Annotated in this window: 54 protein-coding genes, 1 tRNA gene and 1 pseudogene (1 of these 56 only partly in view); 27 read left to right on the forward strand and 29 right to left on the reverse strand. The window is 71.0% G+C overall.

Translation table 11 applies throughout. The features are described 5' to 3' along the window. On the forward strand, positions 1 to 1,143 hold the 3' portion of the coding sequence (locus AB0I06_RS16705; protein WP_363119531.1) for an FAD-dependent oxidoreductase. The gene continues 363 nt to the left of window position 1, outside the view; the window shows 1,143 of its 1,506 coding nt (coding positions 364-1,506); the start codon falls outside the window, past its left edge; its stop codon occupies positions 1,141 to 1,143. An 85-nt stretch (positions 1,144 to 1,228) separates the two neighbouring features. Then, complete coding sequence (locus AB0I06_RS16710; RefSeq protein ID WP_363119532.1) at positions 1,229 to 1,570, forward strand: hypothetical protein; 342 nt, start codon at positions 1,229 to 1,231, stop codon at positions 1,568 to 1,570. 10 nt (positions 1,571 to 1,580) lie between these two features. Here the strand turns inward: AB0I06_RS16710 and AB0I06_RS16715 are convergent, their stop codons facing one another. Both AB0I06_RS16715 and AB0I06_RS16720 read right to left on the reverse strand, forming a co-directional pair. Beyond that, positions 1,581 to 2,462, reverse strand: a complete 882-nt coding sequence (locus AB0I06_RS16715) for a YegS/Rv2252/BmrU family lipid kinase (protein WP_363119533.1) — start codon at positions 2,460 to 2,462, stop codon at positions 1,581 to 1,583. Between the two features lie 84 nt (positions 2,463 to 2,546). After that, positions 2,547 to 4,148 (reverse strand): FAD-binding oxidoreductase, encoded by a 1,602-nt coding sequence (locus tag AB0I06_RS16720; protein ID WP_363119534.1) that lies wholly within the window; start codon positions 4,146 to 4,148, stop codon positions 2,547 to 2,549. Between the two features lie 65 nt (positions 4,149 to 4,213). On the opposite strand from AB0I06_RS16720, the gene AB0I06_RS16725 reads away from it, so the two are divergent. Then, entirely contained in the window at positions 4,214 to 4,831 is a 618-nt protein-coding gene (locus tag AB0I06_RS16725) for a helix-turn-helix domain-containing protein (RefSeq protein WP_363119535.1), read from the forward strand. Then, positions 4,828 to 6,411, forward strand: a complete 1,584-nt coding sequence (locus AB0I06_RS16730; protein ID WP_363119536.1) for a glycerol-3-phosphate dehydrogenase/oxidase — start codon at positions 4,828 to 4,830, stop codon at positions 6,409 to 6,411. The genes AB0I06_RS16725 and AB0I06_RS16730 overlap by 4 nt, the downstream gene beginning before the upstream one ends. A gap of 266 nt (positions 6,412 to 6,677) precedes the next feature. Here the strand turns inward: AB0I06_RS16730 and AB0I06_RS16735 are convergent, their stop codons facing one another. Next, positions 6,678 to 6,971 (reverse strand): WhiB family transcriptional regulator, encoded by a 294-nt coding sequence (locus AB0I06_RS16735; protein WP_363119537.1) that lies wholly within the window; start codon positions 6,969 to 6,971, stop codon positions 6,678 to 6,680. A 371-nt stretch (positions 6,972 to 7,342) separates the two neighbouring features. Here AB0I06_RS16735 and AB0I06_RS16740 point away from each other — a divergent pair, with 371 nt between their 5' ends. The 6 genes and pseudogenes from AB0I06_RS16740 to AB0I06_RS16765 all read left to right on the forward strand — a co-directional run. Further along, on the forward strand, positions 7,343 to 7,834 hold the full coding sequence (locus tag AB0I06_RS16740) for a hypothetical protein (protein WP_363119538.1): 492 nt from the start codon (positions 7,343 to 7,345) through the stop codon (positions 7,832 to 7,834). 55 nt (positions 7,835 to 7,889) lie between these two features. Further along, positions 7,890 to 8,744: a class II glutamine amidotransferase gene (locus AB0I06_RS16745; RefSeq protein ID WP_363119742.1), complete on the forward strand. Its 855-nt coding sequence runs from the start codon at positions 7,890 to 7,892 to the stop codon at positions 8,742 to 8,744. 136 nt (positions 8,745 to 8,880) lie between these two features. Beyond that, positions 8,881 to 11,559, forward strand: coding sequence for a LuxR C-terminal-related transcriptional regulator (locus tag AB0I06_RS16750; RefSeq protein WP_363119743.1), 2,679 nt, complete (start codon positions 8,881 to 8,883; stop codon positions 11,557 to 11,559). Positions 11,560 to 11,619: 60 nt separating this feature from the next. Further along, positions 11,620 to 12,141, forward strand: a complete 522-nt coding sequence (locus AB0I06_RS16755) for a hypothetical protein (protein WP_363119539.1) — start codon at positions 11,620 to 11,622, stop codon at positions 12,139 to 12,141. Positions 12,142 to 12,270: 129 nt separating this feature from the next. Continuing rightward, a complete protein-coding gene (locus AB0I06_RS16760) occupies positions 12,271 to 12,468 on the forward strand; it encodes a hypothetical protein (protein WP_363119540.1) in 198 nt (65 codons plus the stop codon). 36 nt (positions 12,469 to 12,504) lie between these two features. After that, positions 12,505 to 12,633: pseudogene (locus AB0I06_RS16765) on the forward strand (HdeD family acid-resistance protein); the annotation flags it as partial. Here AB0I06_RS16765 and AB0I06_RS16770 read toward each other — a convergent pair. Next, a complete protein-coding gene (locus tag AB0I06_RS16770; protein WP_363119541.1) occupies positions 12,631 to 13,188 on the reverse strand; it encodes a TetR family transcriptional regulator C-terminal domain-containing protein in 558 nt (185 codons plus the stop codon). The pseudogene AB0I06_RS16765 and the gene AB0I06_RS16770 overlap by 3 nt on opposite strands. A 76-nt stretch (positions 13,189 to 13,264) precedes the next feature. Here AB0I06_RS16770 and AB0I06_RS16775 point away from each other — a divergent pair, with 76 nt between their 5' ends. The 6 genes from AB0I06_RS16775 (at position 13,265) to AB0I06_RS16800 (ending at position 20,156) form a co-directional block, all read left to right on the forward strand. Next, positions 13,265 to 14,422, forward strand: coding sequence for an FAD-dependent monooxygenase (locus AB0I06_RS16775; RefSeq protein WP_363119744.1), 1,158 nt, complete (start codon positions 13,265 to 13,267; stop codon positions 14,420 to 14,422). A 145-nt stretch (positions 14,423 to 14,567) separates the two neighbouring features. Next, positions 14,568 to 15,743, forward strand: coding sequence for a spore photoproduct lyase family protein (locus AB0I06_RS16780; protein ID WP_363119542.1), 1,176 nt, complete (start codon positions 14,568 to 14,570; stop codon positions 15,741 to 15,743). 133 nt (positions 15,744 to 15,876) lie between these two features. Beyond that, positions 15,877 to 17,127: a serine hydrolase domain-containing protein gene (locus AB0I06_RS16785; RefSeq protein ID WP_363119543.1), complete on the forward strand. Its 1,251-nt coding sequence runs from the start codon at positions 15,877 to 15,879 to the stop codon at positions 17,125 to 17,127. Positions 17,128 to 17,394: 267 nt separating this feature from the next. After that, positions 17,395 to 17,850, forward strand: a complete 456-nt coding sequence (locus AB0I06_RS16790) for a hypothetical protein (protein ID WP_363119544.1) — start codon at positions 17,395 to 17,397, stop codon at positions 17,848 to 17,850. Positions 17,851 to 17,924: 74 nt separating this feature from the next. Continuing rightward, complete coding sequence (locus tag AB0I06_RS16795) at positions 17,925 to 19,028, forward strand: right-handed parallel beta-helix repeat-containing protein (protein ID WP_363119545.1); 1,104 nt, start codon at positions 17,925 to 17,927, stop codon at positions 19,026 to 19,028. 99 nt (positions 19,029 to 19,127) lie between these two features. After that, the gene (locus AB0I06_RS16800; RefSeq protein ID WP_363119547.1) at positions 19,128 to 20,156 is read left to right on the forward strand and encodes a methyltransferase; all 1,029 of its coding nucleotides are present in this window, start codon (positions 19,128 to 19,130) and stop codon (positions 20,154 to 20,156) included. Positions 20,157 to 20,267: 111 nt separating this feature from the next. On the opposite strand, the gene AB0I06_RS16805 is transcribed toward AB0I06_RS16800, so the two are convergent. The 10 genes from AB0I06_RS16805 to AB0I06_RS16850 form a co-directional block, all read right to left on the reverse strand. Next, positions 20,268 to 20,600 (reverse strand): TcmI family type II polyketide cyclase, encoded by a 333-nt coding sequence (locus AB0I06_RS16805; RefSeq protein WP_363119548.1) that lies wholly within the window; start codon positions 20,598 to 20,600, stop codon positions 20,268 to 20,270. 18 nt (positions 20,601 to 20,618) lie between these two features. Next, positions 20,619 to 21,098 (reverse strand): SRPBCC family protein, encoded by a 480-nt coding sequence (locus AB0I06_RS16810; protein ID WP_363119549.1) that lies wholly within the window; start codon positions 21,096 to 21,098, stop codon positions 20,619 to 20,621. Position 21,099: 1 nt separating this feature from the next. Further along, positions 21,100 to 21,354 carry a phosphopantetheine-binding protein gene (locus AB0I06_RS16815; RefSeq protein WP_363119550.1) on the reverse strand — a complete coding sequence of 85 codons (255 nt, stop codon included), beginning with the start codon at positions 21,352 to 21,354 and terminating at the stop codon, positions 21,100 to 21,102. 35 nt (positions 21,355 to 21,389) lie between these two features. Then, entirely contained in the window at positions 21,390 to 22,640 is a 1,251-nt protein-coding gene (locus tag AB0I06_RS16820) for a ketosynthase chain-length factor (RefSeq protein WP_363119551.1), read from the reverse strand. Next, positions 22,637 to 23,905: a beta-ketoacyl-[acyl-carrier-protein] synthase family protein gene (locus AB0I06_RS16825; RefSeq protein WP_363119552.1), complete on the reverse strand. Its 1,269-nt coding sequence runs from the start codon at positions 23,903 to 23,905 to the stop codon at positions 22,637 to 22,639. The genes AB0I06_RS16820 and AB0I06_RS16825 overlap by 4 nt, the downstream gene beginning before the upstream one ends. Further along, complete coding sequence (locus tag AB0I06_RS16830; protein WP_363119553.1) at positions 23,902 to 24,345, reverse strand: cupin domain-containing protein; 444 nt, start codon at positions 24,343 to 24,345, stop codon at positions 23,902 to 23,904. Before AB0I06_RS16830 ends, AB0I06_RS16825 begins: the two co-directional genes overlap by 4 nt. A 69-nt stretch (positions 24,346 to 24,414) precedes the next feature. Beyond that, on the reverse strand, positions 24,415 to 25,572 hold the full coding sequence (locus AB0I06_RS16835) for a SchA/CurD-like domain-containing protein (protein WP_363119554.1): 1,158 nt from the start codon (positions 25,570 to 25,572) through the stop codon (positions 24,415 to 24,417). A 378-nt stretch (positions 25,573 to 25,950) separates the two neighbouring features. Then, positions 25,951 to 27,609, reverse strand: a complete 1,659-nt coding sequence (locus AB0I06_RS16840) for an FAD-dependent monooxygenase (RefSeq protein ID WP_363119555.1) — start codon at positions 27,607 to 27,609, stop codon at positions 25,951 to 25,953. A gap of 361 nt (positions 27,610 to 27,970) precedes the next feature. Then, the gene (locus AB0I06_RS16845) at positions 27,971 to 28,975 is read right to left on the reverse strand and encodes a hypothetical protein (RefSeq protein ID WP_363119556.1); all 1,005 of its coding nucleotides are present in this window, start codon (positions 28,973 to 28,975) and stop codon (positions 27,971 to 27,973) included. 597 nt (positions 28,976 to 29,572) lie between these two features. Further along, positions 29,573 to 30,562 (reverse strand): magnesium and cobalt transport protein CorA, encoded by a 990-nt coding sequence (locus AB0I06_RS16850; protein WP_363119557.1) that lies wholly within the window; start codon positions 30,560 to 30,562, stop codon positions 29,573 to 29,575. A 162-nt stretch (positions 30,563 to 30,724) separates the two neighbouring features. On the opposite strand from AB0I06_RS16850, the gene AB0I06_RS16855 reads away from it, so the two are divergent. Both AB0I06_RS16855 and AB0I06_RS16860 read left to right on the forward strand, forming a co-directional pair. Next, complete coding sequence (locus AB0I06_RS16855) at positions 30,725 to 30,928, forward strand: hypothetical protein (protein ID WP_363119558.1); 204 nt, start codon at positions 30,725 to 30,727, stop codon at positions 30,926 to 30,928. A gap of 49 nt (positions 30,929 to 30,977) precedes the next feature. Beyond that, positions 30,978 to 32,039 carry a YihY/virulence factor BrkB family protein gene (locus AB0I06_RS16860; RefSeq protein ID WP_363119559.1) on the forward strand — a complete coding sequence of 354 codons (1,062 nt, stop codon included), beginning with the start codon at positions 30,978 to 30,980 and terminating at the stop codon, positions 32,037 to 32,039. Positions 32,040 to 32,121: 82 nt separating this feature from the next. Here the strand turns inward: AB0I06_RS16860 and AB0I06_RS16865 are convergent, their stop codons facing one another. Both AB0I06_RS16865 and AB0I06_RS16870 read right to left on the reverse strand, forming a co-directional pair. Next, complete coding sequence (locus AB0I06_RS16865) at positions 32,122 to 32,550, reverse strand: ATP-binding protein (protein ID WP_363119560.1); 429 nt, start codon at positions 32,548 to 32,550, stop codon at positions 32,122 to 32,124. 141 nt (positions 32,551 to 32,691) lie between these two features. Beyond that, positions 32,692 to 33,099, reverse strand: coding sequence for an RlpA-like double-psi beta-barrel domain-containing protein (locus AB0I06_RS16870; protein WP_363119561.1), 408 nt, complete (start codon positions 33,097 to 33,099; stop codon positions 32,692 to 32,694). A 186-nt stretch (positions 33,100 to 33,285) separates the two neighbouring features. Between AB0I06_RS16870 and AB0I06_RS16875 the strand changes: the two genes are divergently transcribed. Further along, positions 33,286 to 34,266 carry a phosphotransferase gene (locus AB0I06_RS16875; RefSeq protein WP_363119745.1) on the forward strand — a complete coding sequence of 327 codons (981 nt, stop codon included), beginning with the start codon at positions 33,286 to 33,288 and terminating at the stop codon, positions 34,264 to 34,266. On the opposite strand, the gene AB0I06_RS16880 is transcribed toward AB0I06_RS16875, so the two are convergent. Beyond that, entirely contained in the window at positions 34,205 to 35,242 is a 1,038-nt protein-coding gene (locus AB0I06_RS16880; protein ID WP_363119562.1) for a WYL domain-containing protein, read from the reverse strand. The genes AB0I06_RS16875 and AB0I06_RS16880 overlap by 62 nt on opposite strands. A gap of 92 nt (positions 35,243 to 35,334) precedes the next feature. Here AB0I06_RS16880 and AB0I06_RS16885 point away from each other — a divergent pair, with 92 nt between their 5' ends. Then, positions 35,335 to 35,700 carry a VOC family protein gene (locus AB0I06_RS16885; protein WP_363119563.1) on the forward strand — a complete coding sequence of 122 codons (366 nt, stop codon included), beginning with the start codon at positions 35,335 to 35,337 and terminating at the stop codon, positions 35,698 to 35,700. A 166-nt stretch (positions 35,701 to 35,866) separates the two neighbouring features. Here AB0I06_RS16885 and AB0I06_RS16890 read toward each other — a convergent pair whose 3' ends face one another. Further along, positions 35,867 to 36,892, reverse strand: coding sequence for a hypothetical protein (locus AB0I06_RS16890; protein WP_363119746.1), 1,026 nt, complete (start codon positions 36,890 to 36,892; stop codon positions 35,867 to 35,869). A gap of 308 nt (positions 36,893 to 37,200) precedes the next feature. Between AB0I06_RS16890 and AB0I06_RS16895 the strand changes: the two genes are divergently transcribed. Next, on the forward strand, positions 37,201 to 38,019 hold the full coding sequence (locus AB0I06_RS16895; protein ID WP_363119564.1) for a hypothetical protein: 819 nt from the start codon (positions 37,201 to 37,203) through the stop codon (positions 38,017 to 38,019). Here the strand turns inward: AB0I06_RS16895 and AB0I06_RS16900 are convergent. From AB0I06_RS16900 to AB0I06_RS16910, 3 genes are all read right to left on the reverse strand, one after another. Then, entirely contained in the window at positions 37,982 to 38,332 is a 351-nt protein-coding gene (locus tag AB0I06_RS16900; protein ID WP_363119565.1) for a hypothetical protein, read from the reverse strand. The two genes, AB0I06_RS16895 and AB0I06_RS16900, sit on opposite strands and share 38 nt — an antisense overlap. Before the next feature lie 94 nt (positions 38,333 to 38,426). Next, positions 38,427 to 39,629 carry a serpin family protein gene (locus AB0I06_RS16905; RefSeq protein WP_363119566.1) on the reverse strand — a complete coding sequence of 401 codons (1,203 nt, stop codon included), beginning with the start codon at positions 39,627 to 39,629 and terminating at the stop codon, positions 38,427 to 38,429. Positions 39,630 to 39,812: 183 nt separating this feature from the next. After that, on the reverse strand, positions 39,813 to 40,397 hold the full coding sequence (locus AB0I06_RS16910; protein ID WP_363119567.1) for an Imm21 family immunity protein: 585 nt from the start codon (positions 40,395 to 40,397) through the stop codon (positions 39,813 to 39,815). 210 nt (positions 40,398 to 40,607) lie between these two features. Here AB0I06_RS16910 and AB0I06_RS16915 point away from each other — a divergent pair, with 210 nt between their 5' ends. Beyond that, on the forward strand, positions 40,608 to 42,413 hold the full coding sequence (locus AB0I06_RS16915) for a radical SAM protein (protein WP_363119568.1): 1,806 nt from the start codon (positions 40,608 to 40,610) through the stop codon (positions 42,411 to 42,413). A gap of 27 nt (positions 42,414 to 42,440) precedes the next feature. Here AB0I06_RS16915 and AB0I06_RS16920 read toward each other — a convergent pair whose 3' ends face one another. Continuing rightward, positions 42,441 to 43,385: an EamA family transporter gene (locus AB0I06_RS16920; RefSeq protein ID WP_363119569.1), complete on the reverse strand. Its 945-nt coding sequence runs from the start codon at positions 43,383 to 43,385 to the stop codon at positions 42,441 to 42,443. A 235-nt stretch (positions 43,386 to 43,620) separates the two neighbouring features. On the opposite strand from AB0I06_RS16920, the gene AB0I06_RS16925 reads away from it, so the two are divergent. Beyond that, entirely contained in the window at positions 43,621 to 44,055 is a 435-nt protein-coding gene (locus AB0I06_RS16925; RefSeq protein ID WP_363119570.1) for a VOC family protein, read from the forward strand. A 143-nt stretch (positions 44,056 to 44,198) separates the two neighbouring features. Here the strand turns inward: AB0I06_RS16925 and AB0I06_RS16930 are convergent. The 4 genes from AB0I06_RS16930 to AB0I06_RS16945 form a co-directional block, all read right to left on the reverse strand. Next, positions 44,199 to 44,271, reverse strand: a tRNA-Met gene (locus AB0I06_RS16930). A gap of 55 nt (positions 44,272 to 44,326) precedes the next feature. Then, a complete protein-coding gene (locus tag AB0I06_RS16935; RefSeq protein ID WP_030850640.1) occupies positions 44,327 to 44,530 on the reverse strand; it encodes a cold-shock protein in 204 nt (67 codons plus the stop codon). Positions 44,531 to 44,865: 335 nt separating this feature from the next. Then, the gene (locus tag AB0I06_RS16940; protein WP_363119571.1) at positions 44,866 to 47,142 is read right to left on the reverse strand and encodes a catalase; all 2,277 of its coding nucleotides are present in this window, start codon (positions 47,140 to 47,142) and stop codon (positions 44,866 to 44,868) included. A 195-nt stretch (positions 47,143 to 47,337) separates the two neighbouring features. Further along, positions 47,338 to 47,853 (reverse strand): hypothetical protein, encoded by a 516-nt coding sequence (locus AB0I06_RS16945; protein WP_363119572.1) that lies wholly within the window; start codon positions 47,851 to 47,853, stop codon positions 47,338 to 47,340. A 410-nt stretch (positions 47,854 to 48,263) separates the two neighbouring features. Between AB0I06_RS16945 and AB0I06_RS16950 the strand changes: the two genes are divergently transcribed. Then, on the forward strand, positions 48,264 to 49,451 hold the full coding sequence (locus AB0I06_RS16950; protein WP_363119573.1) for a spermidine/putrescine ABC transporter substrate-binding protein: 1,188 nt from the start codon (positions 48,264 to 48,266) through the stop codon (positions 49,449 to 49,451). 197 nt (positions 49,452 to 49,648) lie between these two features. Here the strand turns inward: AB0I06_RS16950 and yidD are convergent, their stop codons facing one another. After that, on the reverse strand, positions 49,649 to 50,083 hold the full coding sequence (yidD, locus tag AB0I06_RS16955) for a membrane protein insertion efficiency factor YidD (RefSeq protein ID WP_363119574.1): 435 nt from the start codon (positions 50,081 to 50,083) through the stop codon (positions 49,649 to 49,651). A gap of 215 nt (positions 50,084 to 50,298) precedes the next feature. Here yidD and AB0I06_RS16960 point away from each other — a divergent pair, with 215 nt between their 5' ends. Further along, positions 50,299 to 50,784, forward strand: coding sequence for a hypothetical protein (locus AB0I06_RS16960; protein ID WP_363119576.1), 486 nt, complete (start codon positions 50,299 to 50,301; stop codon positions 50,782 to 50,784). A gap of 24 nt (positions 50,785 to 50,808) precedes the next feature. Here AB0I06_RS16960 and AB0I06_RS16965 read toward each other — a convergent pair whose 3' ends face one another. After that, positions 50,809 to 51,054, reverse strand: coding sequence for a hypothetical protein (locus AB0I06_RS16965; protein WP_363119577.1), 246 nt, complete (start codon positions 51,052 to 51,054; stop codon positions 50,809 to 50,811). A gap of 208 nt (positions 51,055 to 51,262) precedes the next feature. Here AB0I06_RS16965 and AB0I06_RS16970 point away from each other — a divergent pair, with 208 nt between their 5' ends. Then, positions 51,263 to 53,020, forward strand: a complete 1,758-nt coding sequence (locus AB0I06_RS16970) for a histidinol-phosphate transaminase (RefSeq protein WP_363119578.1) — start codon at positions 51,263 to 51,265, stop codon at positions 53,018 to 53,020. After that, entirely contained in the window at positions 53,017 to 53,820 is an 804-nt protein-coding gene (locus AB0I06_RS16975; protein WP_363119579.1) for a phosphatidate cytidylyltransferase, read from the forward strand. Before AB0I06_RS16970 ends, AB0I06_RS16975 begins: the two co-directional genes overlap by 4 nt. A 50-nt stretch (positions 53,821 to 53,870) precedes the next feature. Here AB0I06_RS16975 and AB0I06_RS16980 read toward each other — a convergent pair whose 3' ends face one another. Then, complete coding sequence (locus AB0I06_RS16980) at positions 53,871 to 55,214, reverse strand: DEAD/DEAH box helicase (protein ID WP_363119747.1); 1,344 nt, start codon at positions 55,212 to 55,214, stop codon at positions 53,871 to 53,873. Positions 55,215 to 55,508: the final 294 nt, after the last annotated feature.

A 55,508-nucleotide genomic window follows, 5' to 3' on the forward strand; every position in this document is an offset into this window, starting at 1 on the left:
CAGGAGATCCTGCGCGATCGGCTGCTGGAACTGGGCGGAACCCTGGAGTGCGGTGCGCGGCTGGTGTCCCTCTCGCAGACGGACGCGTGTGTGACGGCCGAGGTGGCGCGGTCCGACGGCGGCCGTCGGGTGCTGACGGTGCCTTACCTGGTGGGCGCGGACGGCAGTCACAGCACGGTACGTGAGGCTTTGGGCATCGCCATGAAGGGCGAGGACCGCGGACTGCGCTCGGCGGTGGTGGCGGACGTACGTGTCGAAGGGCTGGACCGCGACCACTGGCACATCTGGCCCGACGACCCGCCGGGTGAACTGCTGCTGTGCCCCCTGCCCGGCACCGCCGACTTCCAGCTCAACGCCAAGATCACGGGCGATGATTTCACGGCGACGCCCGAGACCGTGCGCGGCCTGCTCGCCGACCGGACCCATCTGCCCTCGGACGCCGTCACGCAGGTGCGGTGGAGCTCGTTCTACCGGCCGCGCACGGCAATGGCAGAACGCTTCCGTGAGGGGCGCGTCCTCCTCGTCGGGGACGCCGCTCATGTGCACCCGCCCGGCGGCGGCCAGGGACTGAACATCGGCGTGCAGGACGCCTACAACCTCGGCTGGAAACTCGGCCAGGTCATCGGCCACCGCGCCCCGGACGCGCTGCTGGACAGCTACGAGGCCGAGCGCCGGCCCGCCGCGTCGGGTGTCCTGGACCTCAGCACCCGGCTGTACCGGGCCGGCCGCAAGCCCGAGGACGGCGACCAGGCACGCTACCGGGGCCGGGTCTGCCACCTGCTGACGGTGCATTACCGCGACAGCGAGCTCTCGGCCGACGCCCGCGCGCACCGATCGCCGGCCGGTGTCCGGGCCGGTGACCGCGTGCCCGACCTCCCGTGTGTCACCACCCACGGGGCGCGCGGCCATCTCTTCGACCTGCTGAGAGGCCCGCACTTCACCCTGCTCGCGGTGAACGGCGCGCCGCCCCGCGTCCCGTCGGGCGTCCGCGTCCACCAGGTGACCTCCGGGCCGCTCGCCGAGGAGTTGGGCACCGGGCTGTTCCTGATCCGCCCCGACCAGCACATCGGCCTGGCCACGGACAACCCCCGGGATCTCGGCCCCTATCTGGCGCGCATGGGGCTGCGGAGCGCCGGCACGTAGAAGATCACAACACGGCCACACCGGGCGCGGGCCACCTTCGCGGGGCGCATGATGCCCCTTCGGGCAGAGGCACCCTGGGGGAATCATGCGCACTCGTACGACGCTCACCGCAGCCTTCGCGCTGCTGCTGGCCGCACTCACCGCCTGCGCGGGCACCGAGGCCGAGGCGGATCCGCAGGCCTGCAAGAAGGCCGTCTACGAGCAGTACCGGGACACGGTCGCCGCCGGCGATGACACCCCCCGGACGCAGAAGCCCTCGGAGTGCGCGGGCATCGACGACAGGACGTTGAAGCGCCTCGCGGGTGAGGCGATCAAGGAGTACCTGGCGAGCGAGGACGCCGAGAAGGCCCTCGACGACGCCATGCGGGACGCCATCGACGACGCCCCGTTCGAAGAAGTCCTGCCGACGCCCGGGCCGTCTTCGTGAAGGGCCCGCTTCAGCACAGCACTCGCAGGGCGCCGGGCAGCACCCTGGCCGTGACCGGGAGGGTGGCCTCGATCTCGCCGTCCGCGCCGTAGGGGAGGTCCCGGTCCGCCTCGATGCGCAGCTCACGGCCGCGTATCACCCGCACCTGGGGGCGGTGGACGTGGGCGCCCGTGTCGAGTTCCCTCATCAGCGTGAAGAACAGGCGGCGTGGCGCGTCACTGATCATCACGACGTCGAGGAGACCGTCGTCCAGCCGGGCTTCGGGGGCGATGCGGCGCGCGGAGCCGTAGTAGCTGGAGTTGGCGGCCACCACGGTGTAGCCGGTGCAGGCGTGCTCCTGGCCGTCGACGGTGATCCGGTAGCGGACGGGGCGCCAGGTGCTGATCGCGCGCAGGGCGCCCGCGTAGTAGGAGGCCGAACCGCGCAGCACGCGGGAGCGGTTGGCGTGGAGGTTGGCCAGGGCGTCCACGCCCGCGTAGACGCTGCCGAGCACGACGGTGCCGGCGTGGACGGACGAGGTGACTTCGATGGTGTCCACGGCACGCGGGGTGCCGTGCAGCAGGACCCGGGCCACGCCGTCGGGGTCGCCCGGCAGGCCGAGGGCCCGGGCGAAGTCGTTGCCGCGTCCGGCCGGGACCATGCCGAACAGTGCGCCCGTGCCGCTGAGGGCCCCGCCGATGCTGCCGGTGATGCCGTCGCCGCCGACGGCGAGCACCACCCGGCCGCGCTCCCCGGCGTGCCGGGCGAGTTCGCGGGCGTGGGCGAGGCTGCGGCTGTACTCGGTCTCCAGCTCGGCACCCGCCTCCCGGAGCAGGCGGGCCACCTTGTGCAGCGCCGCAGCGCTGGTGGCTCCGCCCGCGGTGGGGTTGACGACGGCGGTGAACTGTCGCATCGATGTGCCTCCGGGCTGGCGGGTGGTGCCGGGCTGTCGTCTGGTCAGGGGGTGTTGCGCGCGTGTGGGGAGCGGCGCTGTGGGTCAGTCGGCCGGCAGCAGGACGCCGGGGTTCAGCAGGCCGTCCGGGTCCAGGCGTCGTTTGACGGCCTGGAGCGCCGCCACGCCGAGGTCGGTGGCCTCCCGTACGTACCAGTCGCGGTGGTCGGTGCCGACCGCGTGGTGGTGGGTGATCGTGCCGCCCGCCGCGAGGATCGCCTCGTTCGCGGCGTGCTTGGCGCGCGTCCAGTGCGCCACCGGGTCCTCGCCCTGTGCCGAGACGACGGTGAAGTACAGCGAGGCGCCGTTCTCGTAGACGTGCGAGATGTGGCACATGACCAGGGGCGGGGTGCCGTTCTCGGTGAGCGTGGTGGTCAGCGCGTCGCGGACGGCCGCGTACAGGCCCGGCAGCTTCGACCAGTAGGCGGCGGTCTCCAGCGTCTCGGCGAACGCGCCCGCTTCGAGGAGCGAGTCGCGCAGGTACGGAGCCGAGTAGCGGCCGTGGGCCCAGCGCTGTCCTGGCTCGTCGCCCGCGAACTCGCCCCCGCAGTCGGTGAGGACGGCCGCTGCCGCCGTCCGTCGATGTGCGGTGTCCTCCTCGGTTCCTTCGAAGCCGACCACGGCGAGACATCCGGCACTGTGCTGCTGCTCGGCGGCCGAGCCGATGGCGTCGGGCTGGGCCAGGCCGATGAGTGTCTCCGTCTCGTCGGAGAGCCTGAGGACGGTGGGGCGGGGGCCGTCCTGGGCGAGCCGGCGCAGGGCGGCGGCGCCCTGGTCGAAGGAGGCGAAGCGCCAGCCCTCGTAGCGGCGCGTCCGGGGAACGGGCCTGATGCGGACGGTCACGGAGGTGATGACGCCGAAGGCGCCTTCCGAGCCCAGCAGCAGCTGCCGCAGGTCGGGTCCTGCGGCGGAGCGGGGTGCGCGGCCGGTGTCGAGGGTGCCCTCGGGCGTGGCGAGGGTCAGGCCGAGGACCATCTCGTCGAAGCGGCCGTAGCCGGCGGAGGCCTGCCCGCTGGAGCGGGTCGCGGCGAAACCGCCGATGGTGCCCCACTCGTAGGACTGGGGGAAGTGGCCGAGGGTGAAGCCGTGTTCGGCAAGGAGCGTCTCGGCCTCGGGTGCGCGTAGACCGGGCTGGAGGGTGGCGGTCCGGGAGATGGGGTCGATGTCGAGCAGGCGGTTCATCTGCCGCAGGTCGAGGGCGACGAAGGGTGCGCGGCCGGTGGGTGCGAGTCCTCCGACGACGGAGGTGCCGCCGCCGAACGGGACGAGGGCGAGGCGGTGTCCGGCGCAGACACCGAGCACGGCGAGCACCTCGTCGTGGCTGCGTGGAAGGACGACGGCCGCGGGGGCGTCGGTGGTGTCGGCGGCGCGGATGCGCAGCAGGTCCGGGGTGGACTTGCCCCGGGTGTGCCGGATGCGGCTCTCGGTGTCCGTGCGGACGCCCTCCGCCCGGTCGCCGAGTGCGGCGCGCAGGGCGTGAAGGGCGGTGTCCCCGAGGGCGGGCGCGGAGATCGTGATCTCCTCCAGCCGGGCGGATGCCGTGGGCTGCGGCTTGACGCCGAGCCAGTCGCGCAGCAGCCCTGTGACGGTGTCGGGCAGCGGCGTCGCCCTGGCCGGGTCGCCCCAGCCGTTCCACAGCATGTCCATGCCTGTCGTCCTCGCCGGTCGTCGGGGTTGCCGCTGGAGCGGCTCTGGCCGTTACACTGTTACACATGACGCCTAATCGTCACAACGCCTCGGCCCAGCAGAAGTCCTCCGACAGCGATGTGGTGCTCGACGCCGTCCGCGACTGCGTCCTCGCGGTCGGGGTGCGCCGGACGACCATGACCGACGTCGCCCGCCGCGCGGGCGTCTCCCGCATGACGCTCTACCGGCGCTGGCCCGACGTCCGCTCCCTCGTCGGTGACCTGATGACGCGCGAATGGATCGCGGTCGCCATGGGAGCCATGCCGGAGAGCCGGCCGGAACCGGGCACACGTCCCCCGCTGATCGACGGCCTGGTCGCGGGCGTGACGGCCTTCCGCGCCCACCCGCTCTTCCAGAAGATCGTCGACGTGGACCCCGAACTGCTCCTGCCCTACGTGCTGGACCGGCGCGGCGCCAGCCAGGAAGCCCTCCTGGAGCTGCTCGCCGGGGCACTGCGTGAGGGGCACGCGGACGGTTCGGTGCGCGAGGCCCCCGCCGAACGCCAGGCGCGGACGGTGCTGCTGATCCTTCAGTCCTTCGCCCTGTCCCTGCGCACCATGACCGACGAGGACGACGAAGAGCTCACCACCGCGGCGTTTCTCGCCGAACTGCGCACCGTCCTGGAGAGGACCCTCACCCCATGAGCCAGACCACCGTCCCGGCCGACGGGGCCGCCCTGTCCGCTGCCCGGCGCATCAGTGAGCTGTCCGAAGCGACCGACGGCCGCGTGGTGGACGTGCTGGTCGTCGGCCTCGGCGCGACCGGTGCGGGGGCGGCCCTCGACGCCGCCGCACGCGGCCTCGACGTCGTCGCCGTCGACGCCCACGACCTGGCCTTCGGCACTTCGCGCTGGAGTTCCAAGCTGATCCACGGCGGGCTGCGCTACCTGGCCTCGGCGCAGTTCGACGTCGCCCATGAGAGTGCCGTCGAACGCGGTGTGCTGATGGAGCGGACGGCTCCCCACCTGGTGCGCCCCCAGCCGTTCGTCCTCCCCTTGACCGGACTGGTCTCGCGCGGGCAGGCCGCGCTGGCCTGGGCCGGTTTCCGGGCCGGCGACGCCCTTCGGCTCTCGGCCCGCACGGCCCGCGCCACCCTGCCGGGCCCGCGCCGGCTCTCCCCCGTCGAGACCCGGCACCTGGCCCCCGCGCTGCGCCCTCAGGGACTGCGCGGCGGCCTGCTGTCCTGGGACGGACGGCTCACCGACGACGCCCGTCTCGTCACCGCCCTCGCCCGCACCGCCGCCGCGCACGGCGCCCGCGTCCTGACCCGGACGCGCGCCCTGGAACTCGCGGGGTCCGGCGCCCGCGTACGCGACGAACTCACCGGCGAGGAAGGCGAGATCCGGGCCCGGGCGGTGATCAACGCGTCCGGGGTGTGGGCCGGAGACCTCGTGGACGGCATCCGCATCCGGCCCTCCCGCGGCACCCACCTCGTCCTGCGCTCGGAGCACATCGGCCCGCTCCCCGCCGGCCTGCACATCCCCATCCCCGGCGAGACCAACCGCTTCGTCCTCGTCCTGCCCCAGGACGACGGCCGTGTCTACGTCGGGCTCACCGACGAGCCCCTCGACGGGCCCGTCCCCGACGTGCCCGACGTCCCGGAGACCGACATCGGCTTCCTGCTGGACGTCCTCGGCTCCGTCCTCGACGTGCCCGTCCACCGAGGGGACGTGGTCGGCGCGTTCGCCGGGCTGCGCCCCCTGCTGGACACCACTGCGGGGGCGCAGCCCGGCGCGGCCTCGCGCACGGCCGACATCTCACGCCGGCACGCGGTACTGACCTCACCGGAGGGCGTGGTCAGCGTGGTCGGCGGCAAGCTGACCACGTACCGCCGGATGGCCGAGGACGCCGTGGACGCCGCGGTCGGCGCCCGCGGACTGGCCGTCGGCCCCTCCCCCACGGCCAGGCTCCCGCTGGTGGGCGCCGCGGCCCCCCGGACCCTGGCCGGGCTGCGGGCGCCCCGCCGCCTCGTCCAGCGCTACGGCACCGAGGCACCGGCGGTGCACGCCCTGGCCGTCCGGGACCCACGACTGGGCGAGCCCGTCGTCCCGGGCCACCCCGTCACCGGCGCCGAAGTGCTCTGGGCCCTGCGGCACGAGGGCGCCCTGGACGAGGCGGACCTGCTCGACCGGCGCACACGCATCGGACTGGTCCCGGCGGACCGGGCCGAGGCGCTGGAGGTTGTACGCGGGCTGGTCGGGGAGACGCTCGGCGCGCGGGGCTGAGGTCGTCGGGGCGGGGCTGGTGATCGGCTGCGGAGCTGAAGCCGTCGGCCCGGGGCGGTGATCGGCTGCGACGCCGACGCCACCGGGCCCGAGGCGGTGATCGGCTGCGAGTGAAGCCGTCGGGCGGCCTGGGCCTGTGATCGGCCACGAGCCGGAGCCGATGGACCACCGGAGGAGCCGTCGGGCGGCCCGGGCACCATCGGCCACGAGCTGGAGCCGCCTGACGGCCCGAGTCGGTGGCTGACTGTGCTGCGTCGACCCTCCCGCTACGGCCCCCCGGCCAGCATGGCCCGGCGGATGGCCCGGCGCTGCGCGGCGGTCGTGGCGCCCCAGATGCCCGCGTCCTCCCCCTGCTCGATGGCCCAGACGCGGCAGGGAAGCAGGACCGGGCAGCAGCGGCACACGGCGAGGGCTTCGGTGACCTGGGGATCACCGTCCCGCTCGACCAGCGGGAAGAAGAGCTCGGGGTCCACACCCACGCAGGCGGCCTCGCGCAGCCACGCGCGCGCGGCGTTCGGCCGGTCGGCTCCGGCGTGGGAGAAAGGACGGTCACACGGCATGGCACACCTCTGCTTGCTGCCGACCAGGCCGGCAGGTGGCTGCGGCACCACGGCACCGCAGGCCCGGCAGGGGTCGCACCGTCCACTGTAAGCAGACGGCCGGGCACGAGGGAACGGTCAGTCCAAGCCGTGACGCCCACGGGGCTTCGACACCTCGCAGCGGCCGGCACCGGCTGCGTACCACCAGGCCGCGTCCGTCAGTCCTCGGCGGTCCAGGACGCTCACGTTCTCCCTCGACCGTCGCGCACTCACCCGCGCCGGGTGAAGCCACCCGGCGTTAGCCGTGCGCACGCTGGTGCGGACACGAAACCGTTCCCTGGAGGAGCCTTCGCCGTGGAACGTCCAGGCTCCGCATCGAAAACGAGGCGCACATGAGCGCGACACACACCCAACCATCACATCGGGCGCGGAACGAATGGGCCACCGGCCTGACCGCCTTCGCGGCAGTGATGCTCTTCCTGGTCGGCCTGCTCGACATCTTCCGCGGCATCATGGCCATCGCCGAGGACGACATCTTCGTCACGACCCGCAACTACGTGTTCGAGTACGACCTGACCGGCTGGGGCTGGATCCACCTCGCCCTGGGTGTGCTCGCCGTGATCGTGAGTCTCGGGCTGCTCAGGACGGCGATGTGGGCCCGCGTCGTCGGCGTGGCCATCGCGGGGCTCGTCATCGTCGCCAACTTCCTTTCCCTGCCTCAGTACCCGGTCTGGTCGATCATCATGATCGCGCTGTCGGGCTTCATCATCTGGGCCCTGTGCGTGGTGCCGCGCGAGAACCTCCTCGAGCCGTCGGAGGAAGGCGCTTGGCGCGAACGCGACGAGGTGTACCGCCCCACGGCCTCGCCTCGTCCTCCTGGCTGAGCGCACGACCGGACCTTCCACGACCATGCACCACACAACAGCAGCGGAGGCGGAGATGTGCCGCTGGATCGCCTACTCGGGTACGCCCGTCCTGCTGAGCCGGGTGCTGTTCGATCCGGCGCACTCGTTGATCGACCAGAGTCTGCACTCACGCCTGGGAGTGGAGACCACCAACGGGGACGGCTTCGGCATCGGCTGGTACGCCCCGGACACGGTCGCCACCCCGGGTGTCGTCCGGGACGTGGACCCGGCGTGGAACAACCGCAATCTCCGGGAGGTCGCGCACCACGTCCGCTCGGGTCTGTTCTTCGCCCACATCAGGGCGGCGACAGGTACGGCCGTGCAGCAGTCCAACTGCCACCCCTTCCGCCACGGGCGCCGACTGTGGATGCACAACGGCATGATCAAGGACTTCCGGCTCATGCGGCGTGACCTGGCGATGGCCGTCGAACCGGCGCTCTACGCCGACATCGAGGGTTCCACCGACTCCGAGCTCATGTTCTATCTGGCGCTCACGTACGGTCTGGAGGAGGATCCGCCCGGTGCGGTGGCACGCATGGTGGGGATGATCGAAAGCACGGGCCGGGCCCACGGCGTCCAGCACCCGCTCCAGATGACCGTCGCCGTGGCCGACGGCGAGCGCGTCTGGGCCTTCCGCTACGCCAGCGGGGGCCGTGCGCGATCCCTGTACTTCAGCACGAGGGTGGAAACGCTGCGCGCGCTGCACCCGGACGCCGAGTTTCTGCAGGACATCTCCGACGAGACCCGTCTCGTCGTCTCCGAGCCCCTGGGCGATCTCCCCGGCGCCTGGAACGAAGTCCCGGAAGGCACCTACGGCGTCATCCAGCCGGGCCATGATGTGCTCCACACGTTCCGTCCCGACGCCCCACCAGGTTCGGCCCGCCTCTGATCCGCCTTCCGACGCAGGTCAGCGGGCCGAGGCCCGGTCTGTCGCGCGCATGGCCAGGAGGGCTGGGATGCTGAGGGAGGAAGCGCTGCCCGTGACGTGGACCTGACGGACAGGGGTGAGGAGCGCCGTGGCGGAAATCCATGAGAACGCTCAAGGATCGGCGATTCCCCTCGGCGTGGCCCTGCCGCACACCGATCCGCTGGGCGATCCGTTTCTGCGTGCCAGGTTCGCTCCGCCCGCGAGACCTCGCACGTATCTGCGGCGTCAGCGGCTCGTCGATCACCTCGACCAGGCCCGCAAGACACCGTTGACGCTGCTCAACGGTCCGGCCGGAGCGGGCAAGACCCTGCTGGCCGCCGACTGGGTCTCCGGGGTGAGCCCGCCGGTCGCCTGGCTCTCGTTCAGCAGCGGAGACCGCCGCCCCGGCATGTTCTGGGCGTATGTCCTGCAAGCCCTGCGCACCTGTGGTGCTCCGCTGTCCGAAGCGGTCGGGACACCCGCCCAGGCCTCCAGGGTCAGCCACAGGCTGCTGTCGGCACTCGCCGCCGAGCTGAACGACCGCGACCGGCCCGTGCTCCTCGTGCTCGACGAGTACGACCGCGTGGCCGACACGAAGGTCGCGGAGCAGTTGGAGTTCATCCTGCGCAACGCCGGCCGGGGACTGCGCCTCGTGCTGGTCACCCGTACCGAACCACTGCTGCCGTTGCACCGCTACCGGGCGGTCGGCGAACTGACGGAGATCCGCTCCGCCGAACTGGCCTTCACCCCCGAAGAGGCCGGCGCACTGCTGGATCTGCACGGTGTGGATGTTCCGCTCCAGGCGGTGCGGAACCTGGTCGAACGCACGCGGGGCTGGGCCGCGGGTCTGAGCCTGTCCGCCCTGGCCGCCAGGGAGACCCCCGACCCCGAGCTCTATCTGAAGGAGTTCGAAGCCGACCGCAGCTCGGTCGCGGACTTCCTGCTGGCCGAGGTCCTCAAGGGGCGGTCGCGACAGACGCAGGACCTTCTGCTGCGCGTCAGTGTGCTGGAGCGGTTCTGTCCCGATCTGGCCAACGCACTGACCTGCCGCGTCGATGCCGAGCCCATCCTCGCCCGCCTGCACCGCGACAACGCGTTCATCGAACGTCTCGGGCACTCGTCCTACCAGCTCCACCCGCTGTTCAGGGAAATACTGCGGGCACACCTGCGCGTCCGCCTGCCCGGGCTGGAGCCGGAACTCCACCGGCGGGCCGCGCGATGGCTGCGTCGTCACGGCCACCTGCCGGAGACACTCGCCCACTCCGCGGCCGCGGACGACTGGGACCTCGCCGCCGACGCCCTCGTCGGCGACCTCGCGATCGGGCGGCTCTTCACCGGCCCCGACGCGCACGACCTGGCGCGGTTGTTCTCCCGTATGGGCCCCGAGGCGACAAGCCCGGCCACGGACCTCGTGCGTGCCGCCCGCGACCTGTCCCGCCACGACCTGGACCATGGCCTGGCCAGCCTGCGCCACGCCGAGGAGCAGCTCGCCGACGACACCCGCGACCTGGCGGCCGCCCGGCTGAGCTGCGCGCTGCTGGAGGCCACGGCCGCCCGGCTGACCGGGAGTCCCCCACAGGTGGAGCGGGCCGCCGAATCAGCCGCGGTACTACGGCAGGAAGTACCGGCCCACCTGCTGGACAGGCATCCCGAACTCACCGCCCTCCTGTTGACCCACGTGGGCTCCACACTCCTGTGGGCCGGGCGTTTCGAGGACGCGCGCACCGTCCTGACCACCGTGGCCGCGGCTCCCGTCGGGGCGTCCTCCGAGGCGCCCCGCAAGGAGGCACTGGGACACCTGGCTCTGCTCGACTACCTCGACGGCTGGCCCGGCCGCGCGGAGCGCAAGGCACTGGCGGCGGTGCCCGAGGCGGATCGGACCGGTCCGCCCCGGCCGTCCGGCTCGGACATCGGACGGCTGGTCCTGGCGGCGGTGGCGGTCGACCGCGATGAACTCGACCGGGCCGAAACCCTCCTAGACGCCACGGCCGATCTCCCCTTCGCCACGCGCGATCCGGTGGTGGCGGCGGGCCGGGCCCACGCCGCGGCTCGCCTCCTGATGGCCAGAGGGAAGATCCGGGCCGCGGTGGAGGCGGCGGACCCGGCCGTTCCGGCCGCCGTGCCCTCGCCGTGGGCGACGAGTCAGGAAGCGCTCGTCACCTCGGCCGCCCACCTGGCCCGGGGACGGCCGGACCAGGCGGCCGAGGTGCTCCGGGCGATCTCCGGCGACCAGCCTGTATGTGCCGTGGAGGCCGCTTCGATCCAGTTGGCCGCACGGCGTACCGCGGCGGCTTTCGCGCTGCTCGACAGCGTCCATGCCGAGGAACGGACCGGCCCCGCCGTCACCGTGCGGGCGGCGCTGGTGAGGGCGCGGGCCGCCGACGCGGCGGGAGACACGGCGGCTGCCCGCAAGCTTCTGGCACGGGCGCTCCTCGACGCCCGGCGCGAGCGGCTGCGGCGTCCGTTCCTGGACGCGGGGGCGTGGATCCGGCCTCATCTGGCCTCGGCTTCACTGCACGAGCTCGCGGCGGGTTGGCTGACGCCCACCGCTTCGCACCACGGCGCCCGGCCCGGACCACCGTCGCCGGCCGCTCCACTCGTGATCGGGGAGCTGAGCGCACGCGAACACGACGTCTTGGAGCGCGTCGCCCGGATGATGTCGACGGAGGAGATCGCCGCCGATCTGTACCTGTCGGTGAACACCGTGAAGACCCATCTCAAGAGCGTCTACAGAAAGCTGGCGGTGAACCGGCGAAGCGAAGCGGTACGCCGCGCGCGTGCCCTTCGCATGCTGTGAGGCCGCTGACGCTCCGGCCGGAGCGAACGCCCCGACTCCCTGAGGCACATGGAGCCGATCATGTCCAAGACCACCGCCACGGCGAGCCGCAGAAAGCGCCGGGCGGAACGACGCGCCACGGCGGACTACACGGGCGGCGTCTACGGTTCCATGCTGGCCGCCTCCGTGGTGATCGGCGCCGGCACCCTGGGCTCGTTCCCCCGCACCGAGCTGGTGGTGCTGTTGCTGCTCACGGGAGTGGTGTTCTGGATCGCGCACGTCCATGCCCAGCTGTTCGGGGCACGTCTGGCGCAGCAGACTCCGGACCGCCACCTCGTCCTGCACGTGTGCCGTGACGAGTGGCCCATCGTCAAGGCCGCCGTCCCACCGGCCGTCGCGGTGGCCGTCAGCCCGCTCCTGGGGCTGGATCTGCGAGGGGCCGGCTGGCTGGCTCTGTGTGTCGCCGTGGCCGGCCAGGTCGGCTGGTCTCTGGCGGCGGCCCGCCGCGCCGGTGCCTCGCCGCGACTCATGGCCGTCACCGCTTCGGTCAACCTGCTGCTCGGCCTGCTCATCATCGCCTTCAAGATCGTGCTGAAGCACTGATCCGGCGTCCGTCATGGAGGGGGTCACCGGGGTCACCTGCTCCGGGTGAGGTTCGGACCGGCACGGAGGCGGACGATGGCGGTGAGGGCGCCGTCCGCCTGTCCCGGTCAGCCGTGGGAGGACAAGTTCGTGCGCTACGAGATCCGCGTCGAGGGACGCCTGTCGGAGACTCTGGCCGAAGCGTTTCCGGAGCTGGGCCATGTGGTGATGGCCGGTCAGACGGTCCTGTTCGGCCCTGTCGTGGACGAAGCGCACCTGTACGGGCTGCTGGCCCGCTGCCAGTCGCTCGGACTGCGCGTCGTGGAGATGCGGCCGGTACCGGAATGATCCATGAGCGCCGTTCCGACGGGGGGTTCCTCCGCGGCCGTCGTCACCAAGGACCTGCGCCGCGGCGTCGTCCTGGGCAGCGCGGTGCTTGCCGTCATCGCGGGGATCGTGGTGCTCGCCCTGCCGTCGGAGTCGGCCCGGGCCCTGACCCGGCCGCTCCGCCTAACGCAGGGCCGTCGCCACCAGGCCTTCGAGCGCCTCGCGCGGCACCTCGCCCCCGCTCACGAGCCGGTCGAAGACCAGCCCGTCGACGCAGGACAGCAGCGTGTGCGTGCGGCTCTCGACGTCCGTGACGCCGCGCTCGGCGAGGAACGAGCGGACGGCTGCGCGCCCGGCGTTCTCGCGGGGGGTGAGGATCTCCCGCAGTTCCGGGTCGCGCACGCTCTCGACGGCGCAGGCGTAGCGGGCCAGTGAGCGGCGGCGGCCCTCGCCGGTGAGCCGCTGTCGTACCAGCAGCGCCAGGCCGTTCACCAGGTCCTCGGAGGTGCTCAGGGGCGGGAGCCGCTCGGCCGTCGTGTGCAGTTCCCGCTGGTCGAGTTGGACCAGGCGCGTGACGAGCGCGGTGAGCAGCGCGGCGCGGGTGCGGAAGTAGGCCGAGGTGGTACCGGGCGGCATCGCGGCCCGGCGGTCCACCGCGCGGTGGGTCAGGCCGCGGATCCCTTCGTCGGCGAGTACGTCGAGAGCCGCGTCCGCGAGGAGGGTGCGCCGTTCGGTAGCCATGGTTCCTTTCTACACCTGTAGAGCTTCGGATAGGGTCGGCCTTCTACAGATGTAGAAGGAGAAGTGGGGGCTCGTGATGGGCGACACAGCGGTGATCGTCGGAGGAGGCATCGGCGGGCTGGCCGCCGCCATCGGTCTGCGCCGCGTCGGCTGGCAGGTGACGGTCGTCGAGCGCGCGTCCGTGCTCGACGACGTGGGGGCCGGCATCTCGCTGGCGGCCAACGGCCTGCGAGCACTGGACGCGCTCGGCGTCGGCAAGGCGGTGCGCGAGGCGTCACGGGGCCAGTACAGCGGCGGCACCCGCACACCGCGGGGCGGTTGGCTGGCCCGGATGGACGGCGCGGCCCTGGAGAAGGCGGTCGGCACGCCCATCATGGGCATACCCCGCGCCACCTTGCACCGGCTGCTGCGCGAGGCCCTGCCCGCCGAGACCCTGCTGATCGGCTCCGAGGCCGGGTGGGTCCGGCAGGTCGGGCCCGGAGTGGTTCACGTCGGCTGCGGCGAAACGATCCTGGAGGCCGGCTTGGTGGTGGCGGCCGACGGCATCGGCAGCAAGGTCCGCGAGCGCCTCTTCCCCTCCCATCCCGGCCCGGTGTACAGCGGCTCGACCGTTCTGCGCGCCGTGACGGAACAGGCAGTCGACCTGGATACCGACTTCGAGCTGACCTGGGGGCGCGGCGCCGAGTTCGGGCACATCGCCTTCCGGGACGGGCGCGCCGAGTGGCACGCGGTCCTGACCCTTCCGGCCGGAACGCGGTTCTGCGACCCCCTGGCCGAACTGCGCCGGCGGTTTCGCCACTGGCACGACCCGATCCCCGCCCTGCTCGGCGCGACCCAGGCGGAGGCCGTACTGCACCACGACGTCAACGAACTGCGCCCACCACTCCCCTCGTACGCGGTCGGCCGGATCGCGCTGCTCGGCGACGCGGCGCACGCGATGACCCCGAACCTGGGACAGGGGGCCTGCCAGGCACTGGAGGACGCGGTCTCGCTGGCCGCCGCGCTCGCCTCCGCGCCCTCCACGGAAGCCGCCCTCGCGCGGTACGACGCCGAGCGCCGGCCCCGCAGTCAAGCCGTCGCACGCGCCGCCCGGCAGGCCGGACGACTGGGTCACCGGCTCGCCCACCCGGTGCCCGTCACCCTGCGCAACACGGCGATGCGGCTGACGCCCTCCCGCGCCGCCGTGCGCATGATCCTCCGGCATCACGAGTGGAGCCCGCCGCACCTCGGCTGAGCAGCGCGGCTCCGCACGCTCCCGGCGGCTGGTCGCGCCCGGCCGTCCCGCGACTCGGGCAGGGCGCGCCGACGATGTGTGCCCCGTACAGTTAAGTGACGGGGACCTGCCTCGTCCCTCCGCCCCGAACCGCACGGGAGCACCCATGCACCACCCGTCCGGCGGCCCGGACGACGACTCCGGCGCTCTGTTCGGGCTCGACGCCCTCACTCCTGCCCCCGCCCCGGCCGACCACCGGCCCTCCTTCCGCACCTCGGCCGCGGCCCGCAGGCTGCTGCCCGTGCGGGAGATCTACGCCGAGCCCGCGGCGGCCGCGTCCCCGCGCGGGCGGCAGATCAGCGCCCGGTTCCCCGACGCCCGGATGACGACGGTGGAGTCCCACTGGCGCGTCCCCGGGCTGCACGGCAACGAGGGCAACATCGAGCGCTGGGTGCGGATCAAGGGAGAGACGCTGGTACTGGGCGAGAAGAAGACCCTCACCACACGCCCCAACGGCCGGTCGGCCGACTGGATCGCACCCGGCACCTCCAACGGCTGCGCCATGGCCTGCGCCTACTGCTACGTGCCCCGGCGCAAGGGGTACGCCAACCCCATCACCGTCTTCACCAACATCGACCGCGTGATCGCCCATCTCGCCCGGCACGTGGCGCGGCAGGGGCCCAAGCCCGAGCCGAACCAGTGCGACGACCGGGCGTGGGTGTACGACATCGGGGAGAACGGCGACTGTTCGGTGGACGCGCTGATCTGCGACAACACCGCGGATCTGGTGCACGCCTTCCGCCAGTGGCCCACCGCCAAGGCGTCCTTCGCCACCAAGTTCGTCAACCCCGACCTGCTGGCCCTCGACCCGCGTGGCCGCACCCGCATCCGCTTCTCGCTGATGCCGCCGGACGACGCCCGGCTGCTCGATGTGCGCACCTCGCCGGTCGCCGAGCGCATCGGCGCCGCGGCGGACTTCCTGGACGCCGGGTACGAGGTCCACTTCAACCTCTCCCCCGTGGTCATCCGCCCGGGCTGGGAGGAAGCCTGGGCCGAGCTGCTGATCCACCTCGACGACGTGCTGCCCCGGCGGGTGAAACAGCAGGCCGCCGCAGAGGTGATCATGCTGACCCACAACCGGGAGCTCCATGACGTCAACCTCGGCTGGCACCCCCGGGCCGAGGAGGTCCTGTGGCGACCGGAACTCCAGCAGGCCAAGCGGTCCGAGAACGGCGCCATGAACCTCCGCTACCGCAACACCGTCAAGAGGGAGGCGGTGCAGGGCCTGCGCACCCTCATCGAGCGCCACGCGCCGTGGCTGCGCGTGCGTTACGCCTTCTGAGCGCCGTAAGGGCTGACAGGCCCCCGCCCGTGGGGGACGCCGCACGGCCGGACAGAGCAAGCTCGCCGAGCGCGTGCGCATGGTCCCGGCCGATGCTGAGGTGCTCAAGCCCTCCGATCCTCCCGGGACCTCCATGCCGAACACTGCCCTCCCCCGCCCGCGCACCCGTGTCCGTACCGGTGCCGATCCTCGCGCCCGCCTGCGGCGCCTGTCCGTCGTCGCCCTGCTCGGCGCCTCCTTCCTCGGTGGCCTGCTCCTCGCCCCGGCGGCGAGTTCCACCGACGGTGGCTTCGCCGGCCACGGCACCCGCTCCGGCGGTGGTGAACGCGCCTTGCAAGAGCAGCTCGAAGAGCTCGTCACCACGCCCGGAGGGCCTCCGGGCGTGATCGTCGTGCTGCGCCGGGACGGCGCCCCGCGTGTCCTGCGCGCCGGTGTCGCCGACCTGGAGACGGGCCGCCCCATCGAACCGACCGACCACATGCGGATCGCCAGTACCGCCAAGGCGTTCAGCGGCGCCGTGGCTCTGCGTCTGGTCCAGGAAGGCGCGCTCGGCCTCGACAGCACCATCGGCAGCACCCTGCCGCAGTTGCCGCGCGCCTGGCGGTCGGTCACCCTGCGGCAGATGCTGAACCACACCAGCGGTCTGCCCGACTACACCGAGGACCCCGAGTTCGCGGAGCTGCTGCAGTCGGACCCGCGCCGCACCTTCGACCCACGCCGCCTGCTGGACTTCGTCGCGGACGAACCGCTGCGCTTCCGCCCCGGCTCCCGGTACCGGTACTCCAACTCCGACAACATCGCCGTCGCGCTGATTGCGGAGGCCGCGACCGGCAGGCCGTACGAGGAGCTGCTGGAGCGGATCGTCTTCCGGCCGCTCGAACTGCGCGACACCAGCCTCCCACTGGGCTACGAGATGCCCGAGCCGTACATGCACGGTTACGTCGTCGAGCCGCCCCGGCCGCCGGAGGACGTCAGTGAGGTGCTCAGCGCGTCCGGCGTGTGGGCCTCGGGCGGAATCGTCTCCACTCCGGCGGACCTGACGCGCTTCGTGCGTGCCTACGCCTCCGGACGCCTGACCTCGCCGGAGGTGCTGCGTGAGCAGCGCCGCTGGGTCGAGGGAGCCTCCGAACCGGCCGGCCCCGGCCGCAACAAGGCGGGGCTCGGCATCTTCCGCTACGAGACCCGCTGCGGGGTCGTGCTCGGACACACCGGCAACTTCCCGGGCTACACCCAGCTGATCGCCGCGACCCCCGACGGCCGCGCGTCCCTCACCTTCTCGCTCACCACGCAGGTGAACAAGACACTCAACCCCGGTCTGCTGGAGCGGCTGCGCACGATCGAGGAGAACGCGGTGTGCACCCTGCTGGGCGGCCGGCGCCGCTGAGGCGGACCGGCGTCGCCGGCGCGTGCCGGGACGCGCCTCGGACCGGGCCCCCGGCGCCGCCGCGCGAGGGGGCCCGGGAATGCGCCGCCTCCCGTATCCCTCGTGCGGCGGGCACTCGAACGGGACGCCGTCCCGAACCCTTGTTCCCTCTTCGACGCGACTCCGTGTGCCGGATGCACCCCCTGGGCGGCCGGTGTCCGGCGCACGGGTGCGCACCGCCCGAATGACGGCGATCCGAGCACGCGCCGACCGGGCATGCAGTCCTACATGAGTGATCACCACGACGGACCCGACGCGGCCCATCGCCGCCCACCCGGCATGACCGACACCACCGTCCAGGCCCTGGGCGCCCTGTCCAAGGCCCTGGAGACGACCGAGCGCGCGCGAGGTCACCTCTACGCCTTCCACCAGCTGACGGGCGGGGCCGACTTCGAGCTGGACCGTGCGACCAGGCTGATGCGGGAAGCCGGGCACCCCGAGTGGGCGGAACGGATCCGGCGCGACGTCATCGGCCGCAACGTCATTCCGGGCCACTGGACGTTCCAGATCGTCGAGGCCTACAACGCCACGTACTACGAGCCGTTCAAAGCCGCGGAACGGCAGGCGCGCCAGGAACTGGCCGACGGCAGGGACCACCTGTACGAGGCCGAACTCAAGGAGGAACGGCGCACCGGCGGGCACCCCGACCACACGGCTCGGCCCGACTCCCCACCGCCGGGGTGACGTGTCCGCAGGGCCACGCCGCCGGATGGCGCATCTCACCATTTTCGGGCCTTTATGGACATAACCTGCGCGGTATGAACAAATGCCATATCGCGTATCTGGCGTGCACGGCGGCGCTGCTCGGGACGAGCCTCGGGGCGGCCCCGTCGAGCGCCGCCCACACGCTCCATCTGGTGAAGCCGGGGGAATCGATCCAGAAGGCGGTGGACAGCGCCCGGCCGGGCGACACCGTGCTGCTGGCCTACGGCACCCACCACGGAAGCGTCGACGTGACCACGCCCGGACTCACCCTGCGTGGCATGGGCCACGGCACGGTGCTCGTACCGCGGGCGAACACCGCCACCGCCGCCTCGGCCGCCGGCAGCCGGTCGGGCGTCGCGAAGGCCGCGGGCAGTTGTGCCGCCGCCGGCAACGGCATCTGCGTCACGGGCACGAAGGACCACGCCGTCGACGGCGTCACCGTCGCTTCCCTGACGGTGACCGGCTTCGGCAAGACCGGCGTATACGCCCGGGAGGCCGACGGGCTGACCGTGCGCAACGTCACCGCGGTCGGCAACGGCGTGTGGGGGATCGCCACGGAGCGTTCGGACCGCGGTGTGTTCCGCGGCAACACGGCCCGGGACAACGGCGACGCGGGTCTCTTCCTCGCCAACACGGTGACGGAGGAGGAAGGGGCCACGGACACCGGGGGCACGGTGGTGGTGGGCAACCGGCTGGAAGGCAACCGGATCGGCGTCACCGTCCGCCGGCTGCGCAACCTGACCGTCGCGGGCAACCAGCTCACCGGCAACTGCGCGGGGGTCTTCGTCGTCGGCGACGAGAACAAGCCGAAGGCCGGCCTCGTGACCGTGCGCGACAACCGCATCGAGCGCAACAACAAGTCCTGTCCGAAGACCGCCCGGCTGGACGCCCTCCAGGGGTCGGGCATCGTCCTGACGGGCACCGAGGACAACCTGATCACCCACAACGTGATCAGGGACAACAGCGGCAACTCCCCGCTCTCGGGCGGCATCGTCGTCTTCAAGAGCTTCGTCGGCACGACCAGCGAGCGCAACCGGATCAGCGACAACCTGCTGAGCGGCAACTCCCCGGCGGACCTGGTCAACACGGACCCCGGCAAGGGCAACACGTTCCAGGGCAACTCCTGCCTGTCGTCCAAGCCCGCCGGACTGTGCTGACCGCACACCGCAGAGCCTCGCGAACCCGGGGGCCCCACGGCTGTCCAGGGCCCCCCGAGCTGTACATCACCCTGCTGGAACCCCACAGGAAGGCGGCACATGACGACCACTCAGCCCGCTCCACCTCCGTCCATGCGGCTGCGGGAACTCGCATTCGGGGCGGCGTGTGCCGCCGCCCTGCGCGCGGCCGCCCGGCTCGGCGTCCCCGACGCCCTCGGTGACGACCCCATGGCCGTGGAGGACATCGCGGCCACGGTGAAGACCGAACCAGGCCCGCTGCGACGGCTTCTTCGGGCCCTGTCCTGCTACGGCGTCTTCACCGAGCACCCGGACGGGACGTTCGCGCACACGGACGTCTCCCGGCTGCTGCGCGAGGACGACCCCAACAGCCTGCGCGCCATCACGCTGTGGTGCACCGAGCCGTGGACCTGGGACGTCTGGCCCAAGCTCGACGAGGCCGTGCGCACCGGACGCAACGTGGTGGAGGACCTGTACGGCAAGGAGTTCTTCCCCTACCTCAACGAGGACGCCCCGGAGTCGGCGGACGTCTTCAACCGCGCCATGACGACCTCCAGCGTGCAGTCGGCGCGCGACGTCGCGCAGTTCCTCGACCTCACGGGGTGCGCGTCGGTCGCCGACATCGGGGGCGGCCAGGGGCACGTGGTGGCGAGCCTGCTGGACAAGTACCCCGAGATGCGCGGGACGCTGCTCGACCTTCCCCGGGTGGTGGAGAACGCCGTGCCGCGACTGCGCGCGGGCGGGGACCTCGCGGACCGCGCCGACGTGGTGCCGGGCGACGTCCGCACGGCCGTACCGGTGAAGGCTGACGTCTACGTCATCAAGAACATCCTGGAATGGGACGACGAGAGCACCACCCGCACGCTGCGCAACGTCCGCGAGGCCGGCGGCCCCGGGGCCCGGGTGGTGGTCATCGAGAACCTCGTCGACGACTCGCCCTCGATGCGGTTCAGCACCGCGATGGACCTGCTGCTGCTCCTCAACGTGGGCGGCGCGAAGCACACCACCCGGAGCATGCGGGACCGCCTCACCGGAGCCGGCCTGATCATCGACGACATCAGTCCGGTCAACCCCTATCTGCACGCGTTCGACTGCCACATCCCCGGCTGAACCGCCGCCCCGGCGGGACCCGGTGATCCCGGGGCTCCCGCCGGGGCGGACAACGACGGTCGCCGGGTCCGCGACGCTGCGGACCCGGCGACCGTCGAAGGCCGGCGGTGATCAGCCGGCCGCGTCGCGCTCCCAGAGGTAGAAGCGCTGCGCCATGGCGTCCTTCGGGGAACGCCAGGTGTCCGGGTCGTACGCGCTGACGTACGCGGACAGCCGCTCGCTGACGTCCCGGAACTCGGGATGGCCGGTGATGCGGGCGATGGCCGGCCCGGGCTCGCGCTCGGCCTCGATCAGGTGCATGTAGACATCGCCGAACTGGAAGAGGCTGCGCCGGGTCACGCCGACCAGGTGCGGCAGCTCCCCGCGGTCGGACTCCTCGAACACCTTGGCGATGTCGGGTGCCGATCCCGGGGCCATCCGGGCGACGATCAGGGCTTGGTGCATGGGGGTTCTCCGTCCGGCTCAGTCGGTCAGACCGGCACTCGCACCGCGTTCCGCGGCGATCTTCTCGATGCGGTCGCGGATCAGGCCCATCTGCACCTTCGAGTTGCGGTTGATGTTGTCCGTCATCCACTCGTCGTCGACGGGCGCGTCCGGCTTCATCGCGAAGTCCTGCGTCCAGACCATCCGCGTGCCGGCCGGTACCTCCTCGTACCGCCAGTGGATGTCCATGTGGGCGAAGGGACCCGTCTCGACCCGGCGGGCCTTGACGGTGAGCGTGTCACGGTCCGGCTCGCGCTCGGAGACCCAGCTCCACACGGTGCCGTTGTCGTCCGGGTGCATGGTCAGCCGGAAGGTCGTCCTTGCGCCCTCGCGGGAGAGGATCTCGACGGAGGCGTACTCGCTGAACAACCGCGGCCAGTTCTCCAGGTCGTTGGTCACCTCCCAGACGAGGTCCAGGGGTGCCGCGATGGTGATCTCGTTCTGCGTGTGTCCCGCCATGTCACGCTCCTGCCATGAGGGCACTGTTGACGAGGTCGAGGAACTGCCGGGGCGACTTGGAGCGTTCGGCGTCCGGCGGCATGGGGGTGCCGTAGCGGTTCTCCAGTTCGCCCACGATGCCCAGCAGGCCCAGCGAGTCGACGCCCATCGATTCGAAGACCGCTCCGTCGCGGCGGAGTTCCTCCGGTGTGACGGTGGCACCGGCACACTTCTTCATCAGTTCGGCCAGCTCTTCCACGGTGATGCGGTCAGTCATGCCGTTCCCTTTCTCTCCTGCTTCGCAACGCCCCGCTACGAGGCGTCGGTGGCGCCGTGCCGCAGCACCAGCGCCGAGTTCGACCCCATGAGCCCCCGGCTCAGAACGAGGGCCGTGCGTACCTCGGCGGTACGGGCCCGGCCGGTGACGAGGTCGAGGTCGTGGCAGATGTCGAAGACGTTGGGGGTGGGCGGGATGAGCCCGTCCTCCATCGCCAGCACCGCCGCCGCCGCGTCCATCAGCGGCGCCGCGCAATAGCCCCGGCCGATCCCGGTCTTCGGCGCGGTGACGGGCACCCGGGTGCCGTGGGCGCCCAGGGCATCGGCGATGGCCAGGGCCTCGGCGCGGTCCGCCGCCGGTACGCCGAGGGCGTCGGCGAAGACCACGTCGATCTCCTCGGGGGCGCAGTTCGCCTCGGCCAGAGCCCCGCGGACGGCCTGGGCGAGCCCTTCCCGGGACTCCTCCCAGCGGCCGGCCCCGGTGAAGGTCGCCGCGTGCCCGGCCAGGTGGGCCCGCACGCGCGCGCCCCGCTCCCGGGCCGTGCCCTCCGCTTCCACGACGACCATGGCGCCGCCTTCCGCGGGCACGAACCCGCAGGCCGCGGACGTGAACGGGCGGTAGGCGCGGGTCGGGTCGTCGACCGTGCTGAGTTCCTCGTAGCCGAGTTGGCAGACCACCGAGTACGGCGCGATCGGCGCCTCGGTCGCCCCGGCCACGATCACGTCGGTGCCGCGCCGGACGGCCCGTGCCGCATGGGCGAGGGCGTCCAGGCCACCTGCCTCGTCAGCGGCGACGACGGAGCAGGGACCCTTGAAGCCGCGGCGGATGGAGATCTGGCCGGTGCTGGCGGCGTAGAACCAGGCGATGGACTGGTACGGGCCGACGAAACGGCTGCCCTTGCCCCACAGTTGCTGGAGCTCGCGCTGCCCGAACTCGCCGCCGCCGGAGCCGGCCGCGGTGACCACGCCCACGGAGAACGGCGCGCCGTCGGTCTCGGTCCGGTGCAGCCGGGCGTCGTCCAGCGCGAGGTCGGCCGCGCCCATCGCGAAGTGGGTGAACCGGTCGGTCTGGACGAGGAAGCGTTCCTCGATCGCCGCCGACGGGTCGAAGTCGCGCACCTGGCCGGCCACCCGCAGCGGGAGGTGCTCACAGCCCTCCCGCGTGACCCGGTCCAGGACGCTGATGCCTTCCCTGGTGGACTTCCAGAAGGTCTCGGTGCCGGCTCCGTTGGGCGCGATCACACCGATTCCCGTGATGGCCGCGCGCCGTGGGCGAGGTTCGCTCATCGTGTCTTCTCCCTCGGCCGGTTCATGACCACCGCGGACTGGAAGCCGCCGAATCCGCTGCCCACCGAGAGCACGCTGTCGAGCTTGCGCTCACGGGCGACGCGCGGGACGTAGTCCAGGTCGCACTCGGGGTCCGGGGTCTCGTAGTTCGCGGTCGGCGGTACCACCTGGTGGGTCAGGGCCAGCACGCAGGCGACGAGTTCGATCGCCCCGATGGCGCCCAGGGAGTGGCCCACCATCGACTTGATGGAACTCATGGGGGTCTTGTAGGCGTGGCTGCCCAGCACCCGTTTCACCGCGGCGGTCTCATGGCGGTCGTTCTGCTTGGTGCCCGAGCCGTGTGCGTTGACGTAGTCGATCGCGGTGGGGTCGAGCCGTGCGTGGTCGAGGGCGTCCTCGATGGCGCGGGCCATCTCCACGCCCTCGCTGGTGAGACCGGTCATGTGGTAGGCGTTGCCGAACGTGGCGTAGCCGCCGATCTCGCAGTACACCTGGGCGCCGCGGGCCCGGGCGTGCTCGAGTTCCTCCAGCACGAGCACGGCACCGCCCTCGCCCATGACGAATCCGTCGCGGTCCGCGTCGAAGGGACGCGAGGCGTGGGCGGGGTCGTCGTTGTTCGAGGAGGTCGCCTTGATCGCGTCGAAGCAGGCCATGGTGATGGGGGAGATCGGCGAGTCCGAGGCGCCGGCGATGCAGACGTCGGCCCGGCCCTCCTGCACGGTGTGGAAGGCGTACCCGACCGCGTCGAGCCCGGACGTGCAGCCCGTGGAGACGGTCTGCACCGGACCGCGCGCCCCGAACCGCTCCGCCACCGTCGAGGCGAGGGTGGCCGGCGTGAAGGCGCGGTGCAGGTGCGGGCCCGCCTCGCGGTGGTCCACGTCCCAGCGCTGCCCGCCGTGGCTGACCAGGACGTAGTCGTGCTCCAGCCGGGTGGTGCCGCCGACCGCGGTGCCCAGCGAGACACCGACGCGCCAGGGGTCCTCGGCGCCGAGGTCGAGACCGGCGTCCCGCACCGCTTCGTCCCCCGCGACCAGGGCGAACTGGATGTAGCGGTCGCACCGTTCCACGTCCCGTGCGTCCAGGCCGTGGGCCGCCGGGTCGAAGTCGCACTCGGCGGCGATCCGCGAACGCAGACCGGACGGGTCGAAGAAGGTGATGGCACGGGTCGCCGTGCGCCCGGCCGCCAGGAGGTTCCAGAAGGCCGGGATGCCTATGCCGCCGGGAGCGACGATGCCTATGCCGGTGACCGCCACGCGTCTGGTCATGACCGGACCTGACGAAGGTCGGCCGCCTCCGCCCCCACCACCGCGGACTCGGCGCCGGTCTCCTCGGTGTCGACGTGGCCCAGCGGCGGGCTGGGGGCAAGGGGGCCGAGGTGGAAGACCATGCGGGCCTGCACCTTGCCGACGTTGCGGAAGCGGTGGCGCATGTTGACGGGGATCAGCAGCCCCTGCTCGGGCTGGAGCGGGTGCGGCTCTCCGTCCAGGTCCACCTCGAGCTGCCCGCACACCACGTACACGAATTCCTCGGAGTACGGGTGGTAGTGCTCGCCGATGCGGTCACCGGGCTCGATGAGGGCAACGCCCATGAACCCACTGGTGGAGCCGACCGTGGCCGGGGTGAGCATGGCGCGCAGGTCACCGCCTCGCCGGCGGTTGGGCTCGACGTCGCTCAGGTTCACGATGTTGGGACGAGATGTGATCACGCGTTCCTCCGTTGAGGTGCTGAACCCATGTGGGAGAGGCGTGCATCGCCTCTCCCACCGGATGACGAGTCAGGCGTCGGGCGACCGGCGGTCGGTGACGAGGTCCATGCGCGCCTTGTCGAGGAGGCGTGCGAGGCTGCCGTCCTTCGACGTGGGCGCGCCCAGGTCCGCGGTGTCGTCCAGGAGCGTGGTCAGCTCGGTGACCTGCGCCGAGTCGGACAGACCGAGGAGAAGCCCGGGGTCGGCGTCCTCGAGTCCGCCCCGGACGTCGATCAGCCGTACGACGACGTCGTCGCGCTGGAAGATCGTGCTGCGCAGGACGGGGCTGCGCGGGTCGTCCGCCGCCGTCTCGTCCCGGTGGGCCAGCAGCTCGGCCAGCTGCATGCCGCGCTCCGGACGCGCCGGGTAGTACAGGGCGTACCGCTCGGCCTGCTCGTCCTGCCGGCCCGCCGTCACGTGGTGGACGGCCGGCAGCGCGGCCCTGGTGAAGAAGACCCGGGCGGACTCTGGGTCGCCCAGGTCCCGGTCCTGTTCCAGGTGGGGGTTGATGGCCTCCTCGACGGCCCGCACCTCGGGCTGCCGGGCGACGTGACGCAGCGCGGCCAGCAGGTCGCCCCGCACCTCGACGGCCCGCACCACCCGGTTGCCGTGCATGAACAGCGAGGTGCGGCACAGCCGGGTGGTGTCGTCGACCTTCGGCTCGGGCGACTCGTAGTCGGCGAGGATCTTGGCGACGATCTCCTCGCTGCCCGGCTTGACGGTGAAGGTGAGCGCGTGCCGGATCACCCCGTCGCCGATCCGGGGCGCCGCCTGGAGCCGGCGGTCGGTCTGGTCGGCGGACGCCGCGGGTCCGCCGGTCTCGCGGACGACGTGGAAGCGCAGCGACCGGGTGTCGCGCACACAGCTGTGCAGCGGCTCCACCATCCGCACGTGCTCCTCGCTGTTGACCCAGGCGAGGAACGGCGGGGCGCTCTCCCACTCGCTGGTGATGAGCCACTGGGAGGGGTTCTCGATGGACTGGCACAGCTGGTCGCTGACATGCCCGGGGACCGACGCGACCTGGTTGCAGAGCTGTTCGTATGCCTCGAGGAACTCCTGCTGGGCGCCGTCGTGAACGTCGACCAGGAGGACGACTCGGAGCCGGGAACCGTCGAACACGGACTGGGAGACATGGTGCGACGCCTGGCGCGCCCGCGAACCTGCCACCCGTTCGGACGTGGTGGTCATCCTGCGCACATCTCCTTCGCGGAGGGGAAAGTGAGCGCCGGTCGCAGGGATGCGACGTCAGCGTTCCTCGATCTTGTTGCCGCCCGGGCACATCGCGCGACTTGGACGACGTACGGGAGTGACACGGCCCGGGGCGGCCGGGGCGAGAAGACCGCAGACGGGGAAGGTGATCGGTGCCATCCCGGCCTGCCGGTCGCGCTCCCCCGCACAGGTGACGGCGTTCGTCCGCTCACCCGGTGCTTTCGCCGTACACCGATCGCGGCGCGCGCCTCGGGGCTCCCTCTCGGCCGGGGCGAGCCGACCGGTGCCGGCCGGCTCGCCCCGGCCCCTCGCACGACCTCGCCGCGGGGGCGATGTCGCGGTCGGGGCCCGCCGGGGTCAGGCGACGGCCAGCGCGGTCCTCAGCACCTGGTGCAGCACCGCTTCGGCGTCCGCGTCCGGCCCCTGCGACCGCCATACGACGAACCCGTCGGGCCGGACGAGCACCGCGCCGCCGGGGCCCGTGCCATGACGCTCGGCCCAGTCGACGGCGTCCTCCGGCACCAGGTCGGCACCGGCTGCGGCGCCCACCCGGTACGACCTGAGCGGGAGGGCCAGCTTGTCGGCGAGGCGGAGGGCGGCCTCGTGCCACTCGTTCGGCTCAGCGGCGTCACTGAGCAGCACCAGGGACCGCTCGTAGAGGTCGAGCGTCGAGATCCGTTCGTCCCCGCGGCGCACCCACAGGTGGGGAGCCCGGCTGCCGGGGGTGCCCGTCAGGTCCAGGCGCTCCGGCACCACCGGGACCTCGGGATCGGCGCCGACGACGGCACCCTGCGGGTAGCGGTAGCCGAGCGCCACGTTGAGGATGCCCTTCTGAGGGCCACCGCCGCCCGCCGCGGGCGGTGCGGCGAATCCGGGATGGCTGTGCTCGGCCGACCGGGCCGCGGCCCGCGCGCTGGTGGCCTCGGCGACGGGGCGGCGCTCCGCGTCGTAGGTGTCCAGCAGGTCCTCCCCCGCCCAGCCGTCGAGCACGGCGGCCAGCTTCCAGGCGAGGTTGTGCGCGTCCTGGATACCGGTGTTGGACCCGAAGGCGCCCGTGGGGGACATCTCGTGGGCCGAGTCACCGGCCAGGAACACCCGTCCGGCGCGGTAGCTGCGGGCGACCCGCTGCGCGGCGTGCCAGGGCGCCTTGCCGGTGATCTCCACATCGAGGTCGTCGACCCCGACCGCCCGGCGGATGTGCTCGGCGCACCGCTCGTCGGTGAATTCGTCCAGGGACTGCCCGTCCTCGGGGTGCCAGGGGGCGTGGAAGACCCAGTTCTCACGGTTGTCCACCGGCAGCAGGGCGCCGTCCGCCTCCGGGTTCGTCAGGTAGCAGACGATGAAGTGGCGGTCGCCCACCACGTCGGCGAGCTTGCGGGAGCGGAAGGTGAGGCTGACGTTGTGGAACAGGTCGCCGGGCCCGCTCTGCCCGATGCCGAGCTGCTCACGCACGGGGCTGCGCGGACCGTCCGCGGCGACGAGATACTGCGCACGGATGGTGGTGTGCTCCCCCGTCTCGCGGCTCTTGACCACCGCGGTGACACCGGCGGGGTCGCTGTCGAAGGACATCAGCTCGGTGGAGAACCGCAGGTCGCCCCCGTGCCGGCGGGCATGGTCGAGCAGGACCGGTTCGAGGTCGTTCTGGCTGCACAGGCACCAGGCACTGGGACTGAAGCGGGCCAGGCCGCCGCCCGGGTCGATGTCCCGGAACAGCCACTCGCCCGCGTCGCCGACCAGCGTGGGCGTCTGGAGGATGCCGTGGTTGACGGCCAGGGTGGCGGCCGCCTCCTGGATCGCCTTCTCGACCCCCGCCACCCGGAACAGTTCCATGGTCCGGACGTTGTTGCCGCGGCCTCGCGGGTGGATGGAGGTGCCTGCGTGGCGCTCCACCAGCATGTGCGGTACTCCCAGCCGTCCCAGGAACAACGAGGTCGCCAGGCCGACCAGGGAGCCGCCCACGATGAGGACCGGGACGTCGATGGTGTCGGGGCCCGTCCGTCCGGCTCGTTCGTTCATCACTCTCGCCTCCAGCGCATCGATGCCGCCGACCCAGCCGGATACGGCGGAGATCCTCATGCATGCCCCGGGAAGATGACAGCGGCTCAGGCTTCACCCGCCTGCATCGCGCCGCGACCCCGCTCGTCCCCTCGGGGACGCCGGTTGAAAGAACCGGGTGGTGGCCATCGACACCGTAACCGGGGCCCTCGAACGGAGCTGGACGGTCGGCAAACGCCCCGCGCGGCATGGCAAAGGGGCCCCTGCCGGACCGTCGACGGTCCGGCAGGGGCCTCACTCACATGGTCCGTTCGGATCACCGCGGCGCCGGGTCGGCCGAAAGGAGCCTGGCCTTACAGCCGGGCGATCCACACGACAGGACTCAGTCCAGCGGGAAGTCCTCGTCGGGGAGGCCGCTCGCGTCGAACTCGCTGTCGCTCGGCGACGGGCCGCCGAGGAAGCCGCTCATGAGGTCCTTCAGGTCCAGCGTCGTGGCGCCGGCCGGAGCGGTGGGCTTGGCCCCCTCACGCAGCCGGAGCGTCAGGCCCAGCTTCTTGACCTTGGCGCTCTCGGCCAACTTGGCGAGGTCCAGGTCCACTTGGGACAGCTCGCCGTTCTTGAGCGTGAAGTCCGCCGTCACCTTGGCCTGAGGAGCCTCCTTCAGGTCCTTGTCCGTCGGCAGGTCCACGCCCAGCGGCAGGTCCTTCACCAGCGGGCGGATCTCACCGAACAGGTCGGTGATCAGCGTGCGGAAGGGGGCGGTGGCGGTGACGTGCTCGGTTCCCTCACCGCCACCGGCCGTCTTGAACTTCACATCGCGGGCGACGACTTCGCGGAGCGCCTTCACGAGCTTCTTCTGCGTCTTGGCGTCCAGGGACGGCGCGGGCGCCGGGCCGCCCTCGTCCTCCTGCCCCTCGGAGACGACCTTGTCCATCTCCTTGGTGCTGAACTTCACCCACTTGCCCTCGATGACGTCCTTCAGCGCCCCGGCCTCCGGGGGCAGCTGGTCGGCGCCGGGCAGAGGGGCTCCCATCATCTCGCTCATGGCGTCCACGTCGGCACGCAGGTAGGTGGAGTCGCCGAGCACCCGGTACTCGACGAGGTCACCGTCCGGGGTGCTGACCTTCATGGCCGTGCCGACGAGGTCCTTCTCACCGGACTCGTCGAGCGGCTTCCTCGACTGCACGGTCAGCGTGATCTTCGCGTCGCTGAGCAGTCCGGCCACCTCGTCCGGGATCTCCTCGCCGGGCGCGGGGTCCGACTTGGCGTCCAGCGCCTTCAAGGACGCGGCGTCGGTGTTCAGATCGAGCTCGAAGGAGAGGGTCTTCTTCTTGCCGAGCTTCTCGAAGGCTTGGTCCAGCTTCTTGCCGGCGGACAGCTGCTCCACCGTTCCGCAGGCAGCCGCGCCCGCGAGGACTGCACCGACGACGGCGGTGGCGGTCAGGGTCTTGCGTATGGGGTTGATGATGGTCTCCTCGTAGCTCCGATCACAACGTGATCATCCAGAAGACTCACCACCCGCCCGCAGGGTTGTACCGCACGTTCCGCGAGCTGAACCGTCCCGCGCCGGGGCGCGGTGTCCCTCACCGTGCGCGGCCGTGACGCCCGGTCGGCCGGGTGTTGGCCCGCAGCACTTCCACCATGCGGTGGCGCCGGAACATCTCGGTGACGTCAGCCCGGTGCATCCCCCGGCGGGGATCGGCCACGAACAATGAGCCGAAGACGCACACCGACGCACTGACGATCAGCACCCAAACCGCAGCGTTACCCACAATTACTCCCGGACAGTCATGTGAAGGCACCGGGGCGCGACGCTCCCGTGACATCAGCACAACCCGTCCGAATATGCCAGGTCACGGGAGGACGGAGAAATGTGCAGGCAAGGCCTAACCTGATGACTAGCCTTCCATCCCATTGAGGCACCGGTCCGCTGCCCCTCCCGACGACACCCTCCGCCGGGATCACGCCCCGCACACCGTCGGCGTCAGAGCCAGCCGTTGCGGCGGAAGGCCCGGTACAGCAGCCCGGCCCCGACGGCCATGACGGCCAGCGCGCAGGGATAGCCGTAGCGCCAGTCCAGTTCGGGCATGTCGGCGAAGTTCATGCCGTAGATCCCGGCGACCAGGGTGGGGATGGCCAGGATGGCCGCCCACGCGCTGATGCGGCGCATGTCGTCGTTCTGCCAGGTGCTCACCTTCGCCAGATGGGCGTCCAGCACCGAGGCGAGCAAGTCGTCCAGGGCGCGTACTTCGGTGTCGGTGCGGTTGAGGTGGTCGGCGATGTCGCGGAAGTACGGCACGACCTCCCGCGGCCAGGCGTCCCGGGGCGAGGTGAAGTCGTGCACCACCGGAACCAGGGGCTGGACGGCGTCGCGGAACTCCACCACCTCCCGCTTGAGCGAGTAGATCTGCTCCGTCAGGTCGTCGCGGGCGGATGAGAAGACGCACCGCTCCAGATCGGTGAGGTCCGTGCGCACCTGGGCCGCGGCCCGGGCGTAGGCGTCGACGACCACATCGGTGACCGCGTGCAGGACGCTCACCGGTCCGAGCCCCGCCATCCGCGGGGCGGCCTGAAGCCGGCCGGCCGCCTCCACCGTCGGGTCGAGTGCGCCGTGCCGGACCGTGAGGGCGAAGGACGGCCCGACGAAGATCATCACCTCGCCCGTCTCCACGTCCGCGCTCTCCTCGACGAACCACAGTGTCTTCACCGCGACCGCCAGTACATCGCCGTAGCGCTCCTGTTTCGGTCGCTGGTGCGCATGGACGGCGTCCTCGATCGCCAGGGGATGCAGCTTCAGGTGGTCCCCCAGCCGCTGCACCTCATCCTGGTCGGGTTCGTCCAGCCGGATCCAGGCGAACTCGTCCGGCTCCAGCTCGGCCAGGCGGTCGAGGGTGACCTTGCATCCTTCGTCCTGCGGCCGGAACTCGAGCTGCTCGCACTCGCCCGTCCGCTCTCGGTAGATCGCGCATTCCATCCCTCTCGGATGCTTCCGCAGCCGCGTTCCATGCGCGCCCAGTACACCGATCCGCGAGCCTCGCGCCCCCTGCACCGTACGGTCACCGGACCTTCACACCCACCCGTTGCGAGCGGAGCCAGGAGGGGCACCCGGGTGAGACCGACCGGGAGGAACTGGGCCGTGATCATTGTCGCCGTGCTGCTGCTGCCGGCCATAGGTGTACTGCTGTACGTCATGGACCGTGTCGAGGACCACCTGTCGGCCGGCCCGTCGACGGCCCGCCACGCACGCAAACGTCATCTGCGGCTGGTCCACAACACCGGCCCCGCCGGAACCGGCCGCGGCCGGGCCCGGCATTCCGCGCGACGCGGTGAGGCGGCCTGAAGCAGCCCTCACCGTTGATTGAGCGAAGGCCCGCGGGTACTCGGCGGGTATGAAGCCGCATCTTCCCAGGCGGAGCGAGCACGACGGCAGCGACAAAGCACCGGAACGCGTGATTCCGCCGCCTGAGGAAGTGGGCCCCGGGCCCGCCGTGGAGCGGCGCGCACCGGACACGCCGACGAAGCTGCCGAGGACGGCGTGGACGGCGGTACTGAAGGGCAGCCTGCGTGAGTTCCAGGACGACGAGCTGACCGACCGGGCCGCCGCGCTGACCTACTACGGACTGTTGTCGCTGTTCCCGGCTCTGCTGGATCTGGTGTCGCTGCTCGGCCTCACGGGCAGGTCCACCACGGACGCGGTGCTGGACAACCTCAAGCAGTTCACACCCGGCTCCGCCCGCGACATCATCACCGCGGCCGTGACCCAGTTGCGCAGCAGCGCGGGCGTCGGGTCCGTCATGGCGCTCGTCGGCATGGTCCTGGCGGTGTGGTCCGCCTCCGGATACGTGGCCGCTTTCATCCGCGCCGCCAACCGTGTCTACGACATGCCGGAGGGCCGCCCGGTCTGGAAGGTCCTTCCCGTGCGGGTCGGGCTGACGATCGTGCTGATGGTGCTCGCCGTCGCCGACGCCCTGATCGTCGTCTTCACCGGCGCTCTGGCCCACCAGGCCGGCACGGCCCTCGGGATCGGCGACACGGCCCTGACGGTGTGGTCCATCGCCAAGTGGCCCGTCCTGGTGGTCCTGGTCACGCTCACGATCGCGCTGCTCTTCTGGGCCAGCCCGAACGCCAGGGTGAAGGGGTTCAGGTGGATCACGCCGGGCAGCTTCCTGGCCCTGGTGATCTGGATGATCGCGTCCGGCGCCTTCGCCCTCTACGTGGCCCACTTCGCCTCGTACAACAGGACGTACGGCACCATGGCCGGTGTCATCGTCTTCCTGATCTGGCTGTGGATCAGCAATCTGGCGATCCTGCTCGGCCTGGAGTTCGACGCGGAGATCGTCCGGCAGCGGGCGATCGCCGGCGGCCTGCGACCGGACAAGGAGCCCTACACCCAGCCACGCGACACCAGGACGTGGACGGAGAAGGACATGCGCCGACTGGACGAATCATGAGGGGGTTGTCGTGGTACGTCCGTACGTCCCGCCCGGGCGAGTTCCCCCACCACCGGCAGTCGCCGGGACGCCGCCCGCCTCGCTAGCGGTACAGCGGTGAGTGACCGACGAGGACGCTCTCAGGGCCGTCGGCCAGGCCGATGCGGGCCGTGATGCGCTTGCCCGCCGCCTCCCGGTCGACGGACAGGCCCTCGGTCACCGCCTTGACGATCTCCAGACCGTGGCCCCCGATCCGGCCGGGATCGGCGGCCCGAGCCGCGGGGAGTACGGGGTCGCTGTCCCTCACGACGACCTCCACCGCGCGGACGGTCAGACCGAACTCCACCAGCACGGGACCGTCGGCGTACTTGCAGGAGTTGGTCACCAGCTCGCTCACCACCAGCTGAGTGAGGTCCCTCGCGCGCGCCGGCACCCGCAGGCCGTAGTCGTCACCGGCCTGGTCGAGAAAGGCGACGGCGTGCTGGCGGGCGTCCGCGATACAGCCGTCGTCGCCTCCCAGGGCGATACCCACACGTGTCAGATGCCCCTCGGGCGCCGTACATCCGTCCCCGTCAACAGCACAACCCACTGGCCTCGCCCTCACTCCCCGTCTGGCGTGCCAGTACCCCTGGTTCCGCCATGCATGCCGTGGGCGCGGGAACGGGTGACGGCCTCAGAGGAACGTCCACCTCACGGCGACCCGTCCCGCGCTGAGGGGAGCGATCTTCTGGAACGCGGCCGGTGACAGGTCGAGATCGCCGTGACCACAGCCCGGACAGCTGTCGACGACGGTGACGTCCACCTGGCCGTCGGGACCGGTGACACGGAGCGTGCGGCCGCACAAGTCCCCGCTGTACTGCGCCATGTTGAGAGCCGCGACGAAGTCGGTGTTCTTGTGGATGGAGCCGCAGGCGCCGAGGCCGACGTCGTAGTACGTGGCCTGGCCGCTGTAGGTGTCCTGCGCCGAGACGGCCGGACGATCGTCCTCACGCGCCACGGCGTGTCCCGGGGCGACACCGCCCAGGAGGAGCGCCACCACACCCGCTACGACCCCGAGCAGCCTGACTGATCCGTGTTTCATGCCGGTACAGCTACCGGTCACGAGAGCGACGCGCCAAGATCGCTTACGCCGAACGAGGACGCGTCGGCACGCCAGGGTCGGTTCATGAGCCGGCAATGCGCTCGGCAGGGGGGTGGCGCCTCACGTAGGGTGCTCCGGTTGTCGGACCGGACGGAAAGGCGGGTCACGGCCATGGCGCCCCGGATCATGACGCGGGAGCGGTTGACGGGGGCGGCACGGGCCGCGCTCGGGGGTGGGCGGCGGCTGGAGTCGGTGGAGCGGCTCGCGGGTGGCAGCCGAAAGGGCGTGTACCGCCTGACGATGGACGACCTCACGACGGCTGTCGCCTACGTCTGGGAGGAGTCGGAGAACTACTGGCCGACGGCCGAGGCGGACGGCGACCTCACGGACGTGTTCTCGCCCGGTGTCGGACTCGACCTGTTCGAGGCTGCCCACCTGCGACTGGAGGCGTTGGGCCTGCGGGTTCCCGAGGTCTACCTGGTGGATCGGAACCGGACCCACCACCCGGCCGACCTCGCCGTCGTGGAGGACTTCCCCGGTGAGAACCTGATGACCCTGCTGCACCGCGACCCGCACGCGGCGGAGCCGACGATGGCACGTCTCGCGGAGGCCATGGCGGCGATGCGGGGCCACCGGGCGCCGTCGTTCGGCAAGGTCGCCCTGATCGACCGGGGCGGATCCTCGCGGGCGGAGTCGTGCGAGAACGCCGCTCACGACTTCGCCATGGCCTGCCTGGCGGAGGCGGCTTCGCGTGACCGGAGGATCGCGGACGCCCGCGATCGGCTCGAGGCGCTCCTGCGGGAACTGGCCGCAGCGGTACGGCCACGGGCCGCGTACTCGGTCGTCCACGGCGAGCTGGGACTCGACCACGTCCTGGTGGATCCGGACGGCAACCCCGTCCTGATCGACATCGAGGACCTCATGTACTTCGACGTCGAGTGGGAGCACGCCTTCCTCCGGCTGCGCCACGCGGAGGAGCACCATCGGCGGCTGGCTGTCGAGGGCCTCGACGAAGACCGGCTGGCGCTCTATACGCTCACCCAACGTCTGTCACTGACCGCGGGGCCACTCCGGCTGCTCGAAGGCGACTTCCCTGACCGCGACTTCATGCGGAGCATCGCCGAGCACCACTTGACCGCGGCTCTGGCGCTGGTCGCGGACGGCTAGGAGTGCTGTTCGGAGAGGTTGGTGACGGCGCGTAGTGGTGGGCAAGGCTGGTGGCGAGGTCGCGGAGATGAGCCCTGGCTTCGGTGGAGCCGTGCACAGTGATGGCGCTCCCGAACGGCAGTAATGCCCGCACGTCCTCCAGACGCAGGAAGCGGATCGTCACCCTGTGGCCGGTGGCGGCTGCCTCATGGTCGTCCCGGACGAGTCGCTGGCCAAAGGTCCGTCGCGCCCGCACGATCTGGGTCTGGTCGATGGTGGCGCTGACCTCTATGGCGTGGTGGTGTGCCCACTGATCAACGAGCGCCGCGGCGACGGTGGCCAGCGTGTGGTTCTCGCGGATCCGTCGTGGCTGGTCGACTTCTTTCCACGACGTGATCCGTTCGAGTCGGTACATCCGTGGCACCTGGGCACAGTCGGCGACGAGATACCAGATGCCGGCCTTGGCGAACAGCCCGTAGGGATCCACGAGCAGGTCGCCTGGGCATGACTCGCGTGGGCTGTCGTACTCGATCCGTAGCCGGCGGCCTCGCCGCACTGGGCCGATCAGCGAAGCCGGAGTCGTGCCGGAAGCTCGTGTCTGGAGCCAGGGGCGGCTGTCCACCTGCACTACGTCGGTGAGCGGCAGGAGCTCATGACCCCGACGTGACTGTGTGGCGACGATCTTGGAGAGTGCCCGCCGGCTTTCGACCGCTGCGTTCAGCTCCGCACGTTGCTTCTCGTCCAGCCCGGTGAGCGACAGGTGATCACGCTCGGCCGGCGTGAGTCGCGTGAGGTCGAGCCCGGACCCGGGCGGCATGGTCACGCCTCCGAGGCGGCCCCGTTGTGCGGTCACCGGCAGACCGGCGTCGCGCAGCCAGTTCAGGTCCCGGGTGATGGTTCGAAGGGACACCCCGAGCGCCGAGGCGAGTTCCTGTGTGGTCACTGCGTCCCTCGATTCGAGGAGCAGCATCAGGGAGAAGAAACGGTCTGGGGTCACACCCCAAGTTTTTCAGGAATGACGACACGATACGGCGCATATTCCGATCAGGCTGATGGCTGCGTACCTGCCACCTGTGAGAAGGAACAACCATGACCAGATCCGTCGTGTCCATCGTCTATGTCAACGACGCGCCCGCCGCAGCTGTCTTCTACGGCGGCCTCCTCGGCATGAGCCCCTCGTTCGAGACTCCGGGATACATCACCTTCGGCCTCGGGCCAGGCGCTGACCTCGCGCTGTGGTCCGGCCAGTTCGAGGATCTGTCACCGGACGTCCCGCGAACCAGTGAGGTTTGCCTGGCCATCGACGGTGGGCCCGACGAGGTCAACGCGATCTTCGAGCAGTGGCGGTCCAAGGACGTCACGATCCTGCACGAGCCCCATGATGCGGGGTTCGGGCTGACCTTCCTCGCGGCCGATCCCGACGGGAACCGTATCCGCGTCGCACCGCGGGGCTGAAAGGCCACAATGCGGCAGGCACGCACCGCAGGTGTCGCGCCTGCCGTCGCCGAACTTCGAGACGAAGAAGAACAAGGTCGAGCTGTGCTTCACCCCGGCCTACGAGTCCTGCGCCAACCCGATCGAAACCCGCTTCGGCCGGCTGCGGCAGTTCGCCCTGGCCAAGCTACGTCATCAACTCGATGTGCGGATGCTCGGGTTCCGCCGGGCAGACGAACAGGTGCTGCCGGTAGCCGCTGCCTATCTGGACACCGGTCGCGTTGTAGCCGCGGTGACCGGGGTACGGTCCGGCACCTGGGTGGGGGTGCGGAGACCAGCTGTTCCCGGCGTCGTCCCCTTCCTCGAACGTGGCGACGGTCATCAGGACCTCCATGCCGGTGCCGCACTCGGAGCAGGACTGCGGGCTGGGGTCGGTGGAGTTCCAAGCGGGCCAGCCGCCGACCTTCCAGCCGGGTGCGTTGGACAGTACACAGTCGTAGTACGTGTCCGGATCCATGTCTTCTTCTTCTGCCTGCGGCACATTCCACTGCTTGAGCTGCTCCCGCAGTTCTTCGCTCAGCTCCAGATGGTCGGGGTACTCGGTGATCTGCTCCGGTTCGAGCACGCACGGATCCGGTAGATAGCCGTCGAACTGCACTGCGGGCGGCTCGGGGGGCGTGTCGAGAATGTCGGTGACGGCGGCTGCTGAACGCCAGAAGAGCAGGGTCCTGGGCATGATCGGATGATCGAAGGGGCACCACAGAACCTGCAGCAGGTCCTTGCCCTCCGGCGGGCTCAGATTGGGCACGTCCCTTGCGTACAGCTGCGCGACGGGCAGCATCGCGATGGGGCCGTCGTACGCCTGGACCGCCAGCCTCACCGGATACGTCCGAGGGGGCCGGATCCGCTCGAGGGTCTCCCGTTCCTCCGGAGTCAGGTCCCGGCCGTGCGAGGCGGCGAAGATCCGTCGTTCCAGGCGCAGATCCGCCGGAGACCGGGCTGGGTTGATGCCATCCACCACATGCGGTTCCTCACAGTGCGGCCACGGCTCGTCGGCGGGCCACAGCAGCGGCCCGCCGATCGAGCTGTCGTGCCACGTCGGCGCCCCAGGGCGGGGGTGCAAGCGGGTCGCCGTGCGGGCCAGCGGAGCCAGTTGGGGAAAGACCGCGGCAACGTCGATCGGCCGTGGCGGAGTGACAGGAGTGACATTCATGGCCGCAATCTTGCCAATCGCCTCTGACAACGGCCCTCGTGGCCGCCCCACGAAGAGCTCCGGCACGGGCGCCACCCGGCAGAGCGCCGCCGCCGGTGAGGAGATGGTCCACCACGATCTCCATCGGCCGGCAGGCCGTGGCCGAACCCCTTGCGGACAATGGCTCCAGCTGGCTTGAGGTTCTCCGCGATGGTCCACGGGATTTGACAGTTACTCTCCGACCACAGCACCGGAGATGTGGAGCCGGGCGGCGGGCACGGGTGCACGCCGCGTCAGTAGATTGGTGGCCACCGACCCAGGAGACCCCCGTGCCCAGCCGCCCCAGCCTTCTGTTCGTGACCGATCTCGCCTACCAGGCGCGGGGGCGGCGCTACTGCGATGAGGACATCTTCCTGTCGTCGCGGCTGCGGAACGACTTCGACGTGGCTTTGTGCCATCCGCTCGATACCACCGCTCTCATGGACGCGTTCGACGCGGTCATGATCCGCAACAGCGGCCCCGTGCTCCACTACCAGGAGGCGTACGACGCCTTCCGGAGCCAGGCCGAGGCCCGCGGCACCAAGGTCTACAACCCTCTGTCCGGCCGGGCCGACATGGCCGGCAAGCAGTACTTGCTCGACCTGACGGCTGTCGGCCAGCCGGTGATTCCCACCGTCGACCGGCCCCAGAACCTCGGCTTGCTGCCCCAGTCCGACGCCTATGTGGTCAAGCCCCGAGCGGGCGCGGACTCCATCGGCCTCACCTTCGTGTCTCGTCGGCAACTGGACACACTCACCCGCGACGACGTCCTGATCCAGCCCCGGATCGACTTCCGTTACGAGGTGTCGTTCTACTTCGTCGACGACGCCTTCCAGTACGCCCTCCACGCCCCCGATCCCGATCGGCGCTGGGCCCTCGCGCCCTACCTGCCCACGGAGGCCGACCTCGACTTCGCCCGCCGTTTCATCGACTGGAACACCCTCGAGCACGGGATCCAGCGCGTCGACGCCTGCCGTACCCAGGACGGCGATCTCCTCCTGGTCGAGCTGGAAGACCTCAACCCGTACCTCTCCCTGGACCTCCTCGACGACCTGACCCGCGATGCCTTCGTCACCAACGTGAGGGACTCCCTCCGCCGGTTTCTGTGACGTGCTCCAGGTGGATGAGCCCTTCGATGGCGCCCAGGCGGGCCATCAGGGCGGGGTCCGGTGCCGGGGAAGTAGCGAGCAACAGCACCCGGGCCACTGGGTGTTCCGGAGCGTAGAGGTCGTCTTCGCCGTCGTCGCCGGGGATCCGGTTGGGCTGGATCTCGATCTGCCCGTGAGGACTCTTGGCGACGTGATAGACACCCCGGTAATCGCTGTCGCGCTCGGTGAAGACCAGCCCGAGGCAGTCACTGACGTCCCGGAGCAGCTCGCCGACGGTGTGGGTGGAGGTGCCGTAGGTGTGGTGGTCGGTCATGGTGCCGAACTCCGATATGCCGCGCCCCGGGTGGAGTTGTGGTCAGCGTGCCGTCGGTCTGCTGACGGCACGGAGGTGTGCGTGGTCGTCCCGCTCACCACTCGTCGTCGAACTCATGCTCGGGAAACGGCAACGGGTCCGTGACCCAGCCCGCCGCCAGCACGAGCCGCGTGTGACGATGCAGGGCGAGGAAGCCGAAGGGGCGGTCGAAGGCGGCGTTGATCCTTGTGGTGACGTATCGGAGGTCGGGCAGGCCCCCGGCGACCATGTCGAACGCCGTCACCGCGGCGGCCTCGAAACCCAGCGCGCCGAACTTCGCCATGGTGTTCTGCGCGGCCGACCCGATGGCGAGCGGGGAGTCGCTGATGCCGGGGAAGTGCCCGCGCGAGGCGTCCCGTGCCGTCGTGAGTCCGAACAACCGGTGCTGCTTCAGCAGATCGTGGCTCGCGTTCATGTCGTACGCCGCGGTCGTCACCACCAACGACGGTGGTCGGGGGCGCGTGGAGCGCACCTTCTCCACCCCCAGGCCGGGGCCCACATTCCCGTAGGGCAGCCGCGGTCCCGGCACGACCGCGTACCGGCCGGCGAGGATGCCGACCCCGGCTCCCAGCACGTGCCCCGGCTTCATGTCCTCCTCACCGAGCAGCAGGTGCACGTCCAGCGCGTTGTCGCCCAGCACCTTCAATTCGGTGACGTATCCGCCGGGTGTGTCCGCCACCCCGACCCGGTCCAGTACGGCACTGGAGCGCCACAGGCCCAGACGCGGCTTCGTCGCCCAGGGTTCGTACGCCGTCTCCAACCCCACCTCGTGGAACGGGCTCAGCCACTGCGTGCGCAGGGTCAACGCGCTCGCCAGCACCATCTCCGTGTCCTTGGTCAGCGCGACCGGTACACGGTCGATCAGACCTCCGGTCCGCTTCACCGCCCAGGCGTCCAGCGCTTGGCGGTCGGCCGCGAAGTCCCCGGTGAGCACTCCGTGGGCGTCGGCCGGCAGCCCCGCCTCCCACTCCTCCTTCAGCTCCAGAGTGCGCTTCGTCCACAGCCCCAATGCCGTTTGAAGTCCTCGCATGGCGCCCATGCCGGCGAGCAACTCACGTGCGGCGTACGACGCTTGGTCGGCGGGAAGTCCGAGCGCCTCCGCCAACTCGGCCCGCGCCGGGCCCACGGCCCCGTCGGCAAGGTGGGCCAGCAGCGGCCACACCCCCGCCGCCGAGAACACCGTGCCGTCCTCAGAGACACCCGCCCACCGTGCGGTCAGCCCGTTCACCGCACGGACCGTCGTCGTCGCGACGCGCATTCCACCCCCATCCCAGCACGCATGATGCGCCCGGCCGTACGTCGGTTGCGATGTCGCCGCCACCCGACCCGAAGGTACGGTACCTGCGCCCCCACCTCGGCCCTGGGCCCGGTACACACATCCGACTGGCTGAGGCGTGCGCTCCCCCGCCGTCTCATGGCTCAGGCTGCGTGCAGTGCCCGGTCAGAAGTCGGTGGCCAGGAGCTGGACCAGGCCGACCCACTCCTGGTCGACCTTGGTGTGGACTGCGCGAACCCTCCAGCGGCCGGCGGGCAGCGGGACCGGCGCCTCCGCCGGCATCCCTCCACCCGGATATTCGATGCCCAGGTCGGAGCCCGCTTCGGCGGAGTCCATGAGGACGGCCGGGCCCTCCGACACCCAGGTGCCGCACTCCTCCCACGGCGTGGCCGGGTCGGCGAGGACAGTTTCCGCCGCGGCCTTCAACGCGTCCTCGGAGCGGGCGGCAAGCCACCGCAGGAACACTCGGTGCCGGGGCAGATAGCAGGTGGTGGCCGGCTCGTCCGCCAGCACCAGTGCCTGCGCACCGCTGTGGCCGACGGTGATCACACCTGCCAGATCCTCCACCTCACAAGCCCGGTCGTAGTCGTCCGGAGCGGTGGCGTCTCCCGCCATGACCCCGCTCTCCGTGCACCCGTGCCATGCGGCCAGGGCGGAGACGGGGACGACGATCAACGGACCGCCCATCGACTCCACCCAGACAGAGGCGGTGTGGGGTTCCTTGGCTTCGGTGGATGCAGAGGCGCTCATGCCGCCAGCATCCCCTGACCCACTGACAACAGCCGTGGCGCTCATGGGCCAGGACAGCCTTGTCGACGGCAGATCACCGAGCCACGGCCGAGGGTCCGCATCACGCCATTTCTGAGGATATGCCGCTCACAACAGTGTGAGGAGCGCCACGATAGCCAGCGAACTCCCGTTCGCATCGGTCCGTTGGTCAACCGGTCAGAAGGAGCACTCGTGACTCAAGCCGTACCTCCCTTACCCGTGGTCGTCGAGAACCCCGTCGTCAAGTTCTCCAGCGCCCCCCAGCGTCCGCCCCTGCGGCACCTGGGCAAGCCCTCCCTGCGCACCTCGGTCTCCGGCACCCGGCGGCGCGCCCGCGGTGAGGCGCCCCGCGTGCTGCTCGTCGTCCCCTCCTACACACGGGTGGTGGAGCCCTCCCCCGAACGCAGCAGCTTCCGGGCGCTCGGCCTGGACACCTTCGAGGTCATGAAGCGCGCCGGCACTCCGATCGGGCTGCTGCGCATCGCGGCCAACGCCCGCCTCGCCGGCTTCGACGTCCGTATCGTCGACTCGCCCTTCGCCGGCTGGGAGCAGGAACGCCGGCTCGTCGACCTCGGCTCCGGCAGCGGCCTGGTCCGTTACGGCCTCGACGACTCCCAACTGCGCGCGATCATCGAGGATTTCGAACCGGACGTCGTCGGCGTCCAGTGCATCTACACGGTCCAGTGGGGCAACGCTCGTGCCCTGGCCGACCTGGTCAAGGACATCGACCCGGCGATCGTGACGGTCACGGGCGGCGCCCATCCCAGTGGGGACTGGCAGTACGCGGTACCGGACTCCCCCTTCGACCACGTCGTCATCAACGAGGCCGACCAGACCTTCACCGCGCTGCTTCAGGCGCTGACCGAGGAGGGCGGTGACATCGACGCGGTGCCCGGCGTCGCCTATCGGCGGGCCGACCTCGCCGTGGTGCGGACCACGGCCAAGTCGCCGTACATGCGCATCCTGCCGAAGCGGCAGGGGCTGGACCAGCGGCTGGGCATGATGCCGCTGCCCGACTTCGGGATGCTGGACATGCGCATGTACGAGCAGGCGTACCACTCGTCGGGGAAGCGGGTGCGTGAGCACGGCTCCTGGGCGCAGATCTTCTCGACCATCGGTTGCAACGTGGGCTGCGACTTCTGCTACATCCCGATGGTGAACGGCCCTTGGCGGGCGCTCGGCACCGACTGGTTCGACCTGCACCTCGCCGAGATCACCAAACAGGGTGTGACCGAGGTGCTCATCGAGGACGACCACCTGCTGCACGACCCGCTGTACGCGATGCGCGTCTTCGAACTGCTGCGCAAGCACGATCTTCCGTGGGTGGAGGAGGGCGGTCTGAGTCTGTTCAACCTCGTCCTCCTCCACCTGGGTGAGGAGTTCGCCAACGGCATGGACGACGCCGAGCGTCGCAACCCCAACTTCCGCAACATCCTTGCCGCGATGCGTTCCGGACTGACGTGCCGCGACCTCATCAGGGCCATGGCCGACGGCGGTTGCTACAGCGTCTACCTCGCCGTGGAGAGCGCCAACGAGGACAGCCTGGAGCAGTCCGGCAAGCCCCGGCTCAACGCCTTCCAGAAGGCCACCGGCGAGATCGTGGAGATGTTCACGGAGTACGGCATCCAGGTCACCGGCGGATTCATGCTCGGTTTCGTCAACCCGCCCGAACGGCCCGGCGGCGAGCCGTACATCGAGTCGCTGGAGCAGATCGAGAAGACCATCGACTACGCGGTCACGCTCATGGGTCACGGCATGGCATACGCCAACCCCTTCATCGTGACCCCGCTGCCGGGCACCAAGATGTGGGACTTCCAGAAGGACTACGTCGTACGGCACTACGACAACGGCTGGTCGCACGAGAAGGCGACCATGGCCACGGACAGGTGGAGCGCGGAGGACATCGAACGCATGCGGCTGGAGCTCCTGGTGCGGGCCAACGGCGCCGACAAGGTGACCGAAATGGTCCGCCGCGGGACTTGGCCCGTGGACGCCTGACGGGTCCGCGACGCCGTCGCGACCGGCTCAGCCTCGGCGGCGCGCCGCACGCAGCGCGTCCGCCGAGGCGAGCATGGCGCCACCGGTGATCAGTACGCAGGCGGCGGCGACGGGCCAGCTCGCGTCGGCCCGTCCCGTCGCGATCAGCAGGGCGGTGGACAGCAGCGGGGCGAAGTACGACAGGGTGCCCAGGAGTCGGATGTCTCCGTGCTTGGTGCCGTGGTCCCACAGGTAGAACGCGCCGCCGACCGGCCCGAGTCCAAGAGCGAGCACCGCGAGCCACTGGCCGGCGTCGGGACGGACCGTATCCTCGAACAGCAGATGGCAGACGGCTGCGAGCGCTGCGGTGGCCAGGCAGAAGAACGCCACCATGTCCGTCGGGACCTTCGGATACCGCCGGTTGGCCACCGAGTACGCCGACCACACCACCGCGCAGACGGCGGCTGCCGCGTACCCGGGCAGGTACTCCCCACGGAGCTGGACGCCGTGCCCGCCCGTGACCAGGAGGAAAGTGCCGCCGAGTCCGAGTACCGCGCCCGCCGCGTGCCACCAGCGCAGTCGTTCGCCCGGCAACAGTGCGGAGAACACGACGATCAGCAGCGGCCACAGATAGGCGATCAGGCCGGCGTCGACCGCGGGCGCGTTGCGCAGGGCCACGAAGTAGAAGAAGTGGTAGCCGAACAGGCCTCCGACGCCCAGGATCCAAGCCCCGCGCGGTACTGCGCGGACCAGCGCTGTGCCGCCGCGCAGCGCCCGGGGCAGCCCGAGGACGCCGCCCACCGCGAACGCCATCGCGGTGAGCTGGAACGGCGGAATGTTCCCGGTGAGGGTGGTGAAAAGGGCCAGCGACGCCCACAGCAGTACGGCTCCGGCGCCGACCGCGGTGGCCCTGAGCTGATGTGCCGGGTTCGGCGCGGGGTACTGCGCCCTGTCCGACGCCGCGGCGCCGGCTTGCGCGTCCCGAGCGTTCATGTGTCCTCCAGCCCATCGAGCCTGTCGCCGATGCATGACGGTCCGTCAACCTGTGACCGCACAGGGGCATCGTAGGGAGCCGCATCGCCTGGACCCGCGCTTTCCGGTCAGCGGACGGTCCGGAGCCGCCGTCGGCCAAGCCCCGCGCCGGTGAGCCCGGTGGCCACGAGTGGCAGGCGTATCGGCCTGGGAAAATGAGCGGCAGGGTTCCCCTGGTACGCGATAAGGTGCGCCGATGTCAGTGATCAGGAAGTTCCAAGTCACCTTTGACTGCGCGGAGCCTGAGCGTCTCGCTCGCTTCTGGTGCGAAGTGTTGGGGTACGTCGCACCGCCGCCGCCGGAGGGGTTCACCACCTGGGACGATTACAACAGCACCTTGCCTCCTGAGCAGCGCGACTCGTGGTTCGCCTGCAGTGACCCCTCAGGCGTGGGACCGCGCCTGTACTTCCAGCGCGTCCCCGAAGGCAAGGCCGTCAAGAATCGGGTGCATCTCGATGTCCGGGTCGGCACCGGGCTGGTCGGGGACGAGCGCCTCGCCGCGCTGGAGGCCGAGTGCGCACGGTTGGTGGCGCTGGGTGCCACCCATGTGCAGACCCTGTACGCCGATGAGGAAAACGAGTCGTGCATCCCGATGCTGGACATCGAGGGCAACGAGTTCTGCGTCGACTGATGCGCTTCGCGGAGCCGGGACGGGGGTCGCGACCGGAGCCGGGGAGGCGGGAAAGCGGGAAGCCACCGCCTCCCTCGCGTCTGTGTAGTGAGGTTACCGAGACAGGACGAGGGGCCCGGCATCAGCCGGGCCCCTCGTTCTCGCAGCGGGACAGGTTATGAACCTGCGGCCTCTGGGTCATGAGCCCAGCAGGCTACCGAGCTGCTTCGCCCCGCGGGCCGGGTAGCCACCGTGGGCAGCGGCTCACGCGGGGCGATACGCGTTTCCTTCGTCAGCCGCGGACGATGTTCTCGGCCTGCGGCCCCTTCTGGCCCTGGGTCACGTCGAAGGTGACCGGTTCGCCCTCGACCAGTTCCCGGTAGCCGTTGCCGGTGATGTTGGAGTAGTGAGCGAAGACGTCGGGGCCTCCGCCGTCCTGGGCGATGAAACCGAAGCCCTTTTCGGCGTTGAACCACTTAACGGTGCCGCTGGCCATGCTGCTTGTCCTTCGATATTGCCGAGGGGTCCCGGCTGGTCTATGGGTGGGCGCCGTTCGAGACCGGAAGGCACCCGCGAACCGTTCTACCCCCTCGGCCGCCGTTTATCCGACCTTTCCGCTTCGATCATGGGGGCGTGTCGACGACAGGGTCCGGCCCTGTCCTCATCACCACGACGATCAGGGCACAGACCAGGCCATAAGGCCTTGTGATCGACCTCCCCGCCGACGTCGGTGCGTCGTCGCCGGTCCTGCCCCATCCGCAACGTGCGTGTGGCTGCTGCCCGCCGTGGGGCAGCAGCCCGGGCCGCCCCGCGGGACGGCGTCTCGCGGCTTCAGGCGGTCGTGGTGAACCGTTCCCATACGCGGTGAGAGGAGATCAGTTCCTGGAGCTGCTCCAGTACCGAGGTACCGGTGTGGCCGACGACGACGCCGGGTCCGTCGGCGGGGATCCCGATCGCTTCCAGGGCCGCGTCGCCGCCCGCCCAGGCGCCGATCGCCTTGCCGTGGCGGTATGCCTCCGACAGCAGCAGGCTCACCCTCGGGTCGATCGTTCCCAGCGCACCGGCGGGCAGCGCCTTGGCGTCGCGGGAGCCGTGGGCGTCGCTGCCCGCGGCGGGCACCCCTGCCACCAGCAGTCCGTCGAACTCGATGGACCGGGCGGTCAGGAAGGTCCGCTGGACCGTGACCGCGTCGTCGCCCGTGCCGAGTTTGCCGCCGGTGGGGGCGATGACCAACGGCACCATGCCCGCGCCGATCACCGCCTCGCGCACCGCCCGCACGCCGTCCAGATCCCCGTCCGGGCCGGTGACGATGCCGATGAGGCGGCCGTCCGTGGGCCAGGCCTGCCCGACCTGGGACAGCGCCGGGCTCGGTTCGACGTCGGCGAGCGGGACGGTCGGTTCGGGCGCCGGCAGGCCCAAGCCCTCGGCGACGCGTGCGCACAACTCGCCGTCGATGTTGGCCAGTACCTGAAGGGCCCGCTCCTTGATGGCCTGTTCGTAGCACTTTCCGAGCTCGAAGGTGTAGGCGGAGATGATGTGTTCCCGCTCCACCGGGCTCATGCTCAGCCAGAACCGGCGCGGCTGGCTGAAGTGGTCCGAGAACGACTCGGGCGCCTCACGGACCTTCCTCGCCTCGGGCACCCGCACCGGCGTCTCGATGTACGCCCCGGTGTCCGCACCGGCCAGGAACGGGCAGCCGCCGTCGAGCGAGTTGGGTTGGTACGGTGCGACGCCCCGGTGGACGGCGTCCTGGTGGAAGCCGTCCCGCTGCATGTCGTCGACCGGTGAGTGCGGCCGGTTGATGGGGATCTGCGAGAAGTTCGGACCGGCCAGCCGGGTGATCTGGGTGTCCAGGTAGGAGAACAGCCGCCCGGCGAGGAGCGGGTCGTCGGTGATGTCGATGCCGGGCACGAGGTGACCGACGTGGAAGGCGACCTGCTCGGTCTCGGCGAAGTAGTTCGAGGGGTTCCGGTTCAGTGTCAGCAGGCCGATCGGCTGGACGGGGGCGAGCTCCTCGGGGACGAGGTTGGTCGCGTCGAGCAGGTCGATGCCTTCGAAGGTCTGCTCGGGGGTGTCGGGGAAGGTCTGGATGCCCAGCTCCCACTCCGGGTAGGCGCCCACCTCGATGGCGTCGGCGAGGTCACGGCGGTGGAAGTCGGGGTCGACGCCTCCCGCGATCTGCGCCTCCTCCCACACCAGGGAGTGCACACCGAGCTTGGGCTTCCAGTGGAACTTCACCAGCGTGGTGGAACCGTCGGCGGCCACCAGGCGGAAGGTGTGGACGCCGAAGCCCTCCATCATCCGGTACGAGCGCGGGATGCCCCGGTCGGACATGTTCCACAAGGTGTGGTGAGCGGCCTCGGTGTGCAGCGTGACGAAGTCCCAGAAGGTGTCGTGCGCGCTCTGGGCCTGGGGAATCTCCCGGTCCGGGTGCGGTTTCCCGGCATGGATGATGTCCGGGAACTTGATGGCGTCCTGGATGAAGAAGACCGGGATGTTGTTGCCGACCAGGTCGAAGACGCCCTCTTCGGTGTAGAACTTGGTCGCGAACCCGCGGGTGTCCCGCACGGTGTCGGAGGAGCCTCGGGAGCCCAGCACGGTGGAGAAGCGCACGAACACCGGCGTCTCGGCGCCCGGGGCCAGGAACGCCGCCTTCGTCACGGCGGCCGCGGTGCCGTAGCTCTTGAAGACGCCGTGCGCCGCCGCGCCGCGTGCGTGGACGACCCGCTCCGGGATGCGCTCGTGGTCGAAGTGCATGATCTTCTCGCGCAGGTGGTGGTCCTGAAGCAGCACCGGTCCGCGCAGGCCCGCCTTGAGCGAGTGGTCGGTGTCGTACAGCCGTGTGCCCTGGGCATCGGTGAGGTAGGCACCCGATTGGGCCATGTGTGCCTGGGACGCGCCGGTGGCCTGCCCCGTGGGTGACATCGTGTCCGGACCGCTCTGGTCGGGCTTCGGCGGCAGGGGCTCGCGCGGTTCCGTCGGTTCCGCGACACCGGGGGATTCCGGGGCCGGCTTGCCTGGAATTCCTTCCTCCGGTCCCGTGCCGGTGCTCTGGATGGCTTCGGTGACCTTGTCCGCCGCCCGCTTGAGGGGATTGGGCTGGCTCATCGTTATCGTCCTCCGCGTTCGACCGGCCACGGCCAGGGCGGCCATGTCATGGGGGTGCCATGAGATCCGGCGCCGGGTACCCGACTGTTCCGTACTCATCACTGGTCAGGCTTGTCGGACACGATCACCGCCAAGATCGCGCGTGGTCGCGCCCTCGCCCGCCGTGCCATGTCTGCGCACAGCAGGCCTGGCGCATCAGTCGCGTGCCCGAAGTTCCTCGCGCATGGTGCGCAGGCGTCGGTGCTGAAGGTTGCCGTAGAGGACGAGCCAGGTCAGGAAGGCCGCCGCGAACACGCTCATGCCGAGGGTCTGGCGCAGGCCTGTGGTGAGGGCCATGAGGACCACGATGGCGGACCACATGACGGCGAGCCCGACCTGGGCCGCGACGCGGTGGCGGGTGCGGTGCAGACGGTGATCGACCAGTTCCCGCATGGCCTCGCGGGCGTGCGGCTGGTCGGGCACCTCGCCCCGGCGCAGCATCCGGTCCAGGGACACCAGGTCGTCCACCGAGCCACCGGTGGCACGCTTCTCCTTCCTGCGCACGGCCAGCAGCACCGCGACACCGGTGAGAGCCGCGCCGCCGATGCGGGGGAGGGCCTCGACGAGCGAGCGCTCCGGGTACAGCAGCGGGACCACCACGCACGCGGCGAGGAGGGACAGCAGGAGCTGGAGCCACAGGTGTTTGCCGAGATAGGAATTCATGCGTTCCATGAGCGGCTCCTGGCCTACATCCGGGTGCGGCGGCGGTTGACCACGACCCGCATGGCCAGTGCGACGGCCAGCAGCGTCCAGGCTCCGACGCAGTACCCCCACGCCGTCACCCCGCGTACGACGCCGACGGAGGCCCAGACGGCCCACAGGGCGACGAGGACCCACAGTGAGGTCCAGGCGATATCGGCGATACGGCCGGGTAATTGGGCGCGCTGTCTGGTCCCGGGTTCGAGCCTCCCCAGTCCCTGTCGCTGCGGAGTGTTGTGTGAGGTCATCGCTCTTTCCTCCGGGATGTGAGAGTGCACCTCTGGGACATTTCGATTTCCCCGGGGGTGATGCGGCATGCCGCCACAGGCGTGCCCATATACGGAAGATGAGGCTCCGTAGCGCGGGCCCGGCATGCTGCCCCCATGCCCCTGAACACGACCCCTCCGCTCCCCCGCCGCACCCTGATGCGCGCGCTGGGCTCCGGCGCGGTGCTCGGCGGACTCGCCGGGTGTGGTGTCCCGGCCGCGTATGTACGGCCCGGTGACCGCGCCGCCGCCGACCTGTCCTCCACCGAACGGAGGCTGAACTGGGCGAACTGGCCGCTGTACATCGACACCGATGACGATCGCCCCTCGCGGCGGCCCACTCTGGAGGCCTTCCAGGAGCGCACGGGGATCTCGGTCGAGTACGTCGAGGAGATCAACGACAACGACGAGTTCTTCGGCAAGATCAGCCCTGCGCTGATGAACCATCAGCCCACCGGCCGCGATCTGATCGTCCTCAGTGACTGGATGAGCGCGCGGTTCGTCCGGCTCGGCTGGGTGCAGGAGATGGATCGAGCCCGGCAGCCGAACGTGACCCGGTACCTCGACCCGCAGTTGCGGTCGCCCGCGTTCGACCCCGGCCGCACCCGCACGGTGCCGTGGCAGTCCGGCATCACCGGCATCGCGTACAACCGGCGCAGGACCGGCCGGGAGATACGGCAGGTCTCGGATCTGTGGGCGAGCGACCTGAAGGGCCGGATCACTCTGTTGTCCGGTCTGGACGAGGCGTTCGCACTGCTGATGCGGGGCAACGGCGTCGACATCACCCGGTGGACGGCCGACGACTTCCACACCGTCTGCGACCAGGTGGAGGTGCAGGTGAAGAAGGGACAGATCCGGCGCTTCACGGGCAACGACTACATCAAGGACCTGTCCAGTGGTGACGTCCTGGCCTGCCAGGCGTATTCGGGGGATGTGATCCAGCTCCAGGCCGACGACCCGGACATCCAGTTCGTCGTACCCGAGGAGGGCGCCGAGCTGTGGGCCGAGTCGCTGATGATTCCCAACCTCGCCCGCCACAAGACCAATGCGGAGCGGCTCATCGACTACTACTACGATCCCGAGGTCGCCGCCGAGCTGGCCGCCTGGGTCAACTACGTCTGCCCGGTGCCGGCCGCCCGGGACGTGCTGGCCTCCGCGGGGGACGAGGAGAGCGCCGCCCTCGCCGAGAATCCGTTGATTTTGCCCGACACGGAGCTGCGCGGCCGGCTCGCCATCGCACGGGACATCACCTCGCACGAGCGTGGGGAGTTCGGCAAGCGGTGGAATCAGATCGCGGGACTGTGAGGGTGGGCGGGAGCGGGCCGGGGAGGGCGCGGTTGTTGTCAGCGCCGGGGACACGGCGCGTGTGAGCAGCCCGGGTGCGGCCGTCGGGTGCCGTCTGCTCCTCTCTCTGAAACGCCTCCCCGGCCGTACTTCGTCCTTCATGGGCTCACGGATCGCGTGTCGCCAGTGCCTGCGACCCGCCGGAGTCCTGTTGCCCCTCAGCGGCGGGGCGCGGGTACCGGGTCCTGGTAGGAGCGGCGGCGGGCCGCGCCGGGGCGGCAGCGCAGCAGGCGCGCCAGGATCAGCCGGCCGCCGCGGAGGGCGCCATGGTGGTGAAGTGCCTGTACGGCGTACGTGGAGCAGCTCGGGGTGTACGGGCAACAGGGTGGCCGGGTCGGGCTGACCGCGACGCGGTAATGCCGCACGGACCGGTACATCGCGATGGCCAACCGGCCGCGTGGCGGGGGCGCGGCCGGGTCGGCTCCATGACCGGTGCTCAGCGAGGGGCGCAGCAGCGCGAGCCACAAGGCGGCCGCCTGTGACCACACGCCACCGCAGCAGCACGGGTGGGTCAGCGTGTCGAGCGTGGCGGCGCAGCAGCCCTCATCCTCGCTGTCCTCGTTCGTCTTCCGGCGCTGACCGTTCCGCGTCACTGCTCACCCTGCTTCCTCGCGATGAGGAAGGATCATACAAATCAGAGAGTTCTGTCACGCCCGGCTGTCCCTCTGTCCCCCAGCGACGGCAGGCATCTCGGTGAGCAGTCCGCCGCAGAAGGGCGATCACATCCGGGGACGCGATATGAGACCGACAGGGAACCGACCACTCGGCCTTACACGTCAGCGCAATGAATGCCGAGGGGAAGGTGCGTATGAAGAAGCGGGGCGTGCTCCTGTGCGGCGGCGTGCTCGTCGTGGCCGGGATCGCCGTCACAGTGTGGTGGAACTGGTTGCGGTCCCCCTATGCCCTGGCCGATGCGCCCAAGGTGGACGTGACGGTGCGCGCGGAGAAGTCCGTGTATCCGGACGTCCGGGAGACGGCTGACGACGTCGACACCCTCGTCCGCGTCTATGTACAGCGGCTCGCAGCGGGCGATGCCCGGGGTCTCACCGAGCTCGCCGGGCCCGCCTACGAGCAGCCTGGACCGACCGCGGCCAAGCTTGTGCGCGACTACCGTGAAGCAGCGGCCGGGCACGTCGAGGTCACCGTGCTGGAGGGGCCCGTCGACTACTTCAACCGGGCGACGGTGGTGTACGAGGAGACCGGTCAGCGGCAGACACTGCTGTTCGTCAAGGACGGCGGACACTGGTGGCTCGGTCTGGGAGACGGCGATCCGGCGGCGGGACGGGAGCAATAGTCAAGAGTTGCGGGTGAGCTGATGTCAGCTGTCGCTGCGGTGGTTGAGGCTGGTCCTGGCGGTGTTGCGGATCCGTTTGGTGCGGCCGGCTTCGGCGAGGATCTCGACGGCTTCGGTGTTCGTCCCGGCGGCCGTCTTGAGCTGGAGCCAGTTGGATGACGCGAGCAGGTCGTCCGGCTGCCAGGGCAGCTTGAGCGTGATGGCGCGGAAGAGCGACCACTCCCGCAGTCGCTGGACCAGGAAGGGGCGGTCAATCGTGGCCTGGGACATCGTCTGCGCCCACCCCTCGTAGGAGGGACCGAGGCAGAGGCTGGCGGCTCGACGTGGGAGTGGGATGTGCGGTGCCGCTCGCCGGATGGCAGGGGGGCGCCGGAACCGCCTGAGTACGCGTACTCAGGCACCCCGAGCTGTCCGCCCCTGCCCCCACCGCCCGAACGCCGCCACACTGGCCGCCTTGATCCCGTACGAAGAGGTTTCGATGAACCGTCCGCTCACCCTGCGTTCCGCCGTCGCCGATGACATGACCTGGATCCATGAACTGCGCCACCGTGTCTACGCCGAGGAGCTGGGCCAGCACCTGCCCAATGCGCAGGGGCGGCTGGCCGACGGGCTGGACGGCGACAACGTCTACCTGGTCGCCGCGCGGGGTGCGGACCGTGTCGGGTTCGTGAGTGTGACGCCTCCGTGGGTGGGCCGGTACGGGCTGGACAAGTACCTGACCCGGGAGCAGCTTCCGCTCCTGGACGAGGCCGACGTCTTCGAGGTGCGGCTGCTCACCGTCGCGCCCGAGGCGCGGTCCGGCGCCGCGGGTGCGTTGTTGATGTACGCGGCGCTGCGCTGGATCGCGTCCCGGGGCGGGCGGCGGGTGGTGGCGATGGGCCGCTCCGACCTGGTCGGCATGTACCGGGCGGCGGGCCTGCGTCCCGTGGGCAGTACCGTCCGCAGCGGAGCGGTCGACTTCGAAGTGCTGACCGGGGAGGTGGCGGAGCTGTCGCGAGGGGTGGCGGGGCGGCATGCTTCGACTCTCGCCCGGCTGGCGGCCGGTGTGGACTGGCGGCTGGACGCGTCGTTCGCTCCCCGGCCGGACGGTTGCGAGCACGGCGGGGCCTCGTTCACCGCGATCGGCGCGGACTTCCGCACGCTGGATCGACGTCATGAGGTCGTCGCGGCCGATGTGCTCGACGCCTGGTTCCCGCCGGCCCCCGGGGCCCGGGCCGTGCTCGCCGAGGATGCCGGGTGGGTCGCTCGCACCTCACCCCCGACCGGTGCGGAGGGGTTGCTCGCCGAACTGGCCGCCGTCCGCGGCCTGCCCCCGGAGACGCTCGCGGTCGGCGCCGGCTCCTCCGACCTGATCTTCCGGGCCTTCGGGCGGTGGCTGACGTCGGCGAGCCGGGTCCTGCTGATGGACCCCGGATACGGTGAGTACGCCCATGTCACGGAGCGGGTGATCGGCTGCCGCGTGGACCGGTTCCGGCTGCGGCGCGAGGAGGGCTGGCGCATCGATCCGGCCCGGTTGTCGGCGGTCGTCGCCGACGGGGCCTACGACCTCGTGGTGGTGGTCAACCCGAACAACCCGACGGGCCGCCACGCACCGGCCGCCGAGCTGCGCGCGGCCATCACCGCCGCCCCGGTCCGCACCCGGTGGTGGATCGACGAGGCATACCTCGGCTACGTCGATCCCGCCGAGTCACTCGTCCCGTTCGCCGCGCGGGACCCGCGCGTGGTGGTCTGCACCTCGATGTCGAAGACGTACGCACTCTCCGGAGTGCGGGCCGCGTACCTGGTGGCCGCGCCGGACACGGCGGCGGAGCTGCGCCGATGGACGCCGCCGTGGGCCCTCGGACTGCCGGCCCAACTCGCGGCGGTGGCGGCACTGCGCGACCCGGTTTACTACACCGGCACGCTGCGGCGCACGCACGAGCTGCGCCGCCGGCTCGCCACCGACCTGGCGGCCGTGGACACCTCGGTCGCGATCGAGGAGTCGGTGGCCAACTTCCTGACGCTCACCCTGCCGCCGGGCGGGCCGAGCGCCGCGTCGCTGGTCGCGGAGTGCCGACGCCACGGCGTGTACCTGCGGGACCTGTCACCGCTTTCGACGTCGTACGAGGGCCGGACCGTGCGCGTGGCCGTCCGGGCCCCCGACGAGAACGCGCGCATCGTGGGCGCCTACCGGGCCGCACTGGCTGAACTGCGCGCGGATTCCGTCGCGTTGGCGGGCCTGGGGGTGGCACGGTGACCTCGGTGGCCGGGCTGGCGCCGTGGCTGGGCGGCGCGCTGCTGCTGAGCGGCGTCGTGGCGGGAGCGGCACGGCGGCGGGAGATCATGGTCCGCTGGTGTGCGTGGGCGGTGGGCGTGCCGGTGGTGACCGCCGCGTTCTGGTGGGGGCGGCCGGGAATCGCCGTGCTCGCCCTCGTCGTCGCGGTGGTCGTGGTACTGGAGTTCGGTGCGATGACCCGGCTGCCTCGCATCGATCGGGCGGTGCTGGCCGCCGCCGTGACCGGGTTGGTCGTGGCCGCCGCGTGGATGCCGGAGCAGGTGTGGCGGGTGGGTGCCGTCGGGGCCCTCGTCCTGGCCGCCGTGGCGATGACGGCGGGCCGTGCCGAGGACGGCCTGGGGCGGCTCGCCACCGGTCTGCTCGGCTTGGTGTGGCTGGGTGTGCTGGCCGTGCTGGCGCCGCTGGGGACGCTGGGCCTGGCGCTGTTCGCCGCGGTGTCGATCGCCGACGTGGTGGCCTACGTGGCGGGCCGGCGGCTGGGCGGGCCCCGGTTGTCGCGTCTGTCCCCGGCCAAGCGGTGGAGCGGGACGCTGTGCGGTGCCGCGGCCGGCCTCGCCGTGCTCGCTCTGCTCTCGGCGTGGAGCTGGCCGGCGGCGGTCGCGGTGGCGGTGGGCGGACCGGCAGGCGACCTGCTCGAGTCGCTCGTCAAACGCGGCGCCAAGGTCAAGGACTCGGGCCAGTGGCTGGCGGGAGCCGGGGGGCTGCTCGACCGTGTCGACTCCCTGATGGGGGCCTTGGCGGTGTTCGTCGTGCTGCGATGAGCGCCCGGCGGACGACGGTGAGCTGTCCGGCCGCCGCCCTGGAGCCGAGCTCAGCCGCCGCGTCGTACCCGGGCCGCCTTGCGGGCCTCCGCGAGCTTGCGGGCCTCGCCGGTCTTGCGGGACGGCCTGCCGCCGGAGCCGCTCTTCGCGTCCTTGGTGCTGCCCAGACCGCGGAACGGGGCGTTGTGGTTCTTGGGGCGCGATGCGGCCGGCTCGCCGTCGAGGGGCTTGCCGGAGGGGGCCCTGGCGCCGGTGATCCGGCTGAGTTCCGCCTCGCCGGAGCGCACGGTGGTGACCTTGCAGGCCACATCGGCGTCCGCCATGACCTGGCTCGTCTCGCGGCGCTGTCCCGACAGGGCGAGGGTCACGACGGTGCCGGAGCCGCCGGCCCGGGCGGTGCGGCCCGCGCGGTGCAGATAGTCCTTGGGGTCGGTGGCCGGGTCGACGTTGACCACGAGGTCGAGGTCGTCGACGTGCAGGCCGCGTGCGGCGACGTTCGTCGCCACGAGCGCGGTGACCTGCCCGTCCTTGAACTGGGCCAGCGTGCGGGTGCGCTGCGGCTGGGACTTGCCGCTGTGCAGGGCGGCCGCGGCCACCCCGTTGGCCCGCAGATGCCGCGTGAGGAGGTCCACGCCGTGCTTGGTGTCCAGGAACAGCAGGACGCGGCCGTCCCGGGCGGCGATCTCCGTGGTGACGGCGTACCGGTCCGGACCGTGCACGACGAAGACGTGGTGGTCGATCGCGGAGACCGCGTTGGACGAGGGGTCCACGGAGTGGACGGCGGGGTCGCGCAGGTACCGCCGCACCAGCTGGTCGACGTCGTGATCGAGGGTGGCGGAGAACAGCATCCGCTGCCCGTCGGAACGCACCTGGTCCAAGATCTCGCTGACCTGGGGCAGGAACCCCAGGTCGCACATCTGGTCGGCCTCGTCCAGGACCGTGATGCGCACCCGTCCCAGGCGGCAGCCCTTGCGCTCGATGATGTCGTGCAGCCGGCCAGGGGTGGCGACGACGATCTCGGCGCCGTCCCGCAGAGCGGCGATCTGCCGTCCGATGGACATGCCGCCCACCACGGTCGCGAGCCTCAGCCGCAGCGTCTCGGCGTACGGGGTGAGCGCCTCACCGACCTGTTGCGCCAGCTCCCGCGTCGGCACCAGGACGAGCGCCAGCGGTTCCTTGGGCTGCGCGCGCCGTCCGGCCGTCCGGACGAGCAGGCCCAGGCCGAAGGCGAGCGTCTTGCCGGATCCGGTGCGGCCCCGGCCCAGGACGTCCCGTCCGGCGAGCGCGTCGGGCAGCGCCGCCGACTGGATGGGGAAGGGGACCGTGACACCGCGTTCGTCCAGCGTCCGCAGCACCGCGGCCGGCAGACCCAGCTGCGCGAAGGACGTCACCACGGGCTGCGCCGAAGCGGCTCCCGACGCCCCGGACGCCGCATCGCACGGCCGGGCATCGCCACGTACTGAGTCGCTCACAGAAGGCCTTCCTCCGAGGGAACCGTACCGAGGAAGGCGCGGCGGGGACGCGGCCACGGCCCGGGACTCCAGCGGAGCCCGGCACAGCGGCACACAGCAAACAGGAAACGCTAGCACGGGCACGCCGCAGGCCCTCCCCGGACGTTCCCTTACGTCGGATAACGGCCGGTGTCATACCCTTTTTTATTACTCAGGCTGATTCATACGCTTTGGGCG

Source organism: Streptomyces sp. NPDC050674, assembly GCF_040654575.1.
In the GTDB taxonomy this organism is placed as follows: domain Bacteria; phylum Actinomycetota; class Actinomycetes; order Streptomycetales; family Streptomycetaceae; genus Streptomyces.

Coding starts and splice junctions, on each gene's coding strand:
- AB0I06_RS16710 (WP_363119532.1), top strand. CDS start 1,229: ATGCGCACTCGTACGACGCTCACCGCAGCCTTCGCGCTGCTGCTGGCC.
- AB0I06_RS16715 (WP_363119533.1), bottom strand. CDS start 2,462: ATGCGACAGTTCACCGCCGTCGTCAACCCCACCGCGGGCGGAGCCACC.
- AB0I06_RS16720 (WP_363119534.1), bottom strand. CDS start 4,148: ATGGACATGCTGTGGAACGGCTGGGGCGACCCGGCCAGGGCGACGCCG.
- AB0I06_RS16725 (WP_363119535.1), top strand. CDS start 4,214: ATGACGCCTAATCGTCACAACGCCTCGGCCCAGCAGAAGTCCTCCGAC.
- AB0I06_RS16730 (WP_363119536.1), top strand. CDS start 4,828: ATGAGCCAGACCACCGTCCCGGCCGACGGGGCCGCCCTGTCCGCTGCC.
- AB0I06_RS16735 (WP_363119537.1), bottom strand. CDS start 6,971: ATGCCGTGTGACCGTCCTTTCTCCCACGCCGGAGCCGACCGGCCGAAC.
- AB0I06_RS16740 (WP_363119538.1), top strand. CDS start 7,343: ATGAGCGCGACACACACCCAACCATCACATCGGGCGCGGAACGAATGG.
- AB0I06_RS16745 (WP_363119742.1), top strand. CDS start 7,890: ATGTGCCGCTGGATCGCCTACTCGGGTACGCCCGTCCTGCTGAGCCGG.
- AB0I06_RS16755 (WP_363119539.1), top strand. CDS start 11,620: ATGTCCAAGACCACCGCCACGGCGAGCCGCAGAAAGCGCCGGGCGGAA.
- AB0I06_RS16770 (WP_363119541.1), bottom strand. CDS start 13,188: ATGGCTACCGAACGGCGCACCCTCCTCGCGGACGCGGCTCTCGACGTA.
- AB0I06_RS16775 (WP_363119744.1), top strand. CDS start 13,265: ATGGGCGACACAGCGGTGATCGTCGGAGGAGGCATCGGCGGGCTGGCC.
- AB0I06_RS16780 (WP_363119542.1), top strand. CDS start 14,568: ATGCACCACCCGTCCGGCGGCCCGGACGACGACTCCGGCGCTCTGTTC.
- AB0I06_RS16785 (WP_363119543.1), top strand. CDS start 15,877: ATGCCGAACACTGCCCTCCCCCGCCCGCGCACCCGTGTCCGTACCGGT.
- AB0I06_RS16790 (WP_363119544.1), top strand. CDS start 17,395: ATGAGTGATCACCACGACGGACCCGACGCGGCCCATCGCCGCCCACCC.
- AB0I06_RS16795 (WP_363119545.1), top strand. CDS start 17,925: ATGAACAAATGCCATATCGCGTATCTGGCGTGCACGGCGGCGCTGCTC.
- AB0I06_RS16800 (WP_363119547.1), top strand. CDS start 19,128: ATGACGACCACTCAGCCCGCTCCACCTCCGTCCATGCGGCTGCGGGAA.
- AB0I06_RS16805 (WP_363119548.1), bottom strand. CDS start 20,600: ATGCACCAAGCCCTGATCGTCGCCCGGATGGCCCCGGGATCGGCACCC.
- AB0I06_RS16810 (WP_363119549.1), bottom strand. CDS start 21,098: ATGGCGGGACACACGCAGAACGAGATCACCATCGCGGCACCCCTGGAC.
- AB0I06_RS16815 (WP_363119550.1), bottom strand. CDS start 21,354: ATGACTGACCGCATCACCGTGGAAGAGCTGGCCGAACTGATGAAGAAG.
- AB0I06_RS16820 (WP_363119551.1), bottom strand. CDS start 22,640: ATGAGCGAACCTCGCCCACGGCGCGCGGCCATCACGGGAATCGGTGTG.
- AB0I06_RS16825 (WP_363119552.1), bottom strand. CDS start 23,905: ATGACCAGACGCGTGGCGGTCACCGGCATAGGCATCGTCGCTCCCGGC.
- AB0I06_RS16835 (WP_363119554.1), bottom strand. CDS start 25,572: ATGACCACCACGTCCGAACGGGTGGCAGGTTCGCGGGCGCGCCAGGCG.
- AB0I06_RS16840 (WP_363119555.1), bottom strand. CDS start 27,609: ATGAACGAACGAGCCGGACGGACGGGCCCCGACACCATCGACGTCCCG.
- AB0I06_RS16850 (WP_363119557.1), bottom strand. CDS start 30,562: ATGGAATGCGCGATCTACCGAGAGCGGACGGGCGAGTGCGAGCAGCTC.
- AB0I06_RS16860 (WP_363119559.1), top strand. CDS start 30,978: ATGAAGCCGCATCTTCCCAGGCGGAGCGAGCACGACGGCAGCGACAAA.
- AB0I06_RS16870 (WP_363119561.1), bottom strand. CDS start 33,099: ATGAAACACGGATCAGTCAGGCTGCTCGGGGTCGTAGCGGGTGTGGTG.
- AB0I06_RS16875 (WP_363119745.1), top strand. CDS start 33,286: ATGACGCGGGAGCGGTTGACGGGGGCGGCACGGGCCGCGCTCGGGGGT.
- AB0I06_RS16885 (WP_363119563.1), top strand. CDS start 35,335: ATGACCAGATCCGTCGTGTCCATCGTCTATGTCAACGACGCGCCCGCC.
- AB0I06_RS16890 (WP_363119746.1), bottom strand. CDS start 36,892: ATGAATGTCACTCCTGTCACTCCGCCACGGCCGATCGACGTTGCCGCG.
- AB0I06_RS16900 (WP_363119565.1), bottom strand. CDS start 38,332: ATGACCGACCACCACACCTACGGCACCTCCACCCACACCGTCGGCGAG.
- AB0I06_RS16905 (WP_363119566.1), bottom strand. CDS start 39,629: ATGCGCGTCGCGACGACGACGGTCCGTGCGGTGAACGGGCTGACCGCA.
- AB0I06_RS16910 (WP_363119567.1), bottom strand. CDS start 40,397: ATGAGCGCCTCTGCATCCACCGAAGCCAAGGAACCCCACACCGCCTCT.
- AB0I06_RS16920 (WP_363119569.1), bottom strand. CDS start 43,385: ATGAACGCTCGGGACGCGCAAGCCGGCGCCGCGGCGTCGGACAGGGCG.
- AB0I06_RS16925 (WP_363119570.1), top strand. CDS start 43,621: ATGTCAGTGATCAGGAAGTTCCAAGTCACCTTTGACTGCGCGGAGCCT.
- AB0I06_RS16935 (WP_030850640.1), bottom strand. CDS start 44,530: ATGGCCAGCGGCACCGTTAAGTGGTTCAACGCCGAAAAGGGCTTCGGT.
- AB0I06_RS16940 (WP_363119571.1), bottom strand. CDS start 47,142: ATGAGCCAGCCCAATCCCCTCAAGCGGGCGGCGGACAAGGTCACCGAA.
- AB0I06_RS16945 (WP_363119572.1), bottom strand. CDS start 47,853: ATGGAACGCATGAATTCCTATCTCGGCAAACACCTGTGGCTCCAGCTC.
- AB0I06_RS16950 (WP_363119573.1), top strand. CDS start 48,264: ATGCCCCTGAACACGACCCCTCCGCTCCCCCGCCGCACCCTGATGCGC.
- AB0I06_RS16960 (WP_363119576.1), top strand. CDS start 50,299: ATGAAGAAGCGGGGCGTGCTCCTGTGCGGCGGCGTGCTCGTCGTGGCC.
- AB0I06_RS16965 (WP_363119577.1), bottom strand. CDS start 51,054: ATGTCCCAGGCCACGATTGACCGCCCCTTCCTGGTCCAGCGACTGCGG.
- AB0I06_RS16970 (WP_363119578.1), top strand. CDS start 51,263: ATGAACCGTCCGCTCACCCTGCGTTCCGCCGTCGCCGATGACATGACC.